This window comes from Enterobacter chuandaensis (assembly GCF_003594915.1).
Lineage (GTDB): Bacteria > Pseudomonadota > Gammaproteobacteria > Enterobacterales > Enterobacteriaceae > Enterobacter > Enterobacter chuandaensis.
In genome coordinates, this window is record NZ_QZCS01000020.1 from 1 (window position 1) to 56,701 (window position 56,701).

At 57.0% G+C, this 56,701-nt stretch carries 53 protein-coding genes and 4 tRNA genes (1 of these 57 cut by a window edge); 14 read left to right on the forward strand and 43 right to left on the reverse strand.

What is annotated here, in order from left to right:
* Positions 1 to 59 precede the first annotated feature (59 nt).
* From hemG to pepQ, 4 genes are read right to left on the reverse strand one after another with little or no spacing between them, the layout of a single operon-like run.
* Positions 60 to 605 carry a menaquinone-dependent protoporphyrinogen IX dehydrogenase gene (hemG, locus tag D5066_RS21365; RefSeq protein ID WP_080330399.1) on the reverse strand — a complete coding sequence of 182 codons (546 nt, stop codon included), beginning with the start codon at positions 603 to 605 and terminating at the stop codon, positions 60 to 62.
* A 10-nt stretch (positions 606 to 615) separates the two neighbouring features.
* Positions 616 to 2,067, reverse strand: a complete 1,452-nt coding sequence (trkH, locus tag D5066_RS21370; RefSeq protein WP_013099227.1) for a Trk system potassium transporter TrkH — start codon at positions 2,065 to 2,067, stop codon at positions 616 to 618.
* Positions 2,068 to 2,108: 41 nt separating this feature from the next.
* Positions 2,109 to 2,723 carry an IMPACT family protein gene (locus D5066_RS21375; protein ID WP_119917148.1) on the reverse strand — a complete coding sequence of 205 codons (615 nt, stop codon included), beginning with the start codon at positions 2,721 to 2,723 and terminating at the stop codon, positions 2,109 to 2,111.
* Positions 2,723 to 4,054: a Xaa-Pro dipeptidase gene (pepQ, locus tag D5066_RS21380; RefSeq protein ID WP_119917149.1), complete on the reverse strand. Its 1,332-nt coding sequence runs from the start codon at positions 4,052 to 4,054 to the stop codon at positions 2,723 to 2,725. The genes D5066_RS21375 and pepQ overlap by 1 nt, the downstream gene beginning before the upstream one ends.
* A 190-nt stretch (positions 4,055 to 4,244) precedes the next feature.
* Between pepQ and fadB the strand changes: the two genes are divergently transcribed.
* Positions 4,245 to 6,434 (forward strand): fatty acid oxidation complex subunit alpha FadB, encoded by a 2,190-nt coding sequence (gene fadB, locus D5066_RS21390; protein WP_119917150.1) that lies wholly within the window; start codon positions 4,245 to 4,247, stop codon positions 6,432 to 6,434.
* A gap of 9 nt (positions 6,435 to 6,443) precedes the next feature.
* Positions 6,444 to 7,607, forward strand: coding sequence for an acetyl-CoA C-acyltransferase FadA (gene fadA, locus D5066_RS21395; RefSeq protein WP_008501515.1), 1,164 nt, complete (start codon positions 6,444 to 6,446; stop codon positions 7,605 to 7,607).
* Positions 7,608 to 7,768: 161 nt separating this feature from the next.
* On the opposite strand, the gene fre is transcribed toward fadA, so the two are convergent.
* Positions 7,769 to 8,470 carry an NAD(P)H-flavin reductase gene (fre, locus tag D5066_RS21400; RefSeq protein ID WP_028014772.1) on the reverse strand — a complete coding sequence of 234 codons (702 nt, stop codon included), beginning with the start codon at positions 8,468 to 8,470 and terminating at the stop codon, positions 7,769 to 7,771.
* A 42-nt stretch (positions 8,471 to 8,512) separates the two neighbouring features.
* Positions 8,513 to 10,006, reverse strand: coding sequence for a 4-hydroxy-3-polyprenylbenzoate decarboxylase (gene ubiD / locus D5066_RS21405; protein WP_165853365.1), 1,494 nt, complete (start codon positions 10,004 to 10,006; stop codon positions 8,513 to 8,515).
* Between the two features lie 170 nt (positions 10,007 to 10,176).
* Between ubiD and rfaH the strand changes: the two genes are divergently transcribed.
* A complete protein-coding gene (gene rfaH / locus D5066_RS21410) occupies positions 10,177 to 10,668 on the forward strand; it encodes a transcription/translation regulatory transformer protein RfaH (protein ID WP_080330394.1) in 492 nt (163 codons plus the stop codon).
* Here rfaH and tatD read toward each other — a convergent pair.
* From tatD to udp, 9 genes are all read right to left on the reverse strand, one after another.
* Positions 10,665 to 11,447 (reverse strand): 3'-5' ssDNA/RNA exonuclease TatD, encoded by a 783-nt coding sequence (gene tatD / locus D5066_RS21415; RefSeq protein ID WP_119917152.1) that lies wholly within the window; start codon positions 11,445 to 11,447, stop codon positions 10,665 to 10,667. The genes rfaH and tatD overlap by 4 nt on opposite strands.
* Before the next feature lie 41 nt (positions 11,448 to 11,488).
* Positions 11,489 to 12,259 carry a Sec-independent protein translocase subunit TatC gene (tatC, locus tag D5066_RS21420; RefSeq protein WP_080330392.1) on the reverse strand — a complete coding sequence of 257 codons (771 nt, stop codon included), beginning with the start codon at positions 12,257 to 12,259 and terminating at the stop codon, positions 11,489 to 11,491.
* Positions 12,260 to 12,261: 2 nt separating this feature from the next.
* Positions 12,262 to 12,804, reverse strand: coding sequence for a Sec-independent protein translocase protein TatB (gene tatB / locus D5066_RS21425; RefSeq protein ID WP_080330391.1), 543 nt, complete (start codon positions 12,802 to 12,804; stop codon positions 12,262 to 12,264).
* A 3-nt stretch (positions 12,805 to 12,807) separates the two neighbouring features.
* Positions 12,808 to 13,062: a Sec-independent protein translocase subunit TatA gene (gene tatA / locus D5066_RS21430; RefSeq protein ID WP_080330390.1), complete on the reverse strand. Its 255-nt coding sequence runs from the start codon at positions 13,060 to 13,062 to the stop codon at positions 12,808 to 12,810.
* Between the two features lie 76 nt (positions 13,063 to 13,138).
* On the reverse strand, positions 13,139 to 14,779 hold the full coding sequence (ubiB, locus tag D5066_RS21435) for a ubiquinone biosynthesis regulatory protein kinase UbiB (protein ID WP_119917153.1): 1,641 nt from the start codon (positions 14,777 to 14,779) through the stop codon (positions 13,139 to 13,141).
* Positions 14,776 to 15,381: a ubiquinone biosynthesis protein UbiJ gene (ubiJ, locus tag D5066_RS21440; RefSeq protein ID WP_119917154.1), complete on the reverse strand. Its 606-nt coding sequence runs from the start codon at positions 15,379 to 15,381 to the stop codon at positions 14,776 to 14,778. The genes ubiB and ubiJ overlap by 4 nt, the downstream gene beginning before the upstream one ends.
* A gap of 13 nt (positions 15,382 to 15,394) precedes the next feature.
* The gene (ubiE, locus tag D5066_RS21445; protein WP_003860790.1) at positions 15,395 to 16,150 is read right to left on the reverse strand and encodes a bifunctional demethylmenaquinone methyltransferase/2-methoxy-6-polyprenyl-1,4-benzoquinol methylase UbiE; all 756 of its coding nucleotides are present in this window, start codon (positions 16,148 to 16,150) and stop codon (positions 15,395 to 15,397) included.
* Positions 16,151 to 16,216: 66 nt separating this feature from the next.
* Positions 16,217 to 17,674 (reverse strand): DNA recombination protein RmuC, encoded by a 1,458-nt coding sequence (rmuC, locus tag D5066_RS21450; protein ID WP_119917155.1) that lies wholly within the window; start codon positions 17,672 to 17,674, stop codon positions 16,217 to 16,219.
* Positions 17,675 to 17,813: 139 nt separating this feature from the next.
* Complete coding sequence (udp, locus tag D5066_RS21455; protein WP_003860792.1) at positions 17,814 to 18,575, reverse strand: uridine phosphorylase; 762 nt, start codon at positions 18,573 to 18,575, stop codon at positions 17,814 to 17,816.
* Between the two features lie 255 nt (positions 18,576 to 18,830).
* On the opposite strand from udp, the gene D5066_RS21460 reads away from it, so the two are divergent.
* Positions 18,831 to 19,637, forward strand: a complete 807-nt coding sequence (locus D5066_RS21460; protein WP_119917156.1) for a dienelactone hydrolase family protein — start codon at positions 18,831 to 18,833, stop codon at positions 19,635 to 19,637.
* Positions 19,638 to 19,680: 43 nt separating this feature from the next.
* On the opposite strand, the gene metE is transcribed toward D5066_RS21460, so the two are convergent.
* Positions 19,681 to 21,942: a 5-methyltetrahydropteroyltriglutamate--homocysteine S-methyltransferase gene (metE, locus tag D5066_RS21465; RefSeq protein ID WP_119917157.1), complete on the reverse strand. Its 2,262-nt coding sequence runs from the start codon at positions 21,940 to 21,942 to the stop codon at positions 19,681 to 19,683.
* 115 nt (positions 21,943 to 22,057) lie between these two features.
* Between metE and metR the strand changes: the two genes are divergently transcribed.
* Positions 22,058 to 23,011 (forward strand): HTH-type transcriptional regulator MetR, encoded by a 954-nt coding sequence (metR, locus tag D5066_RS21470; protein WP_119917158.1) that lies wholly within the window; start codon positions 22,058 to 22,060, stop codon positions 23,009 to 23,011.
* On the opposite strand, the gene D5066_RS21475 is transcribed toward metR, so the two are convergent.
* The 3 genes from D5066_RS21475 to pldB form a co-directional block, all read right to left on the reverse strand.
* Positions 22,899 to 23,798, reverse strand: coding sequence for a carboxylate/amino acid/amine transporter (locus tag D5066_RS21475; RefSeq protein WP_119917159.1), 900 nt, complete (start codon positions 23,796 to 23,798; stop codon positions 22,899 to 22,901). The genes metR and D5066_RS21475 overlap by 113 nt on opposite strands.
* A gap of 82 nt (positions 23,799 to 23,880) precedes the next feature.
* Positions 23,881 to 24,681: a sugar/pyridoxal phosphate phosphatase YigL gene (yigL, locus tag D5066_RS21480; RefSeq protein ID WP_119917160.1), complete on the reverse strand. Its 801-nt coding sequence runs from the start codon at positions 24,679 to 24,681 to the stop codon at positions 23,881 to 23,883.
* Between the two features lie 31 nt (positions 24,682 to 24,712).
* Positions 24,713 to 25,705, reverse strand: coding sequence for a lysophospholipase L2 (gene pldB, locus D5066_RS21485; RefSeq protein ID WP_119917161.1), 993 nt, complete (start codon positions 25,703 to 25,705; stop codon positions 24,713 to 24,715).
* Between the two features lie 110 nt (positions 25,706 to 25,815).
* Between pldB and rhtB the strand changes: the two genes are divergently transcribed.
* The gene (gene rhtB, locus D5066_RS21490; protein ID WP_028014786.1) at positions 25,816 to 26,436 is read left to right on the forward strand and encodes a homoserine/homoserine lactone efflux protein; all 621 of its coding nucleotides are present in this window, start codon (positions 25,816 to 25,818) and stop codon (positions 26,434 to 26,436) included.
* Here rhtB and rhtC read toward each other — a convergent pair.
* From rhtC to pldA, 3 genes are all read right to left on the reverse strand, one after another.
* Positions 26,433 to 27,053 (reverse strand): threonine export protein RhtC, encoded by a 621-nt coding sequence (gene rhtC / locus D5066_RS21495; RefSeq protein WP_010426287.1) that lies wholly within the window; start codon positions 27,051 to 27,053, stop codon positions 26,433 to 26,435. The genes rhtB and rhtC overlap by 4 nt on opposite strands.
* A gap of 61 nt (positions 27,054 to 27,114) precedes the next feature.
* On the reverse strand, positions 27,115 to 28,944 hold the full coding sequence (recQ, locus tag D5066_RS21500; RefSeq protein ID WP_047345452.1) for an ATP-dependent DNA helicase RecQ: 1,830 nt from the start codon (positions 28,942 to 28,944) through the stop codon (positions 27,115 to 27,117).
* 90 nt (positions 28,945 to 29,034) lie between these two features.
* Positions 29,035 to 29,904 carry a phospholipase A gene (pldA, locus tag D5066_RS21505; protein ID WP_080330381.1) on the reverse strand — a complete coding sequence of 290 codons (870 nt, stop codon included), beginning with the start codon at positions 29,902 to 29,904 and terminating at the stop codon, positions 29,035 to 29,037.
* A 162-nt stretch (positions 29,905 to 30,066) separates the two neighbouring features.
* Here pldA and yigI point away from each other — a divergent pair, with 162 nt between their 5' ends.
* A complete protein-coding gene (gene yigI / locus D5066_RS21510; RefSeq protein ID WP_028014789.1) occupies positions 30,067 to 30,534 on the forward strand; it encodes an acyl-CoA thioesterase YigI in 468 nt (155 codons plus the stop codon).
* 51 nt (positions 30,535 to 30,585) lie between these two features.
* Positions 30,586 to 31,482, forward strand: coding sequence for an EamA family transporter RarD (gene rarD, locus D5066_RS21515; protein WP_119917162.1), 897 nt, complete (start codon positions 30,586 to 30,588; stop codon positions 31,480 to 31,482).
* 43 nt (positions 31,483 to 31,525) lie between these two features.
* Here rarD and corA read toward each other — a convergent pair whose 3' ends face one another.
* The 8 genes from corA to lptM form a co-directional block, all read right to left on the reverse strand.
* Positions 31,526 to 32,476: a magnesium/cobalt transporter CorA gene (gene corA, locus D5066_RS21520; protein WP_080330379.1), complete on the reverse strand. Its 951-nt coding sequence runs from the start codon at positions 32,474 to 32,476 to the stop codon at positions 31,526 to 31,528.
* 150 nt (positions 32,477 to 32,626) lie between these two features.
* A complete protein-coding gene (gene ysgD, locus D5066_RS23200) occupies positions 32,627 to 32,683 on the reverse strand; it encodes a YsgD/CorL family protein (protein WP_217480774.1) in 57 nt (18 codons plus the stop codon).
* Positions 32,684 to 32,832: 149 nt separating this feature from the next.
* Positions 32,833 to 34,995 carry a DNA helicase II gene (gene uvrD, locus D5066_RS21530; RefSeq protein WP_045631335.1) on the reverse strand — a complete coding sequence of 721 codons (2,163 nt, stop codon included), beginning with the start codon at positions 34,993 to 34,995 and terminating at the stop codon, positions 32,833 to 32,835.
* Between the two features lie 107 nt (positions 34,996 to 35,102).
* Positions 35,103 to 35,819 (reverse strand): 5-amino-6-(5-phospho-D-ribitylamino)uracil phosphatase YigB, encoded by a 717-nt coding sequence (yigB, locus tag D5066_RS21535; RefSeq protein ID WP_080330377.1) that lies wholly within the window; start codon positions 35,817 to 35,819, stop codon positions 35,103 to 35,105.
* The gene (xerC, locus tag D5066_RS21540) at positions 35,819 to 36,721 is read right to left on the reverse strand and encodes a tyrosine recombinase XerC (RefSeq protein WP_119917164.1); all 903 of its coding nucleotides are present in this window, start codon (positions 36,719 to 36,721) and stop codon (positions 35,819 to 35,821) included. The genes yigB and xerC overlap by 1 nt, the downstream gene beginning before the upstream one ends.
* Positions 36,718 to 37,425 carry a DUF484 domain-containing protein gene (locus D5066_RS21545; protein WP_080330376.1) on the reverse strand — a complete coding sequence of 236 codons (708 nt, stop codon included), beginning with the start codon at positions 37,423 to 37,425 and terminating at the stop codon, positions 36,718 to 36,720. Before D5066_RS21545 ends, xerC begins: the two co-directional genes overlap by 4 nt.
* Positions 37,422 to 38,246, reverse strand: coding sequence for a diaminopimelate epimerase (gene dapF / locus D5066_RS21550; RefSeq protein WP_119917165.1), 825 nt, complete (start codon positions 38,244 to 38,246; stop codon positions 37,422 to 37,424). The genes D5066_RS21545 and dapF overlap by 4 nt, the downstream gene beginning before the upstream one ends.
* A gap of 35 nt (positions 38,247 to 38,281) precedes the next feature.
* Complete coding sequence (lptM, locus tag D5066_RS21555; protein WP_119917166.1) at positions 38,282 to 38,485, reverse strand: LPS translocon maturation chaperone LptM; 204 nt, start codon at positions 38,483 to 38,485, stop codon at positions 38,282 to 38,284.
* 135 nt (positions 38,486 to 38,620) lie between these two features.
* Here lptM and cyaY point away from each other — a divergent pair, with 135 nt between their 5' ends.
* A complete protein-coding gene (gene cyaY, locus D5066_RS21560) occupies positions 38,621 to 38,941 on the forward strand; it encodes an iron donor protein CyaY (protein ID WP_003860816.1) in 321 nt (106 codons plus the stop codon).
* Positions 38,942 to 39,033: 92 nt separating this feature from the next.
* Here cyaY and cyaA read toward each other — a convergent pair whose 3' ends face one another.
* Complete coding sequence (gene cyaA / locus D5066_RS21565) at positions 39,034 to 41,577, reverse strand: class I adenylate cyclase (RefSeq protein ID WP_080330374.1); 2,544 nt, start codon at positions 41,575 to 41,577, stop codon at positions 39,034 to 39,036.
* 350 nt (positions 41,578 to 41,927) lie between these two features.
* Here cyaA and hemC point away from each other — a divergent pair, with 350 nt between their 5' ends.
* From hemC to D5066_RS21595, 5 genes are all read left to right on the forward strand, one after another.
* Positions 41,928 to 42,869 carry a hydroxymethylbilane synthase gene (gene hemC, locus D5066_RS21575; protein WP_165853366.1) on the forward strand — a complete coding sequence of 314 codons (942 nt, stop codon included), beginning with the start codon at positions 41,928 to 41,930 and terminating at the stop codon, positions 42,867 to 42,869.
* A complete protein-coding gene (gene hemD / locus D5066_RS21580; protein WP_119917169.1) occupies positions 42,866 to 43,606 on the forward strand; it encodes a uroporphyrinogen-III synthase in 741 nt (246 codons plus the stop codon). Before hemC ends, hemD begins: the two co-directional genes overlap by 4 nt.
* 20 nt (positions 43,607 to 43,626) lie before the next feature.
* Positions 43,627 to 44,817, forward strand: a complete 1,191-nt coding sequence (gene hemX, locus D5066_RS21585; protein WP_119917170.1) for a uroporphyrinogen-III C-methyltransferase — start codon at positions 43,627 to 43,629, stop codon at positions 44,815 to 44,817.
* 2 nt (positions 44,818 to 44,819) lie between these two features.
* Positions 44,820 to 46,019, forward strand: coding sequence for a protoheme IX biogenesis protein HemY (hemY, locus tag D5066_RS21590; RefSeq protein ID WP_080330401.1), 1,200 nt, complete (start codon positions 44,820 to 44,822; stop codon positions 46,017 to 46,019).
* A 169-nt stretch (positions 46,020 to 46,188) separates the two neighbouring features.
* On the forward strand, positions 46,189 to 47,400 hold the full coding sequence (locus D5066_RS21595) for an MFS transporter (RefSeq protein ID WP_119917171.1): 1,212 nt from the start codon (positions 46,189 to 46,191) through the stop codon (positions 47,398 to 47,400).
* A gap of 506 nt (positions 47,401 to 47,906) precedes the next feature.
* On the opposite strand, the gene D5066_RS21605 is transcribed toward D5066_RS21595, so the two are convergent.
* The 12 genes from D5066_RS21605 to wecC form a co-directional block, all read right to left on the reverse strand.
* A tRNA-Pro gene (locus D5066_RS21605) sits at positions 47,907 to 47,983 on the reverse strand.
* A gap of 45 nt (positions 47,984 to 48,028) precedes the next feature.
* Positions 48,029 to 48,114, reverse strand: a tRNA-Leu gene (locus tag D5066_RS21610).
* Between the two features lie 22 nt (positions 48,115 to 48,136).
* Positions 48,137 to 48,212, reverse strand: a tRNA-His gene (locus D5066_RS21615).
* A 64-nt stretch (positions 48,213 to 48,276) separates the two neighbouring features.
* Positions 48,277 to 48,353: transfer RNA gene (locus D5066_RS21620), tRNA-Arg, on the reverse strand.
* Positions 48,354 to 48,455: 102 nt separating this feature from the next.
* Complete coding sequence (thrP, locus tag D5066_RS21625) at positions 48,456 to 49,841, reverse strand: bifunctional threonine/serine APC transporter ThrP (RefSeq protein WP_119917173.1); 1,386 nt, start codon at positions 49,839 to 49,841, stop codon at positions 48,456 to 48,458.
* A gap of 197 nt (positions 49,842 to 50,038) precedes the next feature.
* The gene (gene wecG / locus D5066_RS21630; protein ID WP_119917174.1) at positions 50,039 to 50,779 is read right to left on the reverse strand and encodes a lipopolysaccharide N-acetylmannosaminouronosyltransferase; all 741 of its coding nucleotides are present in this window, start codon (positions 50,777 to 50,779) and stop codon (positions 50,039 to 50,041) included.
* 12 nt (positions 50,780 to 50,791) lie between these two features.
* Positions 50,792 to 52,144, reverse strand: coding sequence for an ECA oligosaccharide polymerase (gene wzyE / locus D5066_RS21635; RefSeq protein WP_119917175.1), 1,353 nt, complete (start codon positions 52,142 to 52,144; stop codon positions 50,792 to 50,794).
* Positions 52,141 to 53,220 carry a TDP-N-acetylfucosamine:lipid II N-acetylfucosaminyltransferase gene (locus tag D5066_RS21640; protein ID WP_119917176.1) on the reverse strand — a complete coding sequence of 360 codons (1,080 nt, stop codon included), beginning with the start codon at positions 53,218 to 53,220 and terminating at the stop codon, positions 52,141 to 52,143. The genes wzyE and D5066_RS21640 overlap by 4 nt, the downstream gene beginning before the upstream one ends.
* Complete coding sequence (gene wzxE / locus D5066_RS21645; protein ID WP_119917177.1) at positions 53,217 to 54,467, reverse strand: lipid III flippase WzxE; 1,251 nt, start codon at positions 54,465 to 54,467, stop codon at positions 53,217 to 53,219. Before wzxE ends, D5066_RS21640 begins: the two co-directional genes overlap by 4 nt.
* 1 nt (position 54,468) lies before the next feature.
* The gene (rffA, locus tag D5066_RS21650) at positions 54,469 to 55,599 is read right to left on the reverse strand and encodes a dTDP-4-amino-4,6-dideoxygalactose transaminase (RefSeq protein ID WP_080330363.1); all 1,131 of its coding nucleotides are present in this window, start codon (positions 55,597 to 55,599) and stop codon (positions 54,469 to 54,471) included.
* A 4-nt stretch (positions 55,600 to 55,603) separates the two neighbouring features.
* Positions 55,604 to 56,293, reverse strand: a complete 690-nt coding sequence (gene rffC / locus D5066_RS21655; protein WP_119917178.1) for a dTDP-4-amino-4,6-dideoxy-D-galactose acyltransferase — start codon at positions 56,291 to 56,293, stop codon at positions 55,604 to 55,606.
* Positions 56,290 to 56,701, reverse strand: the 3' portion of a protein-coding gene (wecC, locus tag D5066_RS21660) for a UDP-N-acetyl-D-mannosamine dehydrogenase (protein ID WP_119917179.1). 851 nt of this gene lie beyond the right edge of the window; 412 of the gene's 1,263 nt are visible here — the last part of the coding sequence; the start codon falls outside the window, past its right edge; the stop codon is at positions 56,290 to 56,292. Before wecC ends, rffC begins: the two co-directional genes overlap by 4 nt.

Below are 56,701 nucleotides of genomic sequence, written 5' to 3' on the forward strand. Positions count from 1 at the left end.
GAAGTGACAAGCACAAAATACAAAAAACTTTTTGTTCGCTCACTTTTCAAACTCAACGCTTATTTAACCCGCGAATCGCCCGCTAAATGCGCAATTTCACGCGCAAAACTGGCTACCTGCGACCAGTCGGTATAAACCACTTCTTTACGCGTATCGGTTTCGCCACCCGTCATCTTCATAATCAGACGGATCATGAAGCGGTCATACCAGCGGTAGCGAGGATAGCGCAGCGCACCGGCAAAGACGGCGCACAGGTCTGGCTGCCACGGCGAGCTGAGCAAAAACTTGCGCGTGTAGCTGTTGGTCTGCGGCGTACGCTTCTCGGCTTTACGAGCAACCAGATTGACCGAGTAAAACGCCCCGGGCAATGTGTTGAGTACCGCCGTGTGCTTTTTCACAAAGCGATCCAGCGCCGGATGGAAGTGCCCGTAACGAATTGACGCGCCAATCACCACGCGATCGTAATCCTGCCAGGCAATCTGCTCCGCGCGATTCAGGTTCACCACATCCGAGTAAATACCCAGTTCTTTTAATTCCGACGCAAGATACGCGGCAATCTCACGCGTTTGCCCGTCTCGCGTAGAGAAAAGAATCAGTGTTTTCATCAATGGCTCCTTATTCGCGCCAGAATGTTGGGGTGAACAGCACCAGCAGCGTAAAGACCTCAAGACGACCAAACAGCATATTGGCGATGAGGATCCATTTCGCGACCGGGTTCATGCTGGCAAAGTTATCCGCCACAACGCCCAGGCCAGGCCCGAGGTTGTTCAGTGTTGCGACGACGGACGCAAAGGCGGAGAAATCATCCACCCCCGTCGCGATAATCGCCAGCATGCTGACGATAAAGACCAGCGCATACGCCGAGAAGAACCCCCACACCGCTTCGAGGATACGTTCCGGCAGCGCGCGGTTACCCAGCTTGATGCTGTAGACCGCATTCGGGTGAACCAGACGTTTCAGCTCGCGGTTCCCCTGCTTAAACAGCAGCAGAATACGAATCACCTTCAGGCCACCGCCCGTAGACCCCGCACAGCCCCCGATAAATGCAGAGCATAAAAGCAGCACCGGCAGGAACAGCGGCCAGCGCGCGATGCTGTCCGTGGTAAACCCGGCGGTCGTCGCCATCGATACCACCTGGAAGAACGCCTGGTTTAGCGTGGTCAGCGCCGAGTTATAAACATCATGGAACCACAGCACCAGGGTGCAGATGACGACCAGCGTAAGCTGGACACCAATAAACATGCGGAACTCAGGATCGCGCCAGTACACCTTCAGGCTACGTCCGCTCAGTAAAGAGAAGTGCAGACCGTAGTTACAGCCTGAAATCAGAAGGAAAATGGCAATAATGGTGTTAATCGTTGGGCTGTCAAAGTAGCCCACGCTGGCGTCGTGAGTGGAGAACCCGCCGATAGCAATTGTCGCAAAGCTGTGTCCGATAGCGTCGAAGGCAGGCATCCCGGCGAACCAGAGCGCCAGCGCACAGGCCACCGTCAGCAATACATAGATAAGCCAGAGGGTTTTCGCCGTCTCGGCAATACGCGGGCGCATCTTGTTGTCTTTCAGCGGCCCCGGCATTTCGGCGCGATAGAGCTGCATCCCCCCGACGCCCAGAATCGGCAGAATAGCCACCGCCAGGACGATGATCCCCATCCCCCCGAACCACTGCAGCATCTGGCGATAAAAGAGAATGGCGTGGGGTAACGAATCCAGCCCCACCAGCGTCGTCGCACCGGTGGTCGTTAAGCCGGAGAACGATTCAAAAAAGGCGTCCGTGATGCTGAGATTGGGCTGTTCAGAGAAAATAAAGGGCAGCGAACCAACGCTTCCCAGCACCGTCCAGAACAGGACCACAATCAGAAATCCTTCGCGCGATTTCAGCTCACCTTTCTGACGACGGTTCGGCCACCACAGCAGCGAGCCAATCGCCAGCGCGACAAAGAAGGTCTGGGTAAATGCCCGCCCCGCACCGTCCCGGTAGATAAGCGCCACCAGTCCAGGGAGAATCATCGTCCCGGAAAAGAGTATGACCAGCAGTCCAACGATTCGGGTTATGGCACGAAAATGCATCTCTGCCGCTTCCTTTGGTATTCAAAAAAGTGAGGTGGGGATTATTCTTCAATCGGCAGCAATTGCAACGAACCACGACTAAAATCAGCCAGTTTTGCTGAAAAAGCAGCCAGTTCAGCCTGAGGAAGCGCCACGCGTAATTGCACCATCGCCTGATAGTCACTGTGCGCGATGACGCCGTTAAACTGCCGCAGCAACGCTTCAATACCGGATAGCTGAGCGTAATCGCACAATAGAGTATATTCGGTGAGCGGCGTTTTGCGGGTGGTCATCAGCATATTCAGTGCCCGCTGGACGCCACCGCCATAGGCTTTAACCAGCCCGCCCGTGCCTAACAGGATGCCGCCGTAGTAGCGCACTACCACGGCGGTAATTTCACCCACACCGCTGCCCATCAGCTGGGAGAGCATAGGTTTACCGGCCGTGCCCGCCGGTTCACCGTCGTCTGAAAAACCGAGCTGTTGCGAATCGTCCGGCGGCCCTGCCACCCACGCCACACAGTGGTGGCGTGCGTCAGGATGCTCGGCGCGAACGGACTCGACAAACGCTTTCGCCGCCTCTACGCCGTCAGTGTGCGCCAGCAGCGTAATAAAGCGGCTTTTCTTGATTTCCTCAACAAAGGTGACCGGTTCAGCCGGTATCAGCCAGCTTTCCATCAGGCCAGCTTCAGGTCTCGCGTCATATTCTCGATACCGTTCTCGTGAACCACCACGTTATCTTCGATGCGAATGCCGCCAAACGGTTTAAGCGCGTCGATTTTTTCCCAGTTGAAGTGCTTGCTGAACTGCCCTTCACGCCACGGCGCCAGCAGGGACTCAATAAAGTAGATCCCCGGTTCAATCGTCAGCACCATGCGCGGCTCAAGAATACGGGTGCAGCGCAGGTAAGGATATTTAGACGGTGCCGCCAGGTGCGTGCCGGTATCATCCTGCATGAAGCCCGCAACGTCGTGAACCTGCAGGCCCAGCGGGTGGCCGATACCGTGCGGCATGAATGGCCCGGTCAAATCGTTCTCGACCATCGCCTCTTCGCTCATGTCTTTCACAATCTGATGCTTACGCAGCAGTTTTGCGATGCGCTGATGGAACTGGATGTGGTAATCCACATAGCTGGTTCCGGCCTTCATGGTGCCAATCAGCGCCAGCTGTTCGTCGTTTACGTCTTTAATAAGCTGCGCAAAATCGGTATCCGCATTCGCCGCCCATGTGCGGGTCAGGTCGGCCGCGTAGCCGTTGTACTCTGCCCCTGCATCCAGCAGGAAGCTGCGCATCTCAGACGGAACCTGGTGATCCAGTTTGGTGTAGTGAAGAACAGACGCATGCTCGTTCAGCGCAACGATATTGCTGTACGGAACGTCGGTGTCGCGATGACCGGTTGCGGTCAGGTAGGCCAGGTTGATGTCGAACTCGCTCATGCCTGACTGGAACGCTTCGTGCGCGGCGCGGTGACCATTCACCGCCGTTTTTTGCGCTTCACGCATGCAGTAGAGTTCATAGTCGGTTTTATACGCGCGATAGTAGTGCAGATAATCCAGCACCCCTTTCGGGTTGAGCTTGTCTGCCGGAATATCCAGGCCGATCGCACGTTCAGGTACAGGGCCGATGTAGCCGATGTTGCCGCGCGCAGCAGGCAGCTGGCTGCCAATGCCGTCCGCTTTCGGCAGCGCAATCACGTCAATTTCTTCGGTCCAGAAAGAGGTCGGCAGCGGTTCAACGTTGTGCCAGTAATCGACTGGCAGGTAGAACCACAGTTTCGGCTTGTTCACGCCATCCACCAGCAGCCAGCAATTTGGAACCTGTGTCACCGGGACCCAGGCTTTAAACTGCGGGTTGACCTTAAACGGGTAGGCGTGGTCATCAAGAAAAGTGTTCATCAGCTCGCCGGAGTGGATCAGCAGGGCATCCAGCTTGAAGCGGGCCAGTACATCGCGGGTACGTTCCTGTAGGGTAACGATATGATTTTTATAAAGCGAAGCCAGTGAATCCATCATTCTTCCTTTCGTTTTTTTGACCTCAAGTCATCGCATCTTAGCACACCTCACTCCGGCTGCGTGATTTCCACCGACCGTGATCAATGCAGCAATTTCTTAATGAGTAATTTGCATTTTATTAACATAAATTCCACACTCCGTCTCATCTGGTATGACCAGATCCACTTGCTGGATTCAGGAGACTGACATGCTTTACAAAGGCGACACCCTGTACCTCAACTGGCTGGAAGATGGCATTGCCGAACTGGTGTTCGATGCCCCCGGCTCAGTGAATAAGCTTGATACCGCGACGGTGGCCAGTCTTGGCCAGGCGCTGGAAGTACTTGAAAAGCAATCTGAATTAAAAGGGCTGCTGCTGCGTTCTAACAAAGCGGCCTTTATTGTCGGTGCCGATATCACCGAATTCCTTTCGCTGTTCCAGGTTCCGGAAGAACAGCTGAGTCAGTGGCTGCACTTTGCCAACAGCGTCTTTAATCGTCTGGAGGATCTGCCTGTTCCAACGATCTCTGCCGTGAACGGCTACGCGCTGGGCGGTGGGTGTGAGTGTGTACTCGCGACCGACTACCGTCTGGCGACGCCGGACCTGCGTATCGGCCTGCCGGAAACCAAGCTGGGTATCATGCCGGGCTTTGGCGGTTCCGTTCGTATGCCGCGCATGCTGGGCGCCGACAGCGCCCTGGAAATTATTGCCGCCGGTAAAGACGTAGGTGCAGAACAGGCGCAGAAAATCGGTCTGGTCGACGGCGTCGTGAAACCAGAGAAGCTGGTTGAAGGCGCACTCGCCATTCTGCGTCAGGCGATTAACGGCGACCTCGACTGGAAAGCCAAACGCCAGCCGAAGCTGGAGCCGTTAAAGCTTAGCAAGATTGAAGCTACCATGAGCTTCACCATCGCCAAAGGTATGGTGATGCAGACAGCGGGTAAACATTACCCGGCGCCAATCACGGCGGTGAAAACTATTGAAGCGGCAGCCCGTTTTGGCCGCGACGAAGCACTGAAGCTGGAAAACCAGAGCTTTGTTCCGCTGGCGCACACCAATGAAGCCCGCGCGCTGGTAGGTATCTTCCTCAACGATCAGTTCGTGAAGGGCAAAGCCAAACAGCTGACCAAAAACGTTGAGACGCCAAAACACGCGGCGGTACTCGGCGCCGGTATTATGGGTGGCGGCATCGCTTACCAGTCGGCCTGGAAAGGCGTGCCGGTGGTGATGAAAGACATCAACGAGAAGTCCCTGACGCTGGGCATGACCGAAGCCGCCAAGCTGCTGAATAAACAGCTGGAACGCGGAAAAATTGACGGGCTGAAGCTCGCAGGCGTGATCTCAACCATCCAGCCTGTGCTGGAATACAGCGGTTTTGACCGTGTGGATGTGGTCGTTGAAGCGGTCGTTGAGAACCCAAAAGTCAAAAAAGCGGTGCTGGCAGAAACGGAAGACAAGGTACGTCCTGAGACCGTGCTGGCCTCAAACACCTCCACCATCCCCATCAGCGAACTGGCAAGCGTGCTGAAGCGCCCGGAAAACTTCTGCGGGATGCACTTCTTCAACCCGGTACACCGTATGCCGCTGGTCGAAGTGATCCGTGGGGAAAAAACCTCTGACGAAACCATTGCTAAAGTGGTGGCGTGGGCAAGCAAGATGGGCAAAACGCCGATCGTCGTTAACGACTGCCCGGGCTTCTTCGTCAACCGCGTGCTGTTCCCTTACTTCGCCGGTTTCAGCCAGCTGCTGCGCGACGGTGCGGACTTCCGCAAAATCGACAAAGTGATGGAAAAACAATTCGGCTGGCCGATGGGCCCGGCGTATCTGCTGGACGTGGTCGGCATTGATACCGCCCACCACGCGCAGGCCGTCATGGCGGCGGGCTTCCCGCAGCGCATGCAGAAAGATTATCGCGACGCGATTGCCGCCCTCTTTGACGCCAACCGCTTTGGTCAGAAAAACGGCCTGGGCTTCTGGCGTTATAAAGAAGACAGCAAAGGCAAGCCGAAGAAAGAGGAAGATCCGGCAGTGGATGGCCTGCTGGCCGACGTATGCCCGCCAAAACGCGACTTCACCGACGACGAAATTATCGCCCGGATGATGATTCCGATGATCAACGAAGTGGTGCGTTGCCTGGAAGAAGGCATCATCGCCAGCCCGGCAGAAGCCGACATGGCGCTGGTATACGGCCTGGGCTTCCCTCCGTTCCACGGCGGCGCGTTCCGCTGGCTGGACACGCTCGGCAGCGCCCGCTATCTCGATATGGCGCAGCAGTACCAGCACCTCGGCCCGCTGTATGAGGTGCCGGAAGGCCTGCGTAATAAAGCGCGCCATAACGAACCCTACTATCCAGCAGTTGAGCCAGCCCGTCCGGTTGGCGCGCTGAAAACGGCTTAAGGAGTCACAATGGAAAAGGTTGTCATTGTTGATGCGATTCGCACCCCGATGGGCCGTTCAAAAGGCGGCGCGTTCCGTAACGTGCGTGCGGAAGACCTCTCCGCGCACCTGATGCGTAGCCTGCTGGCGCGCAACCCGGCGCTGGACCCGGCAGCGCTGGACGATATCTACTGGGGCTGCGTGCAGCAAACGCTGGAGCAGGGCTTCAACATCGCCCGTAACGCGTCGCTGCTGGCGGAGATCCCACATTCGGTTCCGGCCGTCACCGTGAACCGCCTGTGCGGTTCGTCGATGCAGGCGCTGCACGACGCGGCGCGCATGATCATGACCGGCGATGCGCAGGCCTGCCTGGTGGGCGGCGTTGAGCACATGGGTCACGTACCGATGAGCCACGGGGTCGATTTCCACCCGGGCATGAGCCGTAACGTGGCGAAAGCCGCGGGGATGATGGGCCTGACCGCCGAGATGCTCTCTCGTCTGCACGGCATCAGCCGTGAAATGCAGGATGCCTTTGCCGCGCGCTCTCACGCCCGCGCCTGGGCCGCCACGCAGTCCGGTGCTTTTAAGAATGAGATCATCCCGACCGGGGGCCACGACGCAGACGGCGTACTGAAGCAGTTCAGCTACGACGAAGTCATTCGCCCGGAAACGACGGTCGAAGCGCTTTCTACCCTGCGTCCTGCGTTTGATCCGGTCACCGGTACGGTCACGGCGGGGACGTCGTCGGCGCTGTCCGACGGTGCCGCCGCGATGCTGGTGATGAGCGAAAGCCGTGCCCGCGAGCTGGGCTTAACCCCTCGCGCTCGGGTACGTTCGATGGCGGTGGTAGGCTGCGATCCTTCAATCATGGGCTACGGCCCGGTTCCGGCCTCGAAGCTGGCGCTGAAAAAAGCGGGCTTAACCGCCAGCGATATCGACCTGTTTGAGATGAACGAAGCCTTCGCCGCGCAAATCCTGCCGTGCATTAAAGATCTGGGGCTGATGGAGCAGATCGACGAGAAGATTAACCTCAACGGCGGCGCGATCGCCCTCGGCCACCCGCTGGGCTGTTCCGGGGCGCGTATCAGCACGACGCTGATTAACCTGATGGAACGCAAAGATGCCCAGTTTGGTCTGGCAACGATGTGTATCGGGCTGGGTCAGGGTATCGCGACGGTATTTGAGAGAGTGTAAGGCTATAACGTAGGCCCGATAAGCATCGCGCCATCGGGCTTTTGCCGGGAGGCGCTGCGCTTTCCCGGCCTACGTGAGGTATCTCACCGCCACTGGCTTCACTGGCGAAGAGAAAGAGTTTAGTTGCCGTTCTTCCCGCCTGTCAGGGGCGGGCTTTTTATTTAGATAAACGCAAACGCATCGCCGAACAGGCGGTCTTCACGCGCGTCACGTTCGTTACAGAACAGGTCGCGGGCAATTTTCGCCATCTCGAAACGGCCTGCAATGTAGATATCATGACCCGCCAGCGTACCGTGATCCTGCAGCACCGCCGTCAGCACCGTCCCGCTACGCCCTCGCCAGCCCTCTTCCGGCTGCTCAACCACTGGCTCAATGCGCAGGTTAGGATGGTTAACGCTCAGCGCTTCCAGTTCAGACAGGTCGTACAGGTGCTTCTCTTCGCGGCCGCCCCAGTAGATGGTGATGTCACGGTCTGGATTACGCGCCAGCGCGGTCAGCAGGATAGAGCGTACATAGGAGAAGCCCGTACCGCCCGCGATCAGAATCAACGGACGATCTTCGTCATCACGCAACCACGCGTCGCCGTGGGGAATGTCGACCACAATCTCACGCTCTTTCAGGATGCGGTCCATAACGGCCATCGCGTACAGGTTAAGCTCAGACGCACCAATATGCAGCTCAATAAATTCCTGCTCTGCTGGCGTAGAGGCCATAGAGAAAGGACGCTTATCACGCTCATCCATCACCACCATCAGGTACTGACCGGCACGGAATGAGAATGCCGCTTCAGGAACCAAACGGACGCGATATACGGTGTCGGTAATAGCATCTACCGACGTCACTTTACAGCTTAAGGTTGTCATTCGCTCTCTCTGTCGGGAAGTCTATAGGGCTTAACGGTCAGCTCAGGGTTTACCGTTATTCATTATGGCCAGTTCGTCCCAGATCGCGTCAATTCGCGCGGTCACAGCAGGATCTTTTTTGATCGGGCGACCCCATTCACGGTCGGTTTCGCCAGGCCATTTATTTGTGGCATCCAGTCCCATCTTTGAGCCAAGACCGGAAACCGGCGAGGCAAAATCCAGATAATCTATCGGCGTATTTTCGACTAACACCGTATCACGCGCAGGATCCATTCGCGTGGTAATCGCCCAGATAACGTCATTCCAGTCGCGGGCGTTAACGTCATCATCGCAGACAATAACAAATTTGGTATACATAAACTGGCGCAGGAAAGACCAAACGCCCATCATCACGCGTTTAGCATGTCCGGGATACTGCTTCTTCATCGTGACCACCGCCATGCGATACGAGCATCCTTCAGGCGGCAGATAAAAATCAACGATTTCCGGGAACTGCTTTTGCAGGATCGGCACAAATACTTCGTTCAGCGCCACGCCGAGCACCGCCGGTTCATCCGGTGGGCGGCCAGTATAGGTGGAGTGATAAATCGCATCTTCACGCTGAGTAACATGCGTGACGGTAAACACCGGGAAGTTATCCACTTCGTTGTAATAGCCGGTGTGGTCGCCGTATGGGCCTTCTGGCGCCATTTCACCCTGCTCAATGTAACCTTCCAGCACAATTTCGGCGCTGGCCGGCACTTCTAGATCGTTGGAGATACACTTCACGACCTCGGTTTTGGTCCCGCGCAGCAGGCCAGCAAACGCATATTCAGAGAGCGTATCCGGTACGGGCGTGACCGCCCCCAGAATGGTGGCCGGATCGGCACCTAAGGCGACAGACACCGGGAAACGTTCACCCGGATGGGCAGCACACCACTCCTGGAAATCCAGCGCGCCGCCGCGGTGCGACAGCCAGCGCATAATGAGCTTATTCTTGCCAATCAGCTGCTGGCGATAAATACCGAGGTTTTGCCGCTCTTTATGCGGCCCACGCGTCACGGTGAGGCCCCAGGTGATCAGCGGCGCAGCATCTTCAGGCCAGCACTGCATGATCGGTATTTTGGTCAGATCCACCGCATCGCCTTCCAGCACTTTCTGCTGGCACGGCGCGCCGCGCAGGCGTTTGGTGGGCATGTTCAGCACCTGCTTAAACTGCGGCAGTTTGTCGAACAGATCTCGGAAGCCTTTCGGTGGCTCCGGCTCTTTCAGAAATGCCAGCAGCTTGCCCACTTCACGCAGCGCGGTAACGTCTTCCTGCCCCATTCCCAGCGCGACACGGCGCGGAGTGCCAAACAGGTTGCACAGCACCGGCATGGAGTAACCTTTGGGATTTTCAAACAGTAATGCGGGGCCACCGGCACGCAGGGTGCGGTCAGCAATTTCTGTCATTTCCAGATAAGGATCAACAGGAAGTGTAATGCGTTTCAGTTCACCCTGCTGTTCCAGCAGCGTCAGGAAGTCGCGGAGATCGTGGTATTTCATGCAGTTAGTCATGGCCTCTCTGTAAGCGCTTCATTATACGGCGTAAGCCTGCTCGATGCTGTAATTTTGTTAAATTAGCGTGAACTTATCCGCTGCGATCGAATTTCCCACATTATAATCAACTTAGCGATCCCTCCAGGGTTTTGATATGCTTGCGCCCCGAACTAAGGGAAAGAGTGATTATGCAGGCCTGGTATTTACTGTATTGCAAACGCGGGCAACTTCAGCGCGCGCAGGAACATCTTGAACGTCAGTCTGTAAATTGTCTGACACCCGTGATCACGCTTGAAAAAATGCAGCGCGGGAAGCGCACAACCGTCAGTGAGCCTTTATTCCCGAACTATCTGTTCGTGGAGTTCGACCCTGAGGTGATCCACACCACCACCATCAGCGCAACGCGCGGCGTCAGCCACTTCGTGCGTTTTGGTGCCCACCCGGCAACCGTTCCGTCAACGGTTATCCATCAGCTGTCAATTTATCAGCAGCCTGAAGGGATAACCGACCCGGAAACCCCTTACGCGGGCGATAGCGTCGTCATTACGGAAGGGGCGTTCGAAGGCCTGCAGGCGATTTTCGCCGAGCCGGACGGTGAAGCGCGCTCCATGCTGTTGCTCAATCTGCTGAACAAGCAGGTGCTGCAGAGCGTGAAAAACACCGACTTCCGTAAAGTCTAAAAGTTAATCCCGAACAGGTTACGCACGTTGTCATCCGTCTGCGCGGAAAGCCAGTGCGGCTCCTCTCCGCGCCAGTGCGCTACGCGCTCAACAATGTGCCCCAGCCAGGCGGGCTCATTTCGCCGCGATGCCGGTTTGGGCTTTATATCTCGCGGCAGCAGGTATGGCGCATCAGTTTCAAGAAGCAAACGGTCTGCCGGAATTATCGGCAGCAGCTCGCAAAGCTCAAGCCCACGGCGCTCATCACACACCCAACCGGTGATCCCCAGATACAAACCGCGGTTCAGGCAATCCAGCGCTTCCTGGCGCGACCCGGTGAAGCAGTGGAGCACTGCGCAGGGCAGTTTATCCAGCCACGGGTCCAGCAGAGCGAGAAAACGTTCATGCGCGTCGCGACAGTGCATAAAAACGGGCATTTCAAGCTCTGCCGCCAGCGCAAGCTGGGCAGTGAACGCCTTTTCTTGTTCTTCAGGCGTCGAGAAGTTGCGGTTGAAATCCAGCCCGCACTCACCAATAGCCACGACCTCTGCCGTTTTTGCCAGCGTGCGCAAGGTTTCTGCGCTCTCCGCAGTCCACTGGCTGCTGTCATGAGGGTGGACGCCAGCGGTTGACCAGCAGCGATCGTAGCGTTGCGCCAGCAGCAGCGCCTGTTCACTCTCATGCAGGTTGGTTCCGGTCAGAAGCAGCCCTTTTACGCCAGCGTCAAAAGCACGCGCAACCACCTCATCACGATCTTTTCCAAACTGCGAGCTGGTCAGGTTGAGTCCGATATCAAACATGCAATTCCCCATATAACAACCGCCCTGACGGGCGGTTGGTTTTACTCTTCAGTGGTCTTTTCGGACGCATCGTCTTCGTCGTCCAACCGGCGTCCTTTACCCACGTAGAAACGCGAGAAGAATACGCCAACTTCAAACAGGCAGTACATCGGTATTGCCAGCAGCGTTTGCGAGAAGACGTCCGGCGGCGTCAGCAGCATGCCAACCACAAAGGCGCCCACCAGAATATAGGGACGCTTCTTACGCAGGTCATCAGGGGTGGTTACCCCTACCCAGCAAAGCAGCACAATGGCCACCGGCACCTCGAATGCCACGCCGAACGCCATAAACAGCGCCATCACAAAGCTGAGGTAGCTGGCGATGTCCGTCGATACCTGGACCCCTTCCGGCGCGGTATGCGTCAGGAAGCCGAAAGCCAGCGGGAAGACAACGAAATAGGCAAACGCCATGCCGATATAAAACAGAAGCGAACTGGAGACCAGCAGCGGGATCACCAGTTTACGTTCGTGTCTGTATAGTGCTGGCGCCACAAATGCCCATACCTGGTAAAGGATGACGGGTGCAGACGCAATCAACGACACCCAGAAGGTCAGCTTAATCGGGGTGAAGAACGGTGATGCAACGTCTGTTGCAATCATCGTTGCCCCCAGCGGCATCTGCTTGATCAGCGGCGCAGAAACCACCTGATAGATATCGTTGGCGAAATAGACCAGGCACAGGAATATGAGGAACACCGCAATAATGCAGTTTAACAGGCGCTTACGCAGCTCAATAAGGTGCGCAATAAGCGGTTGAGTATCATCTACTGCCATGGTTACGCTTTATCACTCGACGAGGGGGATGATTCGGAAACGGGTGCGGCGGGCTTAACGTCAGCCGCTTTTGCCACTGGCTCTTCCGGCTGCACCTGTTTTTTCAGTTCAGGTTCCTGCGGCGTTTGTTCAGGCGCTGCGGCCTGGTGCTCCGCACTCGCTGGCGTCACGCCCTCGCGCTGCGCTTCGCTGTCCTTCACCACCGGGTTATGAATGGTGTTCGCTTCATCACTCGCTTTTTCAGGATCGTTAACGCTGTAAGAGCGCTTCATGGATTCCGCCGCTTCGCGCAGCTCATCCATTGAGGCTTTCAGTTCCGGCGTCAGGTTATCCATGCTCGCCTTCTCAACCTTTTTCAGGCTTTCCTGAAACTCCTGCAGCTTAAGCTCCTGTGCCAGCTCGTTCTGAACGGTCGAAGCCAGCGATCTCAGCGCGCGAACCCAGCCCACGACGGTTTTCACCGCCACGGGAAGACGCTGCGGCCCCAGCACTATCAGGCCAATCACAAAGACCAGCAGCAGCTCACTAAAACCAATGTCGAACACGGCTTACACCTGCTCTTTGTCGTGGCTTTTAGCGTCTTCCTTCCTGGCATCTTCTTGCTTGTCGGAGATGGATTTAGCAGTAAAGTCAGCATCCTGGCTGGTTTTATCCTGCTTATTCTCATCATCGCTCATTGCTTTCTTGAAGCCTTTGATAGACGCGCCCAGATCGGAACCAATAGAACCGAGCTTTTTGGTGCCGAACAGCAGCACGACGATGACGGCAATAATGACTAATTGCCAGATACTGATACCACCCATACATATTCCTCAGGGATAGATGATTAATTGGTCAGATCGCATTATACGTATGCAATCTGATGATAGCGACGCAAACTCAGCGCGTTTTTCTCCAGCCAGCGAGCCAGACCACAGCCCCACCCGCCATCAGCCAGGCGGGCATCATTTGCCACTCCGGACGGTTAATCAGCAGCAGCGTACCGCTCAGCAACAGCGTAGCCCCAATGCCAAAGAGGTAGCGTGACTGTCCCTGGCGCACACGGCTGGACTGAAGCTCGCGGGCGATTTTATCCATGCTGTGCTGAAGGTTCTTGCTCTGACGCAAACTGTCGTAAACCAGTTCAGGAATTTCAGGCATTTTTTCGATCCAGAACGGGCCTTTCTCTTTCAGCGAGCGCACCAGCGCGGGTAGGCCAACCTGATCCTTAATCCAGGATTCCAGGAAAGGTTTAGCCGTCTTCCACAAGTCTAACTGAGGATAGAGTTGTCGACCTACACCTTCAACGTAAAGTAATGTTTTCTGAAGTAAAACTAGCTGTGGCTGAACTTCCATATTAAAACGGCGGGCCGTATTAAACAGGTTTAACAGCACGTGGCCGAAAGAGATCTCTGCCAGCGGTTTTTCAAAAATCGGTTCGCAGACGGTACGGATAGCAAACTCAAACTCTTCGACGTTGGTGTCCGGCGGAACCCAGCCGGAATCCACATGCAGCTCGGCCACCTTACGGTAGTCGCGGTTGAAGAACGCGATGAAGTTCTCAGCCAGATAACGTTTATCTTCTTTGTTCAGCGAGCCCACAATCCCGCAGTCGATACCGATGTACTTCGGGTCCTCAGGATGCTCATAGCTCACGAAGATATTGCCCGGGTGCATGTCCGCATGGAAAAAGCTGTCGCGGAAAACCTGGGTAAAGAAGACCTGCACGCCACGTTCGGCCAGCAGCTTCATGTTCGTTCCCTGCTTCTCCAGGGCCACCACATCCGAAACCGGAATACCGTAGATGCGCTCCATCACCATCATGTTCTGGCTGCAGTAGTCAGAATAGACTTCAGGCACATAGAGCATCGGGCTGTTTTCAAAATTGCGGCGCAGCTGGATGGCGTTTGCCGATTCGCGCAGCAGATTAAGCTCATCAATCAGCGTCTTTTCATATTCCCGCACCACTTCCATTGGACGCAGTCGACGGCCGTCCGGCAGCAGACGCGGAACCCAGCGCGCCAGACGATATATTAGCTTCATGTCGGCTTTGATGATCGGCAGGATATCCGGGCGGATCACTTTAATCACCACCTCTTTGCCGTTCTCTTTCAGACGCGCAGTGTGCACCTGAGCGATAGAAGCCGACGCCAGCGGTTCTATTTCGAAATCATCAAACCAGGCTTCAACGGGAAGGTTACCCATCGCCTCTTCGATCTGTTTCTTCGCTCTCACCCCGTCAAACGGGGCGACACGGTCCTGCAGCATCGCCAGTTCATCGGCAATGTGCGGCGGGAAGAGATCGCGGCGGGTTGAGAGCATTTGCCCGAACTTAATCCATACCGGGCCGAGCTCCTGCAGCGCCAGACGCAGGCGTTCACCCAGCGGCTGACCTTTATGGCGATTTGGCATCCAGAACAGCGTCCGCCGCCAGATCCTGAGCGGCAGCGTGATACGCATTTTGGGGATGAGCTCGTCGAGCCCGTAACTCAAAAAGGTGTGGATGATAAAATAGAGGCGCCGAATTTCACCAGGCGTCATTTGCCCTCCAGTTTTTCCAGCCGTTTGCTTAAGGCATCAACCGCACGTTCAACCGCGGCCGTTTCTTCCGCGAACCACGCCACTTCCAGTGGCCCGGGCGCCATACGCCACTCTTCGGTCAGCACTTCTGCGGCATAGCGCTGTTGGCGTTGCAGATTTTTGCGCAGGAACGCCGTACCGCCATGAATCACTTTCCCGATCCCTTCAGCGGCAATGTCACCAATAAAGGGCGCAAGCAGCTCTGCCGGGTCAAACTCAGCCAGATCGCTGAGCGCAACGAAGTTCTGCACGACCTGAATATCGCCTTCCACTACCAGCTCACCGCTGCGGATAAGCGCCGTCAGCTGCTGGCGATCGCGCAATTTCGGCAGCACGCTCATATGGGTGATGACCGAGCAATCCGCCTCGCCTTCCCACTCACCCAGAACGTCAAGCTGGCGTTCGCTGAAGACCAGCACGAGCGGCGTCGAGAACTCTTTTAACACAATGCGCAAAACCTTCCCGTTTAGCCGCTGACGTGCAGCTTTCAGCGCCGGAGCGCGATACAGGAAGGCATTCAGCACATTCTCGATGCCTGCGGTGACTAAGGGTTTAAAGGGCACGGGACACCTCCACTCAGAATTTGTAACCGCGATGCAGCGCGACGACACCCGCCGTCATGTTGAAGTATTCAACGTTCTCAAATTCCGCATCCTGCATCATGGCTTTTAAGGTGTCCTGATCCGGGTGCATGCGAATTGATTCCGCCAGATAGCGATAGCTTTCCGCGTCGTTTGCCACCAGTTCGCCAATACGCGGCAGCACGTGGAAGGAATAGGCGTCGTAGGCTTTGCTCAGCGGGTCGATAATCGGTTTAGAGAACTCAAGCACCAGCAGGCGTCCACCCGGCTTCAGCACGCGGTACATGGAGCGCAGCGCTTTGTCTTTGTCGGTCACGTTACGCAGGCCGAAAGAGATGGTGATACAGTCAAAGGTATTGTCCGGGAACGGCAGCGCTTCGGCGTTGGCCTGCACGTATTCCACGTTCCCCACCACGCCAATGTTACGCAGCTTTTCGCGCCCCATTTTCAGCATGGAATCATTAATATCAGCCAGTACAACGCGACCGGTTTCGCCCACCAGACGGGAGAATTTCGCCGTCAGATCGCCCGTACCGCCAGCCAAATCGAGAACCGTTTGTCCACGACGCACACCGCTGCAGTCGATGGTGAAGCGCTTCCACAAGCGATGAATGCCGAACGACATCAAGTCATTCATCACATCGTACTTCGCCGCCACGGAATGAAATACGTGGGCCACCATGTCAGCTTTCTGCGCTTTGGCAACAGTCTGAAAGCCAAAGTGCGTCGTGTCTTGTGAATCGTCAACCATCTCAGAGCCTGCTTATCAGTCAAATGTTCGTGAAGTGTAACAGATTGGGCGCAATTGCCCTACGATTCAACCACCGCGAAAGAAACGCGCTGGCTGTTCATCTGGCGATAATTCTGCCGCTAAATCGTTGTCCTGGCTGAGGGTATTTTGCTCATCCCCGCCCTCACGCAGTCGGAACTCTTCGTCCTGCGCTGTCGCCTGTTCGGCCAATTCCGGATTAATCTCGCGTTTAACCTCCACCCCCAGGCTGCGAAACGCTTCGGCCTGCGCCAGCAGGTTGCCACGCCCGGAGGCGAGCTTTTTCATCGCCTGACGGTAGTTATCCTGCGCACGTTCCAGGCTTTGTCCGACGGAGGACATGTCATCCACGAAGAGACGCATTTTGTCGTACAGCTTGCTGGCGCGATCGGCAATTTGCTGCGCGTTGCGGCTCTGGTGCTCATAGCGCCACAGGTTCGCGATGGTGCGTAACGCCACCAGCAGCGTGGTGGGGCTGACCAGCATAATGTTATTTTTGAGCGCTTCGGTGATCAGTTCAGGCTGTCTGTCGAGTGCCAGCAAAAACGCGGGCTCGACCGGGATAAACATCAGGACATAGTCCAGCGAGCGCAGCCCCGGCAACTGCTGATAATCCTTTCTGCCCAGCAGACGAATATGGTTACGCACGGAGGCGATGTGCTCCTGCAGCGCCGATTCGCGCGTGTAATCATCCTCGGCGTTGAAGTAGCGTTCATACGCCACCAGCGTCATTTTGGCGTCAATGACCACATCTTTGCCCTGCGGTAGACGCACGATCACATCCGGCTGCATTCGCGAGCGGGCGTCGTTTTCAATACTCACCTGCGTCTCGTATTCATACCCTTCCCGCAGGCCAGAAGCCTCAAGCACGCGGGTGAGCACCACTTCTCCCCAGTTGCCCTGGGTTTTGTTGTCCCCTTTCAGCGCGCGCGTCAGGTTGACCGCCTCCTGCGCCATCTGGGCATTCAACTGCTGGAGATTACGGATCTCATGCGCCAGCGTGTGCCGCTCGCGGGCTTCCTGACCAAAACTGTCCTGCACCTGACGACGAAAGCCGTCCAGCTGTTCGCGTAGCGGCGTCAGCAGGCTGTTCAGGCTCTGGCGGTTCTGTTCGTCAACGCGGCGGTTGCTGTGCTCGAAAATACGGTTGGCGAGGTTCTCAAACTGTTCGCTAAGGCGCTGCTCGCTGTTGATCATCTGGCGGATTTTGTCTTCCGCATGCAGCTGGGTGGACTCAAGACGGGTGGTCACTTCGCGGAGATCGGCCTCCAGCGAGGTATTGATATCACGCAGATTGCGCAGTTCATTATTGAGCAGTTCGCACTCGTCGCGCCAGTGTTCACTCAGCGCAAGCTGTTGTTTTGCTGCGCTGAGGTCAGCGACAATCTCTTCGCGCTCTGCCAGCTGCTCGGCTTTCTGCTGCGCGTGCTGGTAGCTGGAAATCAGCCAGCCTATCCCCGCGCTTACCAGCGCAATCACCGCATAAACCAGGATTGAGATATCCACAATGCCCCCTGCATCCTCGTATAACCCGCACAAAATAGAATTGTGCTGTATAAACGTCCAGTTTGAAAGGGTTTTCCTGCGAGGCGTTACGCAAAAAATAAAGGCCGAACGTGTCGGCCTTTTATCTCAGAAAGGAGAACTAGATCAGGCGGCGAGCCGCTTCCACCACGATTTTCACCGCGTGACTTTCGGTCTGCTTCATGGTTTCGGCGTTCGGGATCTCCTGCTGGGTGCGGTTGACGATAACGCCCGCCACCATACCGGCACGCAGACCCTGGCTTGCGCACATGGTCAGCAGCGTTGCGGATTCCATCTCGTAGTTCATCACGCCCATAGACTGCCACTCTTCCATTGAGCCTTTGAAGCGGCTCACCACGCGACCAGAGAAGGTGTCGTAACGCTCCTGGCCCGGGTAGAAGGTATCAGAAGAGGCAGTTACGCCTACGTGAGTGGTTGCGCCCACGGATTTCGCCGCTTCAACCAGCGCGGTGGTGCATTCGAAATCTGCCACTGCCGGGAATTCCATCGGCGCAAAATGCAGACTTGCGCCATCCAGACGCACGGATGCGGTCGTCACCAGCACGTCGCCGACGTTGATGTGCGGCTGAATCGCGCCGGTGGTACCGATACGCAGGAAAGTACGAATGCCCAGCTGCGCCAGCTCTTCCACGGCGATAGAGGTAGACGGGCCACCGATACCGGTAGAGCACACAATCACCGCTTTGCCATCCAGCTCTGCGCGCCAGGTGGTGAATTCACGATGGGCAGCCAGCTTGACCGGCTTATCCATCAGCGCGGCGATCTTTTCCACACGCTCTGGATCGCCAGGGACGATAGCGAGCGTAGCCCCTTGTAAATCGTTTTTAGTGAGGCCGAGATGAAAAACATCAGACTTAGACATAGGTGACTCCTCTGTGGGTCGGTTAGTCAGAAGAAGTAAAACGGTACTTTACAGAAGCGGTAAGCATAATTTCGTGACGCATCTCACCATGAATGAAAATGATTGCATTGAATTTCCACCAAAGAGTGATTCACATCACATTAACAAGTTATATCGTCGGGTGCTGCACAAAAGATAGACCGTTTAAGGCACTGTGGGTTGTTAACCTGGTGTCTATATTTACCTTTGCGCTAACTCATTGGTACGGAGAATGCCATGACTGAAAAAACCGGATTTGCACCTGCTGCGGCTCCGCATGCTTCAACCATCGTCTCAACCTCAGAAGACGCCATTACTGCGGGCGAGACCTCCATCCCCTCGCAGGGGGAGAATATGCCTGCTTATCACGCGCGCCCCAGGTCGGCAGACGGCCCGCTGCCCATCGTGATAGTGGTTCAGGAGATTTTCGGCGTTCACGAACATATCCGCGATATCTGCCGCCGCCTGGCACTTGAAGGATATCTGGCCGTTGCGCCAGAGCTCTACTTCCGTCAGGGCGATCCCAATGACTACAGTGATATCCCGACGCTGTTCAGTAACCTGGTGAGCAAAGTGCCAGATGCGCAGGTGCTGGCCGATCTCGACCACGTTGCCAGCTGGGCGGCGCGCAACGGCGGTGACCCGCACCGTCTGATGGTGACCGGCTTCTGCTGGGGCGGGCGCATTAGCTGGCTGTATGCCGCGCATAACCCGCAACTGAAAGCTGCTGTGGCCTGGTACGGCAAACTGGTGGGCGAAAAAACGCTGAATTCACCGAAGCAGCCTGTTGATATCGCAACGGATCTGAATGCGCCCGTATTAGGGCTGTATGGTGGTCAGGATACCGGCATCCCGCTTGATACCGTCGAGACCATGCGTCATGCGCTACGCGCGGCGAATGCCAAGGCGGAGATTGTGGTGTATCCGGATGCCGGACACGCGTTTAACGCCGATTATCGTCCGAGCTATCACGCGGAATCCGCGAAAGATGGCTGGCAGAGAATGCTGGCGTGGTTTAGCCAGTACGGCGGGAAAAAAGCGTAAAAAAAGCCCGGTGGCGGCTACGCCTTACCGGGCCTGCTCGTTATCAAGCCTGACGCAAATTCTGCGCCGCCTTCACCATGTTGGCGAGCGCCGCACGCGTCTCCGGCCAGCCGCGGGTTTTCAGCCCGCAGTCCGGGTTCACCCACAAACGTTGCGCCGGAATGCGCTGAGCGGCTTTTTTCAGCAGCGCCTCAATCCACTCCACGCTCGGGACGTTCGGAGAGTGAATGTCGTACACGCCCGGTCCGATTTCGTTCGGATAGTCGAACTCCTTAAACGACTCCAGCAGCTCCATATCTGAACGCGAGGTCTCGATGGTGATGACGTCAGCATCCAGCGCGGCAATCGAATCCATGATGTCGTTAAATTCGCAGTAACACATGTGGGTGTGGATCTGGGTGTCGTCCTTCGCCACCGCGGCGTTGATGCGGAACGCTTCCACGCCCCACTGCAGGTAGGCATCCCAGTCGCTGCGGCGCAGCGGCAAACCTTCGCGCAGCGCCGGTTCGTCAATCTGGATGATGCCAATGCCCGCCGCTTCCAGATCCGCCACTTCATCACGCAGCGCCAGGGCGATCTGTTTGGCGATGGTTTCACGGGTCACGTCTTCACGCGGGAACGACCAGCAGAGAATGGTCACCGGGCCGGTCAGCATCCCTTTCACAGGCTTATCCGTCAGGGACTGGGCGTACTTCGCCCATTCAACGGTGATCGGTTCTGGACGGCTGACGTCACCGATGACCACCGGCGGCTTCACGCAGCGGGAGCCGTAGCTCTGCACCCAGCCGTTCTGAGTAAAGACGAAGCCGTCCAGGTGTTCACCGAAGTATTCTACCATGTCGTTACGCTCGGCCTCGCCGTGCACCAGCACGTCCAGCCCCAGGCGTTCCTGCTCGATAATCGCCTGCTTGATGTGTTCCGCGATGCCGGTGCGGTAGTGATTCGCATCCAGATTGCCCTTTTTGAAGTCCAGGCGCAGGCCGCGGATCTCCGTCGTCTGCGGGAAGGAGCCGATCGTCGTGGTCGGCCATGCGGGAAGGTTGAAGCGGGCGCGCTGGGCTTCGGCGCGCACTTCATACGGGCTCTGGCGCTGGCTGTCCTGGGCGGTGATGGCCGCCAGACGTTTTTCTACCGCCGGGTTGTGCACGCGAGCCGAGTGACTACGCGCCTGAATCGGGGCGCTCCAGTCGGCAATCGCCGCCGTGTCGCCGCTGTTCAGGGCGTCGCGCAGCAGCGTCAGCTCTTCACATTTTTGCAGGGCGAAGGCAAACCAGCTTTTCACTTCAGGGTCGAGGCGGGTCTCCACGCTGAGATCGATCGGACTGTGCAGCAGGGAGCAGGAAGAGGCCACCCACAGTTCACGTTTGCCGACGATGTCCTTGATTTGTGCGTATTTCTCGGTCAGATCGGCACGCCAGACGTTACGACCGTTGACCAGACCAGCAGAAAGCAGCCAGTCTGCAGGCAGGCGCTTGTGCAGCAGCGCCACATCGTCCTTACCGTGAACCAGGTCAACGTGCAGGCCCTGAACCGGCAGCGCGATAATGGTCTTCAGGTTCGGCGTCACGCCTTCAAAATAGGTGGTCAGCAGTAGCTTCACCTGACCGGTAAGCGCGTCATACGCCAGTTTAAAGGCATCGAGCCACTCCTGCGGCAGCTCCAGCACCAGCGCGGGTTCGTCGATTTGTACCCACTGAATGCCGCGCTTGCCCAGCTCAATCAGCACCTGTTTGTAGACCGGCAGAATATCGTTCAGCAGGCTGAGGCGGTCAAACTGCTCGCCCTTCACTTTACCCAGCCACAGGTAGGTTACCGGCCCCAGCAAGACGGGCTTCACCTGGTGGCCCAGCGCCAGCGCTTCATCCACTTCGTCCAGAAGCTGCGTCCAGGTCAGCTTAAACTGCTGACCTTTCACGAACTCCGGCACCATATAGTGATAGTTGGTGTTAAACCACTTGGTCATTTCCGCCGCTGCCGCTGGCTCACCCGTTGGCGCACGGCCACGGCCGATGCGGAACAGGGTATCGATATCTACCGATCCATCTTTGTTCTGATGACGAGCCGGCACGTTGCCCAGCAGCAGGCTGGTCGTCAGAACATGGTCGTACCAGGCGAAATCGCCCACCGGCAGCAGGTCAATGCCCGCCTGCTTTTGCTGATCCCAGTGACGGGCACGCAGCTCGCGCCCCACCGCCAGCAGTTCTTCACGGGTGGCGTTGCCTGCCCAGTAGCTTTCTTGCGCTTTTTTCAGCTCGCGACGCAGACCAACGCGAGGAAAACCGAGAGTGTGATTGCGGATTGTCATGGTATGCCCCTTGTGAAATTCGTTATTTAGACGTCCAGATGTTTACACTTCTATAATTGGCAGGTACTGTATATTCCTCAAGCGCAAAATGTTCATGGCGAAGTGAAGGACTTTCATGATCGAGATTAAACACCTGAAAACGCTACAAGCGTTGCGGAACTGCGGTTCGCTCGCGGCGGCTGCGGCCACGCTGCACCAGACGCAGTCCGCCCTTTCTCACCAGTTCAGCGATCTGGAGCAACGCCTCGGCTTCCGTCTTTTTGTGCGCAAAAGCCAGCCTCTGCGCTTTACGCCGCAGGGGGAAATTCTGCTGCAGCTGGCGAATCAGGTACTGCCGCAGATCGCCAGCGCGCTGCAGTCCTGTAACGAGCCACAGCAGACGAAACTGCGCATCGCCATTGAGTGCCACAGCTGTATTCAGTGGCTGACCCCCGCGCTTGAGAACTTTCGTCAGAAGTGGCCGCAGGTGGAGATGGACTTCAAATCCGGCGTGACCTTTGACCCGCAGCCGTCGCTGCAGCAGGGCGAGCTGGATCTGGTGATGACCTCTGACATACTGCCGCGCAGCGGCCTGCACTATTCGCCGATGTTTGATTTTGAAGTGCGCCTGGTACTGGCGCCGGATCATCCTCTGGCTGCCAAAACGCGCATCACGCCGGAAGAGCTGGCAACGGAAACGCTGCTGATTTACCCGGTCCAGCGCAGTCGCCTGGATATCTGGCGTCACTTCCTGCAACCAGCAGGCATTAGCCCGCAGCTGAAAAGCGTGGATAACACCCTGCTGTTGATTCAGATGGTGGCAGCCAGCATGGGTATTGCGGCGCTGCCGCACTGGGTGGTGGAGAGTTTTGAGCGTCAGGGACTGGTAGTCACCAAAACCCTGGGGGAAGGACTGTGGAGCCGGCTGTACGCCGCCGTGCGCGATGGCGAGCAGCGTCAGCCGGTTACGGAGGCGTTTATTCGCTCAGCGCGGAACCACGCGTGCGACCACCTTCCGTTTGTGCGGAGCGCGGAGCGACCCAGCGGCGATGGACCCACAGTGAAGCCAGGATCACCGCTCCCCCAATAAGGAAGCTCGGCCAGTGCGGCTGTTCCTGCCAGATGGCGAGGTTCACCAGCAGCCCCGCCGGTACGTGCACGTTGTTCATGATCCCCAGCGTCCCGGCGTCGACCTGGGTAGCGCCGTAGTTCCACATAAAGTAGCCCAGCCCCGACGCCACCACGCCCAGCCAGACCAGAACGCCCCACTGTACGGTGGTGGTCGGCAGCTTTTGCGGGTTGCCGAGCATAAACCACGCCGCCACCGCGACGATCGCCGCGCCCATGTAGAACCACGCAAACGCGTTATGTTGCGGCATCGGGCGGGTTTCCATCAGGCGCTTGTAGCCCACCATGCCGATGGCGAAACTGATGTTGGCAAGCTGGACGAACATCAGCCCGGTCCAGAAGTGATCGCTCACCTTGTCGTAGCGAATGATCGCCGCCCCCACCACCGCCAGCGCGGCGCTCAGCAGGTATCCCCAGCGCAGACGGCGCCTGCTGAGCAGATCGTAGATCAGCGTGATGTAGAGCGGCGTCAGCACGGTGAACAGCAGGAATTCGGAGACGGAAAGGTAGACGTAGGCCCGGAAGCTGAACAGGTACATGATGCCGAGCTGCATCGCTCCCACCAGCATATACAGCAGAATGGTTTTCAGCGATTGCCCGCGGGTGCGCAGGAACGGCAGGAATACCAGCGCCGCCAGCCCCACGCGCATCAGCACCGAAAAGTAGCTGTCGACCAAACCGGCAAGGTATTCGCCAATCAGGCTAAAGGAGAAGGCCCACAGGATAGTGGTGATAATGAGTAGCGCCACAATGCTTGTCTCTCAGAAAGAAGGAGAGGCATTGTAGCGAACTCTTCAGTTGACAACTGAGCAATAAATAATCGAATGAAGATTATTCAAGGAACAGTTTGCGCAGATACTTCGGAACCGCGTTGTCTGCGTTGGTGCCGATGACTTCCAGCTCCGGGTGCAGATCCTTCAGGCGCTGGTGGGCGTTTTCCATGATGCAGCCTTTGCCCGCCATGGAGAGCATTTCGGCGTCGTTCATGCCGTCGCCGAAGGCGATGCAGTCTTTCAGCTCAAAGCCCAGACGTTTTGCTACCGCTTCAAGCGCGTGACCTTTGGAGACGCCCCCCGCCATTACTTCCAGACAGGTCAGCGTGGAGAAGCTCACGTTCACGCGATCGCCCCAGCGGGCGTTGATCGCCTGCTCCAGCGGCAGCAGCTCTTCGTGGCTTTCACAGGTAAAGAACACCTTGCTGATCCCTTCTGGATCCAGCAGGCCAGGCTCGTACAGTGAGTACTGGAATACGGCTTCCTTGAAAAAGCGCATCTCATCCGGGCGGTGGCGGTTCATGAACCATTCGTCGTCGCGGTAAACGTTGGTGACGATATCTGGGTTGTTATGAACCACGCCGAACAGATCGGCGGCAATATCGCGATCCAGATTGTGGGTGAAGATCAGGTTGCCGTCCGTGTCGTGTACGCGAGCACCGTTGGAGGTGATCATGTACGATTTGATCTCCAGGTTATCGCGGATCTGCCCCACGTCCACGTGGTGGCGCCCGGTGGCGAACACAAAGTTCACGCCACGGGCAGTCAGGAGTTTTAAGGTCTCTTTCGCGTAAGGCGACAGGGTGTGGTCGGGGGAAAGCAGCGTGCCATCTAAATCAGATGCAACAACCTGATACATAGGGATTTCAACCTCTGGTGGAAAACAATAATCAATTATGCCTGTTGAAAAAATCAACAATGGCGTTGAGCGCGACTGAGCGCATAGCGTCCTTTTCAAAAAGGATCTCATGGTACGCACCGTTGATGACCAGCGGTTTACCCCCTTCACAAGGGTGACCGGCTGCAGCGCGCAGTTCACAATAGCGGTCATGCATGCGGTTATCCACCACACGCTCTTCCTCCGCCTGAATCAGAAGCGTCGGCGTGTCATCATCGCCTACGCCCGCCAGCACCTGCTCACCGGCATGAATACCTTCCCGCACCCAGTGCCAGGTGGGGCCGCCAACGCGCAAGCGCGGTTCATCGGCATAAAAGCGCAGGTTGCGGCGATAGCGCTGCCGACTGTGGGTCAGAACGTTGATGGCGAACGGCAATGCGCGCCAGCGTCCGGTTCCGATGGCATAGCCTTCACGAATGCGCTGATGGCCCTCAGCCCAGTCGAGAAGATGGCGCACCATCCAGTCGGGAAAACGAATGACAATACCGTACATCGGCGCGGTGAGCGCAATGGCGTCGCACTGGTGCTCATACCGCTGCAAAAACAGCGTCGAAATGGCGCCGCCCATGGAGTGCGCAAGGATATATCGCTTGCGCCAGGGGCCAGGCTGCACTTCCTGCTGCCAGAACGCGGCAAAATCGTCGACGTAATCGCTGAAGTTATCCACGTGCCCACGGTGCGTATCCGGCAGCATACGACCGGACAACCCCTGTCCACGGTGGTCGATGATCAGCACGTCGAACCCCATATGGACCAGGTCGTAGGCCAGTTCGGCATATTTGACGTAGCTTTCGATACGTCCGGGGCAGACGACAATCACCCGGTCATTTTTTACATTGCGGAAACGAACGAAGCGCACCGGGATGCCCCCGACGCCCGTAAACTCATCTTCCTCACGCTGCCGCCAGAAATCGGTCAGCGGCCCCATAGAGAAAGCAGCAAAAGCGTTTTCTCGTGTTTCCCAGTCCTTTTTCTGCTGAAACATTGGGTTTCCACTCACGTAATCCAGGGAATATCGTTTTTTTCGTCACTGGTCACAAAATGACGCAATAATAGCGTATTGTGGCATAAAAATAGACGGTTCGGGAGTTTCAAATGACCTTCGAGTGGTGGTTCGCCTACCTGCTGACATCCATAATCCTCAGCCTTTCACCCGGCTCGGGGGCTATTAACACCATGACCACCTCCATCAACCACGGCTACCGCGGTGCGGCGGCGTCGATTGCCGGTTTGCAGACCGGGCTGGGCATTCACATTGTGCTGGTCGGGATTGGTCTGGGGACGCTGTTCTCCCGCTCGGTGCTGGCCTTTGAGGTGCTGAAATGGGCCGGTGCGGCGTATCTGATTTGGCTGGGCATTCAGCAGTGGCGCGCGGCAGGCTCGATTGACCTGAATACGCTCTCCCGGACGCAAACGCGCGGTCACCTGTTTAAGCGCGCGGTGTTTGTGAACCTGACGAACCCGAAAAGCATTGTGTTCCTCGCCGCCCTGTTCCCGCAGTTTATCGTGCCGCATCAGCCCCAGGTGATGCAGTACGTGGTGCTGGGCGCGACCACCATTATCGTCGATATTATCGTGATGATTGGTTACGCGACGCTGGCGCAGCGGATAGCGGCGTGGATTAAAGGGCCTAAGCAGATGAAGGCCCTGAATAAAGTCTTTGGTTCGCTGTTTATGCTGGTGGGCGCGCTGCTTGCGTCAGCGCGTCATGCTTAGCGAGAGATGATGAGATGAATGCCGAAGCCGGCGAACAGCGCGCCGGCGAAGCCGTCGATCCACTTCGCGATGCGCTGGTAGCCGCGGCGCATCGCCGGTAAGGCGAACAGGCTGGCCACGATGGTAAACCAGGCGAAGGTCTCAACGACAATCAGCAGGAAGATCCCCCAGCGCGCGCCCGCGCCGACGCTGTCGCCCACAAACAGCGAGAATACGGAGCCGAAATAGATAATCGCTTTCGGGTTCGCCAAGTTGGTCAGCAGCCCTTTCACAAAGCTGCGGCCGCCCGTTGCCAGCTCCACCTTGGGCTCTTCCGGTTTTTTCTCTTCTTTCTTTAATGCCCCGCGCAGCATCTGGTAGCCCATCCAGCACAGATACAGCCCGCCACCGACCATAATGATGTTATGCAGCCAGGCCATCTTCGCCAGGATCAGGTTCAGACCGAGCAGCGCGACCGCCGCCCAGACCATAACGCCCATGGTAATACCGAGCACGCCCATCATCGCCTCTTTGCGGGAGCGGCTGACGGCCGTTTGTGACACGAAGAAAAAGTCAGGGCCAGGGCTCATCAGCGCAACGATGTGCACTAATGCCACGGTGAGAAATAGCATTAACATAATTAGCTCGCGGGAAAATAATGTAGTGAGTCATCATCCTGGCACTTTTTTGGCCGGCTGACTACTCCTCGTCATCACCATCGGCGTGAGAGCGGATGAGCGCCATAAACTCTTTCCCGAAGCGCTCGAGCTTACGTGTTCCCACGCCGTTAACGCTGAGCATTTCGCTGGCGCTGAGCGGCATCTGCTCGGCCATCTCAATCAGCGTCGCGTCGTTGAACACCACGTACGGCGGGATGTTCTCTTCATCGGCAATGGCTTTACGCAGCTTGCGCAGTTTGGCAAACAGCTTGCGGTCGTAGTTACCGCCGTAGGATTTCTGCATCACCCGCGGCTTGAGGGCAATGACGCGCGGCACGGCGAGCTTGAGTTCAACGTCACCGCGCAGCACCGGACGCGCGGCCTCCGTAAGCTGAAGCGCGGAGTGCTGAGCAATATTCTGCGTGGCAAAGCCGAGGTGGATCAACTGGCGAATGATGCTGACCCAGTGCTCGTGGCTCTGGTCTTTACCGATGCCGTAAACCGGCAGCTTGTCGTGACCCATGTCGCGGATACGCTGGTTATTCGCGCCGCGCAGCACTTCCACCACGTAGCCCATCCCGAAGCGCTGGTTCACGCGGTAAATGGTCGAGAGCGCTTTGCGCGCGTCCATCAGGCCATCGTATTGCTTCGGCGGATCGAGGCAGATATCGCAGTTGCCGCACGGCTCCTGTCGCCCTTCACCAAAGTAGTTGAGCAGCACCAGACGGCGGCAGGTTTGCGCTTCCGCGAAGGCACCCATCGCGTTGAGCTTGTGGCGTTCGATATCCTGCAGCTGTCCCTGCGGTTTCTCTTCCAGACAGCGGCGCAGCCACGCCATATCCGCCGGATCGTAAAACAGCATCGCCTCCGCCGGCAGGCCGTCACGCCCGGCGCGGCCGGTTTCCTGATAGTAGGATTCGATATTGCGCGGAATGTCGAAGTGCACCACAAAGCGCACGTTCGGCTTGTTGATGCCCATCCCGAACGCCACCGTCGCGACGACGATTTGCAGATCATCGCGCTGGAATTTCTCCTGCACGTCGGCGCGGATGTGGTTCTCTAACCCGGCGTGATACGCGGCGGCGCTAAAGCCGCGGTTTTGCAGACGCGCGGCGGTGTCTTCCACCTTCGCGCGGCTGTTGCAGTAGATAATGCCGGACTTGCCGCGCTGCTCCTGGACGTAGCGCAGGAGCTGATCCAGCGGCTTGAATTTTTCCATCAGCATGTAGCGGATGTTCGGCCGATCGAAGCTGCTGACCTGAATATACGGGTCGTTCAGCCCCAGCAGGCGAACGATATCCAGACGCGTGGTGTCGTCCGCCGTGGCGGTAAGCGCCATAAACGGCAGTTCAGGGAAGCGCTGACGCAGCTGGCCGAGCGCGGCGTATTCCGGGCGGAAATCGTGTCCCCACTGAGAGATACAGTGCGCTTCATCCACCGCCAGCAGGACCGGATTCCAGTGCGCCAGGTGATCAAGGAAGTTATCCAGCATCAGGCGCTCGGGGGCGATATACAGCAGGCGGATCTGCCCGGTGCGGCACCCGGCCATCACCTCTTGCTGCTGCTCCCGGGTTTGCGTCGAGTTCAGGCAGGCCGCCGCCACGCCGTTGGCGAGCAGCTGATCCACCTGGTCTTTCATCAGAGAAATAAGGGGAGATACCACGACCGTCAGGCCGTTCAGCACCAGCGCGGGCACCTGATAGCAGAGAGATTTCCCGCCGCCGGTCGGCATCACTACCAGACAGTCCCGGCCTTCCAGCACGGTTTCAATGATGGTTTCCTGGCCGGGGCGGAACTGCTGGTAGCCAAAGGTTTCATGCAAAACCTGTTTAGCCAGCGACTCCTGATTCAATACTTCCGCCTGCGCCACGTTAACCCCATATGCCAGAAATGAAACAGGCGCTATTTTCAGCGCCTGAGAGAGAAACTTCAACGTTTAACGCAAAAACATTCGAGCAGCTTAGAAAATATCGTTCAGCATAACGCCCACGCCCACGCGGGTCTGGTTGAAGTTGTAGTCGATCAGCGACTCGCCGTAACCGCTGTACACCTGCGTGTAGAGACGCACGTGCTTCGTCACCGGGTAGCTCAGGCCAAGCTCTGCGCCGCCGTAGCCGGTGTTCCAGTTGTACTGGCCTTTCGCGCTCAGCACGGCTTCACCTAACTGATAGCCCACTTTAAGCTGATAGTAGCCCATGTATTTGGTGATATCCGGGTTATCGTCGGTGTCACCCACAACAAACCACGGCTTCACTTCCACCATCAAATTGCCGTTCTGCGCCATCAGGCGCGTGTAGGCACGGTTCCAGCTGCGCGAGGTTGGGTCGGAGCGGCCATTGGAGTCGTGGTTAAAGCCGACTTCAACGTCGCGCAGCGTCCAGCCAGCAAATTCGTAGTCCGTTGCGAAGCCGAGGAAAAGCTGCGGCTCATAGTTGGTTTCGCGGAACGGAGAAGATTCCCCGCTGTTTGAGAGCTGCCACCAGGATTTCTGCGTATAAGACGCACCGAACACCGAGTTCGGCCCCAGAATGCCGCGCCAGAACGGGAATGCCAGGCTGAGCTGGTACTTCACCTCATCCTTACGCGCATTATCGGACCAGTTATAAGAACTTATCGCCTCTTTGTTGAGGTCGCTGGTCTGGGTGTAAATCACGTAGTTGGTGTCGTACGGGTAGAGCGTGAATGGATTGTCATGCTCCTGCAGCATATTGGCGATGATGCTGCCCTTAACGGCAGGTTGATCATGGACTTCTTTAATCGTCGCTTCCTGCGCATATGCTGTGAGGGGCAGCGCAACCGCCGCCAGTAACCAGGCCAGATACGTCCGCATCGGTGGTGTTCTCCTGCAAAGAGTAAGATTACCTGAATAGTTATGAGGCGAACATTCTACAGACTTCTGCGATAACTGCTGCATCCTCGTTTCTGAAAGTGGAATTCCTTATTGCTGAGGCATAAAATCAACATTTCATTAACAATAAGGATGTAATGCCTCATGTCAGCCATGCTTACCGCCGAAGAAGTGTTAAAACTCGTGGGCGAGATTTTTGTTTACCATATGCCGTTTAACCGTGCGCTGGGACTGGAGCTGGAGCGTTACGAGAAAGAGTTTGCCCAGCTGAGCTTCAACAACCAGCCGATGATGGTGGGTAACTGGGCGCAAAGTATTTTACACGGCGGGGTGATTGCTTCCGCGCTGGACGTGGCGGCGGGTCTGGTCTGCGTGGGCAGTACGCTGACGCGGCATGACACCATCAACGAAGATGAACTCCGCCAGCGCCTGGCGCGCATGGGCACCATTGATTTACGCGTCGACTATCTTCGACCGGGGCGCGGAAACCGCTTTACCTGCACCAGCAGCCTGCTGCGTGCCGGAAATAAAGTTGCCGTGGCGCGCGTTGAGCTGCATAACGAAGAACAGGTTTATATCGCCAGCGCAACCGCCACTTATATGGTGGGTTGAGGCGGCAAAATCGGGTAAAATTGATTCACTTTTTTGTAACGGATTTTCCCGATGGATGCTAAACAGACGCGGCAGGGCGTTTTACTCGCCCTTGCCGCTTATTTTATTTGGGGTATCGCACCGGCGTACTTCAAATTTATCGCCTATGTACCGGCCGACGAGATCCTCACTCACCGCGTCATCTGGTCGTTCTTCTTCATGATCGCGCTGATGAGCATCAGCCGTCAGTGGTCCGGCGTTAAAACGCTGCTGCAAACCCCTAAAAAGGTCTTCCTGCTGGCGCTTTCTGCGGTGCTGATCGGCGGCAACTGGCTGCTGTTCATCTGGGCGGTGAATAACCATCACATGCTTGAAGCGAGCCTGGGGTACTTCATTAACCCGCTGGTGAACATCGTGCTGGGGATGATTTTCCTCGGCGAACGCTTCCGCCGGATGCAGTGGGTGGCGGTAATTCTGGCCTTCTGCGGCGTACTGGTGCAGCTGTGGACCTTCGGCTCGCTGCCAATTATTGCCCTCGGCCTGGCGTTCAGCTTTGCCTTCTACGGCCTGGTACGTAAGAAAATAGCGGTGGAAGCCCAAACCGGGATGCTGTTTGAAACCCTGTGGCTGCTGCCGGTGGCGGCGATCTATCTGTTCGGTATTGCCGACAGTGCGACCAGCCATATGGGCAACAACCCATGGTCGCTGAACCTGATGCTGATGGCGGCAGGCGTGGTGACCACCATTCCTCTGCTGTGCTTCACCGGTGCAGCAACGCGCCTGCGTCTCTCCACGCTGGGCTTCTTCCAGTACATTGGCCCGACGCTGATGTTCCTGCTGGCGGTGGTGTTTTACGGCGAAGTGCCGGGTGCGGATAAGATGGTGACCTTCGCCTTTATCTGGGTGGCGCTGGCGATTTTCGTCGCCGATGCGATTTATACCCAGCGCAGAACCCGCAGAGGAATGTAGGTATTTTGCAGGGCGGGTAAGCGCAGCGCCACCCGCCAGATCTTTACAGCCAGTTCCGACGCTTGAAATAGAGATACGGCGCCAGCCCCGCGAGGATCATAAAGATAATCGCCCCCGGGTAGCCAAAGCTCCACTTCAGCTCCGGCATAAACTCAAAGTTCATCCCATAGCTGGATGCCACCAGCGTAGGCGGCAGGAACACCACGGACACCACCGAGAAGATCTTGATAATGCGGTTCTGCTCGATGTTGATAAAGCCCATCGCCGCCTGCATCAGGAAGTTCACCTTCTGGAACAGGGATTCGTTGTGTGGCAGCAGGGATTCGATATCGCGTAAAATCTCACGCGCCTGCTCCAGCTGACCGCCCGGCAGACGCGCCTTGCGCACCAGGAAGTTCAGCGCGCGCTGGGTATCCATCAGACACAAACGCACCTTCCAGCCGATATCTTCCAGCTCTGCCAGCGTAGACAACGCTTCGTCGTACTCATCGCCCTGATGGCCTTCCATGATCACGCGGCTCAGCTTTTCCAGGTCGCTGTAGATGTTTTCAATTTCGTCCGCCAGCTGTTCAATTTTGGTTTCAAACAAATCGAGCAGCAGCTCGTAGGCGTTGCCGTCCACCATCGCCTGGCTGCGGGCGCGCATGCGGTAGAGACGAAATGCCGGCAGTTCGCGCTCGCGCAGAGTAAACAGACGGCCGTCGCGAATGGTAAACGCCACGGTGGAGTTACCCGCGTGGTCTTCCGCATCTTCAAAGAAGAAGAAGGAGTGAATATGCAGGCCATCTTCATCTTCAAAGAAACGCGCAGAGGCTTCGATGTCTTCCAGTTCTGGACGGGTTGCCAGGCTTTGCCCCAGCTCTGATTGTACGCGAAGGCGCTCATCGTCGTCCGGCTCGACCAGATCCACCCATACGGCATCAACGAGGGGCTGTGACTCTTCGGCTTCAAGCCGAGTCAGTCGGTTATTTTCGAGTTGAAATGCGCTCAACATGACCGGGACTCCCAATGCAAAAAATATCGGACAGTTCGGTGGGCACACAGAAACAAATTGGGTTTCAGACCATTAAACAGCCTGACTCAGCGCGACGGGAATAATGCAGTCGCTGACAACCACTAAGGCCATCAGCAAGAGGAGATAGCCTTAGGAGTTGTTCCTGGATGACAGGGAAATGAGCCAGTATCTACTGGGTGTGTCCAAGGCGAATGTCCTCTTAGCGTAATCGTGCGCGCATGTTACGCCAGCAGTAACTGCGGCGTCAACACGCAACGGAACGCTGAAGGGCATTAATTGACCTTCAACGTATAAGGCTAGCAGATTATTACAAAATAATGATATTTTTCTGAAAGTTACACCGTTTCCAGCTTCGCGTAAGCGGCCACCAGCCATTTGATCCCCTGGCCCTGGAACGCGACCTGCAGGCGGCTGTGCTCGCCGCTACCTTCCAGATTCACAATGGTGCCTTCACCAAACTTCGAGTGACGCACGCGCTGGCCCAGCTTGTAGCCGGTGTCAGTTTCAGAGATCGGCGAGCCCATACGCGGATGGCTAACCGGGCGGCTGATGCTGGCACGCAGACGCACCTCTTCCACGCACTCTTCCGGCAGTTCGCCGATGAAGCGCGACGGACGGTGGTAGACCTCTTTGCCGTACAGACGGCGGGTTTCCGCGTAGGTCAGCGTCAGCTTTTGCATGGCGCGAGTGACGCCGACGTAGGCCAGACGACGCTCCTCCTCCAGACGTCCGCCTTCATCCAGCGACATCTGGCTCGGGAACATCCCCTCTTCCATGCCGACGATAAACACCTGCGGGAACTCCAGACCTTTGGCGGAGTGCAGGGTCATCAGCTGAACCGCGTCCTGCCAGGTGTCCGCCTGCCCTTCACCCGCTTCCAGCGCGGCGTGAGAGAGGAACGCCTGCAGCGGCATCAGGTCTTCGTCTTCTTCGTTGTAGCTGAACTGGCGCGTTGCCGTGACCAGTTCCTCTAAGTTCTCAATACGGGTCTGGCCCTTCTCGCCTTTTTCCTGCTCGTACATGGTGCGCAGGCCCGAGTCTTTGATCACCCGGTCGGTCTGCACGTGCAGCGGCATGTCGGCGGTTTCCTGCGCCAGGGCGTCAATCAATTCCAGGAAGCGCTGTAATGCGCTGGCGGCACGTCCGGCGAGGGCTTTTTCCTGCAGCAGCTCGCGGCACGCCTGCCACAGCGTCAGCTGGCGATCGCGCGAGGCCTGTCGCACCACGTCCAGCGTACGATCGCCAATCCCGCGGGTCGGCGTGTTCACCACGCGCTCAAACGCCGCGTCGTCGTTGCGGTTGGCGATCAGGCGCAGATAAGAGAGCGCATCCTTGATCTCCTGACGTTCGAAGAAGCGCATGCCGCCATAGATGCGGTACGGCATGCTCACCTGCAGGAGCGCCTCTTCCAGCACGCGCGACTGGGCGTTGCTGCGATAGAGAATGGCGCACTGCTCCAGCGCGCCGCCATTGTCCTGCCAGGTTTTGATGCGGTTCACCACGAAACGGGCTTCATCGAGCTCGTTGAAGGCGCAGTAAATCGAGATTGGTTCGCCGTCGACGCCGTCGGTCCACAGCTTTTTGCCGAGACGCCCGTTGTTGTTCTCAATCAGGGCGTTGGCCGCGCTCAGGATGTTACTGGTTGAGCGGTAGTTCTGCTCCAGACGGATGGTTTCCGCGCCGGGGAAATCGTTGAGGAAGCGCTGGATGTTCTCCACCTGCGCCCCGCGCCAGCCGTAGATCGACTGGTCGTCATCGCCCACGATCATCACCTTGCCGGTATCACCGGCCAGCAGGCGGATCCACGCGTACTGGATGTTGTTGGTATCCTGGAATTCGTCCACCAGGATATTGGTGAAGCGTTCGCGGTAGTGCTGCAGGATATGCGGTTTGTTCAGCCACAGCTCGTGGGCGCGCAGCAGCAGTTCGGCAAAGTCCACCAGCCCGGCACGATCGCACGCTTCCTGATAGGCCTTATAGACGTTCTGCCAGGTCTGCTCGACCGGGTTGCCGAAGCTCTGAATGTGGTGCGGGCGAAGGCCTTCGTCTTTCTGACCGTTGATGTACCACATCGCCTGACGCGGCGGCCACTGCTTCTCGTCGAGGTTCATCGCCTTGATCAGGCGCTTCAGCAGACGGAGCTGGTCTTCGCTGTCGAGGATCTGGAAATCCTGCGGCAGGTTGGCGTCCATATGGTGCGCGCGCAGCAGACGGTGCGCCAGGCCGTGGAAGGTGCCAACCCACATGCCGCCCTGGCTGGTGCCCATCAGCTGGGCGATACGGTGGCGCATCTCCGCCGCCGCCTTGTTGGTAAACGTCACCGCCATGATGGAGTACGGTGAGCAGTTTTCCACGCTCTGCAGCCAGGCGATACGGTGAACCAGCACGCGTGTCTTACCACTGCCCGCCCCAGCCAGAACCAGCAGGTTGGTGCGCGAGGCGGCAACCGCGTCACGCTGTTTGTCATTAAGGCTGTCGAGCAGGTAAGAAACGTCCATTGGCACCGTCACATAGTCTTCAGGAACACAGCAAAACGCCCGGTGGCGCTTCGCTTACCGGGCCTACAACTGCAAAACCCTGGTAATTTATACAATATTACTGGTGATTATATCAGCGTCGTGAGGGATGCCAACCGTGAAATTTCCACGTGCGGCAGAAGACGGCTGTCGGCTGCGGTCATCAGCTCCGCATTTTCTGGCTTGATCCAGCAGGCCTGCATGCCGCAGCGGATAGCACCCGCCACGTCGGTGGTCAGGTCGTCGCCCACGTGAAGTATGTTACCGAGCGGCAGATTCAGTTTTTCCGCTGCAAGGTGATACATATCGCTGAACGGCTTCGAGCGCCCGTGCGGGCCCGCGCGCAGCACGAACTCGAAGTAATCCCCGAGGCCAAACAGCTCCGGCTGGGCGTTGCCGTTGGTAATGGCCACCAGCGGCCACTTTTCAGCGAGCTTAGCCAGCGTGTCGTGGGTTTCCTGCGGCACGTCGATCCGGCTGCGCCATTTGGCAAAGTTTTCCATGGACGCTTCGGCACCGATGGCCGCATCCTGCGCACTCAGGCCAGCGTTGAGCATCGCCTGCTCAACCGCACGGCGACGCCATTCGGTCACGTCGTGGTAAATCTCCGGCTCGGTCTCCCGCAGGGACTGGCGCAGCTGCTGGAAGTCTTTATTCTGCATCGCTTTCAGCGCGGGATGGTAATTTTGCACAAACGCCAGCGACTCCTGCTCAGTACGCAGGATCACCTCGCGGTTGTCATAAAGGGTGTCATCAAGGTCAAACGTCAGGGCTGAAATCTGACCGAGTGGGCGGTAAAAACGCATTATTTCCCCCGTTTGGCGCGTGGATGCGCCGCGTCATACACCGAGGCAAGGTGTTGGAAGTCTAAGTGGGTGTAGATTTGAGTGGTCGACAGATTCGCGTGGCCGAGCAGTTCCTGTACGCCGCGCAGATCGCCGCTCGATTCCAGCATGTGGGTGGCAAACGAGTGGCGCAGCTTGTGTGGATGCACGTGGCTGTTCAGCCCCTGCTTGATGCCCCACTCCGCAAAGCGCTTCTGCACGTTACGCGCGGAGATCCGCTTGCCGAGCTTTGATAAAAACAGCGCATCCTCTTCCGCGCCAAACAGGCCGCGCAGATCCAGCCAGTGCTCAATCCAGGAAACCGCGTTACGGCCAATCGGCAGGCGGCGCTCTTTGCTGCCCTTGCCCATCACCCACACTTCGCCGGATTCCAGATCGAGATGCTTTAAGTCGAGGTTCACCAGTTCGGAGAGACGCAGGCCCGCGCCGTACATCACCTCCAGCATCGCGCGGTCGCGCACGGCCAGCGGATCGTTCAGATCGATATCCAGCAGACGGTTTACGTCGTCAACGTCGATATTTTTCGGCAGATGCCGCGGGGCTTTCGGCGTGGCGATCCCTTTCGCCGGGTTGGCTTTCAGGCCGCCCTGGCTGACCAGCCAGTCGAAGAAGCTGCGCAGCGCAGAGAGCCGAAGCGCCAGGCTCGCCGGGCTGAGATTTTTTTTACGGCTACGCACGACGAACCCGCGTACCGTGGCAGCGTCACATTGTTGCCAGCTTTTCAGGCCGATTTCTTCGGCAATCTGGATGATGGCATCAAGCTGACGCTGATAGTTGAGCAGCGTGATAGGGCTGAGCTGACGTTCAACGCCCAGATAGCGCAGAAAGCGCGAGACGTCAGTGGCGAGCAGTCCGTCCGTCATACGCGTTCAATCCAGCGCTCCAGCAGCTCGGGCAGCATCAGGGCGATCTCCTGCAGCAGGTGCGTGGCTTGCCCCTGCTCATAGTGGTGCGCGTCGCGGCTGGTAAATAATATTACCCCCAGGTCGCCATCGCGCCCCATCAGCGACATCGCCACCGAGCCAATCGCTTTGGCTTCCGGTAACACCACCAGCAGCTCAGGCCCGTTCAGCGGCCCCAGATAGTGGTGCTCATGGCCCAGGCGCTGAATGCGCAGCGGCTCAAACGCCTGACGGCTGAGCGCCAGATGGGTAAACCCCGACGGTGCGCCAATGCGCCAGCGGTCAGGGAACAGACGAATCGTTGCGCCCGCCAGCCCCAGCTCACGCGCCCAGCGGTGGAAGCGGCTGAGAAACTCTTCGAGGCTGTGCGCCGACGCCAGACGCGCCTGCAGGTGCAGAAGGCGATAGAACAGGCTTTCGTTGGTGCTGGCCTGCTCCATCAGCAGCGTCATGTTCTCTTCAAGCTGGTTGATGTGGTTACGCGAGCGCGCCATGTGCCATTCGACCAGCGACACGGTCCCGCGAACCGGATGCGGCACGCGCATCTGTTCGACGACGCGTGCATTGCGAATAAAAAACTCAGGATTGTTCAGCAGATAATCAACAACAGCGCTGTCGTCCAGTTCCGTCACTGTTTCCTGCAGTTCTTCCCCTGGTTGTTTCATAGATGGATAAACCCGTCATAAACATGTGTCGCCGGGCCCGTCATATACAGTGGATGACCCGGTCCTTTCCAGGCGATATCAAGCCGACCGCCCGGTAACTCCACGCGAACCTCTTCCGCCAGTAACCCCTGAGAGATACCAACGGCGACAGCCGCACAGGCGCCGCTTCCGCAGGCCTGGGTTTCGCCCGCGCCGCGCTCGTAAACCCGCAGGCGAATGTGCTCACACTTCACCACCTGCATAAAGCCGATGTTCGCGCGCTCCGGGAACCGCTCGTGGCTCTCCAGCACCGGGCCGAGCGTTTCGACCGCCGCGGTTTCCACGTCATCCACCTGAATCACGCAGTGCGGGTTACCCATCGAGACGACGCCGCACAATACTGTCTGCTCGGCCGCACGCATAATATAGGTCTTTTCCGCTTTGTTTGCGCGAAACGGCACGGCGGAAGGCTCGAAGTTAGGCTCGCCCATATTGACGCGCACCAGCTCATCGTCGGTAACGCTGAGCACCATACGACCATTAGCGGTACTGACGCGGATATCGCGCTTGTTGGTCAGCCCTTTCAGGCGAACAAAACGGGCAAAACAGCGCGCGCCGTTGCCGCACTGGTTCACCTCACTGCCGTCCGCGTTAAAAATACGGTAGTGGAAATCGAGGTCGGGATCGTAGGGCGGCTCAACCACCAGCAGCTGATCGAACCCCACGCCCACGTGCCGATCCGCCAGGCGACGGATCAGTTCCGGGGAGAAAAACACATTCTGCGTTACCGCGTCGACGACCATAAAATCGTTGCCAAGGCCATGCATTTTAGAGAACTGCATCATTTGCTCCATTGCGCGGGTACAGAACGTTGTCGTCAGAGGTTAACCTGAGTCGGGCCACCGTTGTCGCCACGATCGTTAGTCTTTGGCGTGGAAGACTCAATGCCGCTATTCACCGGTTTTGTCGGCGGCGGTGCGATTTTATCCGCTGGCGGGAAGTAGAGTGGTCCCTTCAGTCCACAGCCGGTCAGGCTAAACAGCGTGATGAGAACGGCAAGCGTTCGGAAGACGTTTTTCATTATAAAGTTGCTCGTAAGTTCAAATCTGTTTCTATCATCGCAGGAGAAGACACAAAAGCAAGAGTTTGCCGCTTTCCTGCAACGGGAATTATTTAGCGTTATACTGCCGCCATCACGAAAAACAGGAACAAAACCATGAACGACAGTGAATTCCATCGCCTTGCCGACACCCTGTGGATGACCATCGAAGAACGTATCGACGACTGGGACGGCGACAGCGATATCGATTGTGAAATCAACGGCGGCATTCTGACCCTGAGCTTCGAAAACGGCAGCAAAATTATTATTAACCGCCAGGAGCCGCTTCACCAGGTGTGGCTGGCGGCCAAACAGGGCGGCTATCACTTTGATTTGAAGGGTGACGAGTGGGTTTGCGACCGCAGCGGCGAAACGTTCTGGGATCTGCTGGAGCAGGCGGCGACGGCGCAGGCGGGTGAGGATGTGAGTTTCAGGTAGTTTTGTTGCCCGGTGGCGGCTACGCCTTACCGGGCCTACAACGGCTCGAACCGTAGGCCGGGTAAGGCGTAGCCGCCACCCGGCGAAAAGCCTCAGGAAAAATACTGCTGCAACAGCGGTGCGGTATCCTGGTTCGCAGGCACGGCAGGGGCAATCGCCTGCGTACGGAACGGGATCACCTGCGCTCGCCCATCCACATTCACAATCTGGTAGAACTGCGGCAGGTTGAAGTTGATAAAGCTGGAGCCGTAGGTGAAACGGTCATGCGAGGAAGAGTAGAAGCGGCTGACGTCGCGCACCAGCTCCTCTTTGCTGCCTTCACAGTGGTGATACACCTCGGCACGGTTGGTCTCATCCAGAATGTAGATGTTGAACCCGGCATCGTCGCCCGACTCTTCAAAGAAGAACTGAATAATCCCTTCGCTCGCAAAGCCGTCCACTACCTGTGGCAGCTTGACGTGGTTGGTTTCCACCTGAACCGACAGGCCGTGCAGCTTGTTGTGCGAAATCGCGCCGTAGAACTCGATAGCGTTTTCCAGCTTCTGGACCGACACGTTCAGACGCTCGAAGAACAGGCCCCAGGTCTGGCCTGAGACGCGCAGCGCTTTAAAGCGTCCGGTCTCCTGACGGGTACTGGAGAGACGCAGTTCGATACATTCGGAGACCAGCTGCTGCACGCGGGTACGAATTAAACCGCGCAGGTGCTGGCTGTAGCAGAACACTTCGACGCTGTCCGGCGGCGCGGCGTCCTGGTGCATCTTGCCGAGAATGGTTTTCAGCGCTTCGATCATCGCCTGCTCGCCGTTGAAGTGCAGGGTACGCACTTCGTTCCACGAGTTGCGGTACAGCAGGTCTACGCTGCCCACCAGGCAGTTTTGCTGCTCGCCAAAGCTGAAAACGTCCAGCTTGCGGAAGTCAAAATGGACCACCTGATTGCGGAAGGCCGCCGTCGGGTCGTACTCCAGGTTGACGATAATCGCCAGATGGCGGATCTCGCACGGGCTGTAGAGCGCTTTTGGCGTTGGCGCTGGCAGACGCAGCGGGAAGTGGTGCGAAACATCGGCAACCATCTCCTGCAGCTTGGCTAAATCGACGACCTCGTTGCCCTTGATAAACAGGCGCGTGCGCGAGGTCAACAGGCCGTTAAACCAGGCCCACGCCACCAGCTTGTTCAGGTAGCGGTTATATTCCAGCGGCTGATGGCTGATGATGGAGTCCATGCTTGGCGCACGGTTGTACAGATACCACCCGGTGCGGTTTGCGCGGCCCGGCGGCACGTAGATAAAGGTCAGGTTTGGTTCAGACAGGTCAGGCGAAATCTGCGGGTTAACCAGGGTCACTTTGCCCGGCAGCGCTTCAAACGCGGCGTACAGCTTACGGGTCAATACACCGATATCCTGCGGGCTGGCGGACACGCTGAGGTTATTGCGGCGCGCAAAGCGGATCAGGTTACGATAGCTTTGCATCATCGCGTCGAGCAGTTCGTTGTGCGCTTCACGCACCTGATCGATCTTCCAGTTGGCGCGGTTATCGAGCATGGACAGACGCGCTTCGTCCCATCCCCACTCTTTCACTAACTGACTGACCACTTCACGACGCCAGCCCACACAGGCGCGCTCGCGGCTCAGCTTTTCACAAACTTTGAGATAGAAACATCGACGCACCAGGTCAAGGCGCGTGGAATCATCAATGGCTTTCAGGTATTCGGTAACGCGTTCCAGCATCATGCAGTAGGCATCGAGCCCGTAAGAGACAATTTCCCCGTCGTGAAGACGCTGCTTGATATCTTTCGCCAGCAGGCGCGGCGTAGGGTATTCCCAGGAATAGGCTTCCAGCAGCAGCGTTTTCAGCACCGCTTTATACGGTGAGTCGATGCTCTTATAGAGCTGCCAGAGGCTTGCGCCAAAATACTCTTCGGCGGACAGGGAGCTGAGGCCGCCCAGATCCAGCCATTCGTTTGGCGTCAGTACGCCCTGCGCGTAAAGCGACATGACGTAGTCGTCGTAATGCTCTTCTTCTTCGCACGGGACCATATTCCACAGAATACGCTTCCCGGCCAGACGAACGGCAGTACGGTAAAATTCATCCAGCAACAGGATGTGCTGAGTCGAGCCGCAGTCTTCACCACCCAGACTGCCGCTTTCGTTATGACGGAAACGGTTTTCATCAATCAGGAAGAAGCTCACTTCCACGCCGAGCGACGCCGCCCAGCTCTCCAGCAGGCTACATTTACGCTGCAGCAGCTGGCGCTCTTCGTTATCGAGCCAGGATTGATGGCAGACCCAGATATCCAGGTCTGAAGAACAGCTCTGCCCTACCGATGAGGTACTTCCCATCGAGTAAACGCCGGTAATCGGCAGCTCACCTTTCGGGGATTCCTGCGGCGGCATGCCGCGGTAGAGTTCCAGTTCGTTCAGATAATGCTGTTGGGTTTCATCAGGCGTGAAGAGGCAAATGCCCTGGGGAACGTTACCATCGAGGTAGCCCGGCATCAGCGGATGGTGATAGTGCAATAATGTCGGCAGCAGACTGTACACCTGCTGGAAAGCAGGGCCCATGGCAGCAAGCGCGCGATCCACACGCAGTTGATTTATGGCATCCAGTCTCTGTTTCAGAGTCTCAATATAGAGGTACAAGACGTATCGCCTGATGTTTCCGGGTGTCGTAAGCTATTCAAAACACGAATAACAGCGAGCCCGCAGTATTTCAAAAAGATAACCGTTACCCTTTTTTCGCCCTTATCATTATGGTGGTACCGACGAAAAAATGGTCTAAAACGTGATCAATTTAACACCTTGCCGGTTGACCGTAAAGAAAGATGCGCTACATACAAGTGTAGCACCGTTCTGTACGTGTAAATTCCTGAATACGGCTACGGCTGACGAATACGCCGCCTTGTCCCTCTCACGCTTCATCAACCGTAAAACTGCCATCCCAGAGTCAACAATGTTAGGATGGTTAGCGATTGATAATGACGGTAACAAGCATGTTAGACAATGTTTTGAGAATTGCCACACGCCAAAGCCCTCTCGCGCTCTGGCAGGCACATTATGTTAAGCAGCGCCTTGAAGCCTGCCACAGTGGATTGCGCGTCGAGCTGGTGCCGATGGTCACGCGCGGTGACGTGATCCTGGATACGCCACTGGCGAAAGTGGGCGGCAAGGGCCTGTTTGTCAAAGAGCTGGAACTGGCATTGCTTGAGAACCGCGCCGATATCGCCGTTCATTCGATGAAGGACGTGCCCGTCGAGTTCCCGGAAGGGCTGGGGCTGGTGACCATCTGCGAGCGCGAAGATCCGCGCGATGCGTTTGTCTCTAACCACTATGACTCCCTCGACGCGCTGCCAGAAGGTAGCGTGGTTGGCACGTCCAGTTTACGCCGTCAGTGTCAGCTGGCAGAGCGTCGTCCTGACCTTATCATCCGCTCGCTGCGCGGTAACGTCGGCACGCGTCTGGGCAAGCTGGATAACGGCGATTACGATGCCATTATTCTTGCCGTTGCTGGCCTGAAGCGCCTGGGGCTGGAGGAACGTATTCGCGTGGCGCTGCCGCCAGAGCTGTCGCTGCCGGCCGTCGGCCAGGGTGCCGTCGGCATTGAGTGCCGTCTGGACGATGCGCGCACCCGCGAACTGCTCGCCCCGCTGAACCATGACGAGACCGCTATTCGCGTAAAAGCCGAGCGGGCGATGAACACCCGCCTCGAAGGAGGGTGTCAGGTGCCGATTGGCAGCTATGCTGAATTAACAGACGGTGAACTGTGGCTGCGCGCGCTGGTGGGCGCCCCGGACGGTTCGCAGATGGTGCGCGGCGAACGTCGCGGCAAGCCGCAGGATGCCGAGCAGCTTGGCGTGTCGCTGGCGGAAGAGTTGCTGAATAACGGCGCGCGTGAAATTCTGACCGAGGTCTATAACGGAGAACCCCCAGCATGAGTATTCTTGTCACCCGCCCTTCTCCCGCAGGAGAGCAGTTAGTGAGCCGTCTGCGCGCACTGGGGCAGGTGGCCTGGAGTTTTCCGCTGATTGAATTCTCCCCCGGTCGGGAGCTCTCTGCGCTCGCCGACCAGATGAATACCCTGCAGGACGGCGACCTGCTGTTTGCGCTATCGCAGCATGCCGTGGAATTTGCCCACGCGCAGCTGCAACAGGCGGGGACACGCTGGCCGACCGCTCCGCGCTACTTCGCTATCGGCAGAACCACCGCGCTGGCCCTACATACCGTGAGTGGAACAGACGTTCGCTACCCGTTGGATCGGGAAATCAGCGAAGTCTTGCTACAATTACCTGAATTACAAACTATTGCCGGAAAGCGCGCGCTTATTTTGCGCGGCAACGGTGGCCGCGAACTGCTGGGCGAAACGCTGCGCGAACGCGGGGCTGACGTCACGTTTGTCGAGTGCTACCAGCGCTGTGCGAAACACTACGACGGCGCGGAAGAGGCGATGCGCTGGCACGCGCGCGGCATTAATACGCTAGTGGTTACCAGCGGTGAAATGTTACAACAGCTTTGGTCGCTGATACCGCGTTGGTATCGCGAAAACTGGTTACTCCGCTGTCGGCTTCTGGTCGTCAGTGAGCGTCTGGCGAACCTCGCCCGGGAACTGGGCTGGCAGGATATTCGGATCGCTGATAACGCCGACAACGATGCGCTGCTGCGCGCATTACAATAACTCTCAAATGGGAAGCCATAATGACGGAACACGAAAAATCCTCCGCCGTGGTTGAAGAGACCAGGGAGACTGTGGAGACGACGCCACAGCCAGAGACGACGACTGAGAAAACCGCTGAGAAGAAAAACGGCAGCAACAAAACCAGCCTCGCGCTGAGCGCGATTGCCATCGCCATTGCGCTGGCCGCAGGCGTTGGCCTGTATGGTCTGGTGAAGCAACAGGGCTCCAACCAGACGGCCACCAGCGATGCGCTGGTGAATCAGCTCACTGCCCTGCAAAAAGCCCAGGAAACGCAGAAAACCGAGCTGGAAGCGGTGATTAAGCAGCAGGCCGCCGCGCTTGCCGAGGCGAACAGCAAACAGGAAGAGCTGACCAAACAGCTGGGCGACGTGCAGCAGAAAGTCGCTACGATTTCCGGCACCGATGCCAAAACCTGGCTGCTCTCGCAGGCCGATTTCCTCGTTAAACTCGCCGGGCGTAAACTGTGGAGCGATCAGGACGTGACCACCGCCGCCGCGCTGCTGAAAAGCGCCGATGCGAGCCTGGCCGACATGAACGACCCGAGCCTCATTACCGCGCGCCGTGCGATTACCGAAGATATCGCCAGCCTCTCCGCTGTTTCACAGGTGGATTACGACGGCATTATCCTCAAGGTGAACCAGCTTTCGAATCAAATAGATAATCTGCAGCTGGCGGATAACAACGACGACGACTCCCCGATGGACTCTGACGGTACCGAGCTGTCCAGCTCCCTGAGCGAATGGCGCATAAACCTGCAGAAAAGCTGGCAGAACTTTATGGACAGCTTCATTACCATCCGTCGCCGCGATGAAACCGCCGTGCCGCTGCTGGCGCCAAATCAGGATATCTACCTGCGCGAAAACATCCGTTCCCGGCTGCTGGTCGCGGCGCAGGCCGTGCCGCGCCATCAGGAAGAGACCTACAAGCAGGCGCTGGATAACGTCTCGACGTGGGTACGTGCGTATTACAATACTGATGACGCGACGACGACCGCGTTCCTCGAAGATATCGACAAGCTGAGCCAGCAGAACATCACCATGAACGTGCCGGATAAGCTGGCCAGCCAGCCGATTCTGGAGAAGCTGATGCAGACGCGCGTGCGTAACCTGCTGGCGCAGCCGGGCGTTCCCGCCGAGCAGACTGGCACAGCGGCGGCACCAGCGCCTGAAAGCGCGCCACAGGGAGAGTAATGATGCTAAAAGTCCTTTTACTCTTCATCCTGCTGATCGCCGGGATCGTCCTGGGGCCGATGCTTGCGGGCCATCAGGGATACGTCCTGATCCAGACCGACAACTACAACATTGAAACCAGCGTAACGGGGCTGGCGATCGTTCTGATCCTCGGCGTCGTGGTTCTGCTTGCCGTTGAATGGATCCTGCGCCGTATTTTCCGTACCGGTGCCCATACACGCGGCTGGTTCGTTGGTCGTAAGCGTCGCCGCGCCCGTAAGCAAACGGAACAAGCACTGCTGAAGCTGGCCGAAGGCGATTATCAGCAGGTTGAAAAGCTGATGTCGAAAAACGCCGATCACGCAGAACAGCCGGTGGTGAACTATCTTCTGGCCGCCGAAGCGGCCCAGCAGCGCGGTGATGAAGCCCGCGCTAACCAGCATCTGGAACGTGCATCAGAACTGGCGTCTGGCGACCCGATCCCAGTAGAAATTACCCGCGTTCGCCTGCAGCTGGCGCGCAATGAGAACCACGCGGCGCGCCACGGCATTGACCGTCTGCTGGAAATCGCGCCACGTCACCCCGAAGTGCTGCGTCTTGCTGAACAGGCTTATATTCGTACCGGCGCGTGGGGCTCGCTGCTGGACATTATTCCGTCGATGGCCAAAGCCGAGGTGGGTGATGATGAGCATCGTGATGAGCTTCAGCGTCTGGCGTGGATTGGGCTGATGGATCAGGCGCGCGCCGATCTGGGCAGTGATGGTCTGAAAACCTGGTGGAAGAATCAGAGCCGGAAAACGCGTCAGCAGATCCCGCTACAGGTTGCCATGGCGGAACACCTTATTGAATGTGACGATCATGACACCGCGCAGGAGATCCTTCTCGACGGCCTGAAGCGCCAGTACGACGATCGTCTGGTGATGGTGATCCCGCGCCTGAAAACCAATAACCCTGAGCAGGTCGAAAAAGTGCTGCGCCAGCAGATTAAAACCGTCGGTGACCGTCCTCTGCTGTGGAGTACGCTGGGCCAGTCGCTGATGAAGCACGGCGAATGGCAGGAGGCGAGCCTCGCCTTCCGTGCGGCGCTGAAACAGCGTCCGGACGCGTTTGACTACGCGTGGCTTGCCGATACGCTGGACAAACAGCATAAGCCAGAAGAAGCCGCAGCCATGCGGCGTGATGGGCTGCTATTGACGCTGCAAAATAACGGAACGCAGCAGTAATTCAGCAGGAGGCCAGACGGCCTCCTTTTTTTATCAAGGTTCTCCTGCTACATTCTTTACACCGACAACTGCAAACGAACCCGCCAATGTAACGATATCTTTTCATTAACCTTTTTTCGCACATGCGCGATTTGCGCATGGACTAAATCGTTTCTGAAAGGAAATCGTCATGAATTCGCTTTTGTACGCGTTTATTGAAGCGCTGCGCTGCCATCGCTGGCTGCGCCTGCTTGCCTGTGCTTTTATCTTCTCTTCTCTGGGAAATGGGTTAACCCAGGTCGTCGTCTTCGGCCTGCTGTTAGCGTGGTCGGCCCCGCCAGCGCTACTGACCCTCGCTTTTCTGTTCGCCACGGTTCCGGGGTTTATCGGCAGCATACTCGGCGAAAGGCTGTGTTCGCGCTATTCTCCGGTATCTCTGCTGATATTGACCGAAGGACTGGGCTTACTTGCCCTGCTCTTCCCCCTGCTTGGCGTGGGTTATCATAGTGTTGCAGCGTTACTCGCCGTGCAGTCCACCGAAGCGCTGCTCAGCGGGATAAGCTGGCCCGCCCTGACGCTGCTCTTCAAGCGTGGCCTTAGCGAAACGGAACTGCCTGCCGCCACCTGCCTGGAAAATGTGATTTTTGCGTCTCAGGTGTTGTTAGGTACCGGGCTGGGCGTGGTGCTTTTTCCGAAGATACCCGTGTTCGCCTTGCTGACCATTGATGCCATCAGCTTTCTCGGGTCGCTGGTCATGTTATGGCTGGCAGGACGCCTGCTTTCTTCGGCGTCACGCACCGGCCATGTGGAGAAAGGGGCTTCAGCGACATTGCGCTGGCAGACATTGACCGTTCGGCAGAAACGCAGCTTGCTCATTTTGCCGGCGCTGGCCGCCGTCGGGTCACCCGCGATGGCGCTTCTTCCGGCGCTGGCCCAGCAGCTCCGTCCTCAGGATGCGGCGGGCCTTGCTCTGCCTCTGCTTTTCGCAAGAAGTATGGGGCAGCTTTGCGGTCCTTTGCTGCTGAAAAGAGACAGCCTGACGCGTTTTGCGGCTCATACGCCGCGACTGTTGCTTTGCCTCGGCATCTTTCTGGCCGCTTATGGAATGCTGCCGTTTATGGCCGGCTGGACAGGGTATGCGCTGGGGATGATCTTTGTCGCGCATTTGGCCTCAAACGTGCTCTTTGCGGCGGGTACGTTTGGCGTGCTCAGTAGTTTTCAGGCCACGCAAACCGCTGTAGCCAGCGGTAAAGCCTGGCGCTGGCAAACGCTCAGTGCCTCTCTTTTTACCGGATTAGCCGCGATCGCGGCATCAGGGTTTGGCTCAGTACAGGCGCTTTATATGGTTTCGTCAGCGGCTCTGCTGATGGTTGCCCTCATCATGCGCTTTTATCGGGAATAAGGCATAAAAAAACGCCTGCTATAAAAGCAGGCGTTAAAACAGGTCTGTAAGACAACATATTTGGTGCTTCACTCAACGTTATGTCCATGGTGTCTGATGAGGCCGAAGCGACATCTGTCAGTGGACGATAAGCACCGTAAATGGCTCTGCGTCATTCCTGAGTTTATGAGGCACTAAGGCGAACATAAGAGATGGAATGAGCATCTACACGTATATTATTGCACGTAACGTGCCAGATTTACACGCAGAACTTTTACGTAGCGCAACATTTTAAGATAAAAGGAAATTATTCTATTAAGCAGCGTCTGAAGCCCGATAACGTATTGCCCGAGGCAGTAATATGTTGCCTGGAGGAGACGCTAAAAAGTAACAAAACGGAAAGTTATTTTTTTTCAGATGATTACATGTCGCTGAATCGCGACAATGAGAAATAGCGCTGTCGGGGGATCGCTACAGAGATAAAAAGTGCAGAAAACAAAAAACCCCGCCGAAGCGGGGTTCAAAATTGGTCGGCGAGAGAGGATTCGAACCTCCGACCCACTGGTCCCAAACCAGTTGCGCTACCAAGCTGCGCTACTCGCCGATGTACTGCTTTTTGAATTTTTAGTTCAATTCATTTAAAAAGTCGTGGTGCGAGGGGGGGGACTCGAACCCCCACATCCTAAGGACACTAACACCTGAAGCTAGCGCGTCTACCAATTCCGCCACCTTCGCAATTCACAACTCTTTCAAATAATGGGGTGGCTAATGGGATTCGAACCCACGACAACTGGAATCACAATCCAGGGCTCTACCAACTGAGCTATAGCCACCACTGTATTCTTTCACGCGGTACTGACTACTTCTCAGACCACCGCAGCTCCAGCACCGGGTTAATGGTGCGCCCGACAGGATTCGAACCTGAGACCTCTGCCTCCGGAGGGCAGCGCTCTATCCAGCTGAGCTACGGGCGCTTAGCGCCGTTGCGGGGCTGGATATTACGTACCTCCGTCCCCGCTGTCTAGTGCTTTTTTGAAAAAAATGCGCGTTTGGTTATGGTTTGCACATTTTGCCGCTTATTCCTCCACTTTCTGCGTGGTGGCACGGCGACCCAGGCCAAAAAGCTTATACGCAGCCGTCACAGCCGCCAGGAAGATCAGCCCGACAAACAGCGACATGCGGGTATCTTCATTAAAGTACATTCCAATTAATACACAAATCAGGAACGCCATCGTTAAATAGTTCGCATACGGGAACAGAATCGAGCGGAACGGATGGCTGGCGATCGCTTTTTTGTGTGCATGGCGAAAACGCAGCTGGCTGATGAGGATAACAAACCACGGCACCATACCCGGCAGCACGCTGGCGCTGTAGACGTAAACAAACACGCGCTGCGGATTAGGAATGATGTAATTCAGGCAGGAGCCAATCAGCAGGATAGCAATGGAGACCGCCACACCCGCTACCGGCACGCCAGCACGTGAGACTTTACTCATCGCCGCAGGCAGCTGGTTATTCTTCGCGAGCGCGTAGAGCATACGGCCACAGCTGTACATCCCGCTGTTACAGCCTGACAGCGCTGCCGTCAGGACCACGAAGTTAATAATCCCTGCTGCCGCCGTAATCCCAATCTTCGCAAAGGTTAAAACAAACGGGCTACCCGTTGTGCCGATTTCGTTCCACGGGAAGATGGTCACAATAACGAAGATCGCGCCCACGTAGAAAATCAGGATGCGCCACAGCACTTTGCCCACCGCGCTACGCAGCGTGACCTGCGGGTTTTTCGCTTCACCGGCGGTAATCCCGATCAGCTCCACGCCCTGATACGAGGCCACAACAATACACAGCGCCGTCAGGAAGCCCTTCCAGCCGCCGGCGAAGAAGCCGCCGTGCTCAGTCAGGTTGCCAAAACCGATGGCATGTCCGCCGTTGCCAAAGCCATAAAAAATCACGCCCAGACCAATAACAATCATCACGATGATGGTGGTCACTTTGATCATCGCAAACCAGAACTCGATTTCACCGTAAAGGCGCACGGCGGCCAGGTTTGCCAGGGCCACCAGCCCCACGGCAATAAGCGCGGGTATCCACTGGACCATGTCCGGGAACCAGAACTGGACGTAGACCCCTATCGCGGTGATTTCAGAGATGCCCACCGCCATCCACATAAACCAGTATGACCAGGCCGTCAGGTAGCCAAAGAACGGGCTCATATAACGGTGCGCGTAAACGGCGAAGGAACCGGTTACCGGCTCCAGAAAGAGCATTTCGCCCATCGAACGCATAATGAAGAAAACAAACAGCCCGGCGATGATATACGCCAGTAATACGGAAGGGCCTGCCCATTTGAGCGTGCTTGCGGAGCCCATAAACAGGCCCACGCCGATAGTGCCGCCCAGCGCTATCAGTTCGATATGACGAGCTTCCAGCCCACGCTGTAGCTCCGGTTGTTTCTCTGCCATAGATCCTCGATTGTGTTTGCTGTTTCCCGGCTTAATACCGGTTATTGTTTTTTAGGGGTACTAAAATACGGTGCGAATGGTTTCTTAAAATCGGCCAAATGGCAAACGATGCATTAAAAAAATGAATGCATTGCACAAATTATCAGCAGCTTTGCAGGCGAATTGCAGCGCGAACAGTATATCGCGCTACATTTTGATTACATCTTACCGGTATAGTGCCAGGTGAGGTAACGAAGCAGACGGATCTGTCGTTTAATGCGGGTGGGTTGGGAGAGCAGGCGGTAGAGCCACTCCAGCCCCATATTTTGCCAAATCTTCGGTGCGCGCTTCACGTGGCCGGTAAAGACATCGTAGGTGCCACCAACGCCCATATAAAGTGCATCCGGGCTGACCAGACGGCAGTCGCGCATCAGGATCTCCTGGCGCGGGGATCCCATCGCCACGGTGACGATTTTCGCCCCGCTGTCGCGAACGCGTTCAAACAACGCCTGCTGGTCTTCAGGTTTAAAGTAACCGTCCTGGCTGCCGACAATATTCACTTTCCACTGGCGACGCAGCTTCTCTTCGGTCTGGGCCAGCACCTCAGGCTTACCGCCAATCAGGAACACCGGCGTGCCCTCCGCACCAGCGCGGGCCATAAGCTGCTCCCAGAGATCGGCACCCGCCACGCGGGAAACATTAGCGCCAGGATACTTTTTACGAATGGAGCGGACTACGCTGATACCGTCCGCGTATTTAAATTCGGCCGCCTCGATCAGGCTTTTCACCTCGGCGTTATCTTCCACCGCCAGCATCTTTTCCGCATTGATGGCGACCAGCGTACCGGATTTCATCTGTCCGTCAGCAAACAGAAAATCCAGCGCGTGCTGCATGTCGCGCCAGCCAATAAGCTGCAGGCTACGTAGCGCATAGCGCGGTGCAGAAGTTTTATCAGTCATTACTTTCCCTACTCAGACTTGCGACAGCGTTGTGCTGCCCTGTGGCTCGCGCTTGTGCACAAGCCCTGCGCTGTCGAACAGCCAGTACAGCAGTTTGGCCAGTAACAGGCAGATGCCAAAAACGACCATGAAGAACACTACGCGCGAAACGAATGAATCCAGCCCCTCGCGCGCCAGGACGATCATATTGAAAATGGCACCAAAGCAGAAACTGTGCAAAATGGCGGCTTTATAGCGGTTGGTCTCTTCGTTACCGCGCACGTAAAGCCAGTCAAACCACTTGATAATCAACCCTACGACACACGCGCCCGGCAGGATAAACCAGCCTCCACCCATCACCACCAGGGAGCCAATCAAGGTTGGCGAGATCGCCAGGCCCGAATGGTTGTTCAGCACTTCCCACGTAAAATAGTTCGCAGTGTTGACCACCACGCCAGGGCGGTCTGGCCAGAGCCAGCTCGGGATAAACACATAGAAGTCGCGAACAATCGGCGCCAGCCCCTGGAAATCAATCTTGTCGTAGTTTTGCAGCAGCAATGCCAGGTTTTCCCACGGCGAGAAGGTATCGCGCGTCAGGTAGAGGAACGTGTAAAACGCCTCGTCGCCCGCCACGTTCATCCCGTAGCGCTTCAGCGCCAGCCAGAACATCCCCACAATGCCAAACACGCCTGCCGCAACCAGCATCCACAGCGAGATCCAGCCGCGGATGATGCCGATGAACAGGAAGATAGCAAAAGCGATGATGATGTTGGCGCGCGTACCGCCCACGATCATGTAGGTCAGAATACCGAACGCAACGGTACTGACCAGGAAGAACAGCCACGCTTTGCTGTCCTGACGCAGGAAGAAGATCACCAGCATCGCCGGGATGAAGAAATAGAAGAATCGCTTAAGCGCCACGCCTGAGACTTCAGCCGAAAAAATCTGGCTGTAGGAGTGGAGCTTAAACAGCAGGAAGCCGTTATGCATGAAGAAGATGCCGACGCTGACCAGGGCGATGGTCATGAGCATCACCCACGTCAGGTGGGTCTCCACCCGATTCATGGTAAAGAGCGCCCGACGCGGGGCAGCAGCCTGCGCGGGCCGCAGACGCGTTTTATAGGTGACGTAGTAAACCGCATAGAAGCATGTCGCCGCCAGCAGGGCCTGGAGAAGAATTTCCGGCGGTGCGACGCTCACGTCAAAACGGAAGACCAGAATGCTGGTCAGCGGGAAGCCGAAAAAGAAGGTCAGCAGGAACAGTAACGAAAAGAACACGTTAAAATTGAAGCGCACCCGGCGAAATTCAAACCAGGTAAGCGTGGCGATAAACAGCGTGCTCAGAAGCCAGACAACCAGCAAGCCGCTAAACTGCAACTGACTCATGCGTTGTCTCCTGATGCGATACGCAGCGCGCGATGCCACGGCGTGAGGTAATTCGGACGGAAAAAGTCGATGCTATTTTTATCCACCAGCGTGAGCTGGCGCTGTGCTTCACGTACCACCTCAATGTTCAGCGTGTCTGAGGTAAACAGTACCGGAATATGCTGCTCGGCCATATCCTGCCAGAACGGGTTTTCACGGTTGAGCACGCACGGTATACCGGCCTGAATCAGCAAGCACAGCGTACCAATCCCCTGCTGGCGGGCAAAGATGAAATAGCCAAGATCGCATTTTCGCAGCAGCGCAAGGTAGTCATCAAACTCCAGCTTTTCGCTGAGAATGTGCAGATTTTCTTCGCTAAATAACGCAAGCCCCTGCTGGCGAACCTCATCAATGTAGGCATCGTTGTTAGCCGGGTACCCCATCGGCACCACCACGTTCACCGTGTCGCCAAACTGCTGGTGTACCGCCCGGAGCGCGGCCACATGTTCGTTACTGCGGTCGCCGGAATTCCCCACCAGGATCGTCAGCTTGCCGTCGCGAACCGCGCTATTTGCCATGGTGTTCAGCGCCGGATCCATACGGGTTGGGAAATAGAGTAGCTCACCGCGCACGTTCGGGTGCTGCTTCGTAAAATAATTCAGATCGCCACGGGTGGCAAAAACGCAGCCCACCCTTCCCTGCGCCATACGGCGCAGCGGATAGAAAAGACGGAATTTCCAGCCGCGGGAGACTTCGTAGAGATCGGCTCCCCAGATATGCCAGCTGCACTGGGAGGGCTTAATCCCCCCGCTAAGCAGTGCCAGCCACAAGCCAGTATTAAACTGCCCGTGGAAAAAGAAACGTTGCTCACGATCCGCTTTAGCTTTGGCAATGACCGCCTTCGCCAGCGTGGCTTTATCCGGCCAGAAGGCGATTGTCAGCGCCGGAAACGCAGCGCTCAGGCCCTTATCCTGACCTGCAACCATAAACTCGCGTGCATCAGGATTGCCCGATGCCAGCTCGTCATTGAAGAACCGCAAAACGGTCTGGTTATGGTGTGGGATGTCCGATCCCAGGATGTGAATCAGTGCAGTCATGCGCGTTTACGCCACAATAAAAATACGCCGCAGCAGGCAGCGAAATAAACGATATAGGTTGCCATGTAGGCCTGAGCCGCCCCCAGCGCACCGTGCGCGGGTATCAGCCAGTGTGAAAATGCCGTCAGTAACGCAAACTGGCTAATTTCTGCCAGGATATACAGCCGCAAAGAGGCTTTCGCAATCACCAGATAGCCGAAAACGTAAGCACCCACTTTTAGCACATCACCCACCAACTGCCAGGCAAAGAGATCGCGCATGGCAACAAACTTCGCCGAGAACAGCAGCCAGATGGCGACATCGCGCAATAACCAGACGGTCAAACTGGCCGCCGCCACTGCGGGTAATACAAAACGCAGGGAGCGGGAAATTTCGCGGGTAATATCCTGCCTGGACGTCAGCCGGGATAAGGTTGGCAGCAAATAAACGCTGAAGGAAGCCGTAATAAACTGGAGGTAAGCATCCGAAATACTGCTTACGCCCTGCCAGATCCCCACCTCATCCCAGCTGTAATGCGCCGCCAGCAGGTTTCGCATCATCACGTAGGCCACCGGCAGCGTGACGGAGGTGATGAGCGCCATCAGGGTAAATTTACCCAGCTGGCTGGCAAGCACCTTATCCCATTGCGGTTTCAGGTAGCTCAGAGGGATGACGCCCCGACGCATCAGCATGAACGCCGCAGGCACAACAACCAGCGCCGGGACCAGTGCCAGCCCCAGCAGTGCGCCCTCATAGCCGCCCAGGCGGTAGCAGAAGTAATAGGCAATCACGCCGATGACGCTGCCAAGGATTAAGGCAAGCGCGTTCCCGGCAGCATCGCGAAAACCCTTCATCAGCGCCAGCAGCAGATTGGCCCAGGCAATGCCCATCTGGACCAGCGCGACCAGACGCACCAGCCCCTGATAATGGGAATGCCCGAACAGCCCCTGGCTGATGGGGGCCGCCGCCAGCAGAAACACAATCGCCAGCAGGGTCGAAAAGCCCGTGACCATTGCCGACGCGGTGCCCACCACTCTGCGCAGCTGAGCCGCATCATCGTGATGCTGAGCCACGTATTTGGTCACGCCGTTGAAGATACCGGCACCGGCCAGAACGCCAAGGACGGTAACAAGCTGGCGAAAGTTGCCCGCCAGCCCGACGCCTGAAGGTCCGAATGAGACGGCCAGCAGCTTGACGACCAGCAGTCCGGCACCAATTTTTACAAGCGTGGACGCGGCGGTCCACACTGATGCTTTTGCCAGAGACATATCAGCCGAAATAGCTCAGAAGGGTATTGATCACCGTACGCTGGTTAACTGGCGCGAGGTTGTAGAACAGTGGTAAGCGAAGCAAACGCTCACTTTCTTTCGTGGTGTAACGGTCTTCACCCGCGAACGTGCCAAACGCTTCGCCCGCCGGGCTGGAGTGCAGCGGAATATAGTGGAAGACCGCCATAATTTCGGCTTCTTTCAGCCAGGCAATAAGCTGGCTGCGATCGTCGTTATCGCGCAGCTTGATGTAAAACATGTGGGCATTGTGGACGCAACCAGCCGGAATCGTTGGCAGCTCAATGCGTCCGGCTTTTGCCAGCGGCTCAAGCGCATCGTAATAGGTTTGCCACAGGGACAGGCGCTGGAGATTAATTCGCTCCGCTGCTTCCAGCTGTGCCCACAGGTATGCCGCCTGCAGATCCGCCATCAGGTAGCTTGAGCCGATATCGCGCCAGGTGTATTTATCCACCTGACCGCGGAAGAACTGACTGCGGTTAGTACCTTTTTCGCGGATCACTTCCGCACGCTCCACGAGCGCCCGGTCGTTGATCAGCGTCGCACCACCTTCGCCGCCCGCCGTGTAGTTTTTCGTTTCGTGGAAGCTAAAGCAGCCGATGTGGCCGATCGTGCCCAGCGCGCGTCCCTTGTAGGTGGACATCACGCCCTGCGCAGCATCTTCCACCACAAACAGGTTGTGCTTTTTGGCGATTGCCATGATGGTGTCCATTTCACAGGCCACGCCCGCGTAGTGAACCGGCACAATCGCGCGCGTTTTGTCGGTGATCGCCGCTTCAATCAGCGTCTCATCAATGTTCATGGTATCCGGGCGGATATCCACAAAGACGATTTTTGCCCCGCGCAGGACAAACGCGTTCGCGGTAGAGACGAAGGTATAGCTCGGCATGATTACTTCATCACCGGGCTGGATATCCAGCAACAGGGCCGCCATTTCCAGCGATGCCGTGCATGACGGGGTCAGCAGCACTTTAGCGCTGCGAAAACGCTGCTCCATCCACTGCTGACAGCGGCGGGTAAAACCGCCGTCACCGCAAAGTTTGCCGCTGCCCATGGCAGACTGCATATAGTCGAGTTCGGTTCCGACAACGGGTGGTGCATTAAATGGAATCATCTTGTCACCTGTATAACCAGTAGGCGGTGGCGTCGATGTTGGCACCACTCGCAATATAACGTTTAAGCGCGGCGGTGTTGCCCACCTGGGTCGCCACACGCAGCGTCTCAACCTGCTGCTGCTGCGCCCAGTGCAGCGCCGCCTGCATGAGTTTCTCACCCATGCCGCGCCCGGCTAATAAGCCAATACGCGCCTCGCGCTCGTTGAGCTTGCGCAGGGAGACAAATCCCTGGATCTGACCGTTCGCGGCACGAAAAATCAGACAGACGTGGTCAAAAGTGCCTTTAACCGCATTCTCTATCCACTGGGCATAGAAACGTCCGCTATCGTCAGGCGCATACCAGGGCGTGCGAAAGCGGCTCTGCGCAAACGCCCGGGCCGCCATCTGACGCAGCACAGGAATATCCTGTTCCGTTGCAATTTCCGCGCCGGACGCATCGTGCCGGGTGAGGGTGATGGTGATGGTGATGGAAAGGTCTACCTCACCTTCGACCAGCTGAAAACCCTGCTGCTGGAGCGCATCAAGCAGGTCAGCACGCTCCGCCGGGATCTTAGCCTGCACGCGCTGCCAGGCGCTGAGATCTGCTTCCTGCAGGGCAGGCGCATTCTCGCGCCAGCGGACTATCGCCGAAGGGCGGGCAAAAAATGTGCTTTCCCACTCAAGGGACTCAAGCACGCCGTGGAGTTCACTCAACGCCAGACACCTTTTGTATCAACCACATACTGCTGACGCACGATATCACCGGACGTTGCTTTAAACTCTTTATGATCCACCAGCAGTACCAGCACGTCCGCTGTCGCCAGCGCGTCATCCAGCGCCGTCAGCGTACAGTGCCCCGCCAGTTTTGCCGGTAATTCATGGATATTCGGCTCAACCACCAGCGTTTCGCCCTTGTGCCATTCAGCAATCATTTCAGCAATTTCCATCGCCGGGCTTTCGCGCAGATCGTCAATGTTGGGTTTAAATGCCAGACCAAAGCAGGCAATTTTCAGCTCGCTGGCGCGCTTGCCGCTCTCTGCCAGACAATCCGCTACCGTCGCTTTAACCTGATTGAGCACCCAGTGAGGCTTGCTGTCGTTCACTTCACGTGCGGTGCGAATC

Excerpts from the sequence above, each read along its gene's own strand:
- hemG (WP_080330399.1), bottom strand. The coding sequence starts at position 605 with ATGAAAACACTGATTCTTTTCTCTACGCGAGACGGGCAAACGCGTGAG.
- trkH (WP_013099227.1), bottom strand. The coding sequence starts at position 2,067 with ATGCATTTTCGTGCCATAACCCGAATCGTTGGACTGCTGGTCATACTC.
- D5066_RS21375 (WP_119917148.1), bottom strand. The coding sequence starts at position 2,723 with ATGGAAAGCTGGCTGATACCGGCTGAACCGGTCACCTTTGTTGAGGAA.
- pepQ (WP_119917149.1), bottom strand. The coding sequence starts at position 4,054 with ATGGATTCACTGGCTTCGCTTTATAAAAATCATATCGTTACCCTACAG.
- fadB (WP_119917150.1), top strand. The coding sequence starts at position 4,245 with ATGCTTTACAAAGGCGACACCCTGTACCTCAACTGGCTGGAAGATGGC.
- fadA (WP_008501515.1), top strand. The coding sequence starts at position 6,444 with ATGGAAAAGGTTGTCATTGTTGATGCGATTCGCACCCCGATGGGCCGT.
- fre (WP_028014772.1), bottom strand. The coding sequence starts at position 8,470 with ATGACAACCTTAAGCTGTAAAGTGACGTCGGTAGATGCTATTACCGAC.
- ubiD (WP_165853365.1), bottom strand. The coding sequence starts at position 10,006 with ATGACTAACTGCATGAAATACCACGATCTCCGCGACTTCCTGACGCTG.
- rfaH (WP_080330394.1), top strand. The coding sequence starts at position 10,177 with ATGCAGGCCTGGTATTTACTGTATTGCAAACGCGGGCAACTTCAGCGC.
- tatD (WP_119917152.1), bottom strand. The coding sequence starts at position 11,447 with ATGTTTGATATCGGACTCAACCTGACCAGCTCGCAGTTTGGAAAAGAT.
- tatC (WP_080330392.1), bottom strand. The coding sequence starts at position 12,259 with ATGGCAGTAGATGATACTCAACCGCTTATTGCGCACCTTATTGAGCTG.
- tatA (WP_080330390.1), bottom strand. The coding sequence starts at position 13,062 with ATGGGTGGTATCAGTATCTGGCAATTAGTCATTATTGCCGTCATCGTC.
- ubiB (WP_119917153.1), bottom strand. The coding sequence starts at position 14,779 with ATGACGCCTGGTGAAATTCGGCGCCTCTATTTTATCATCCACACCTTT.
- ubiE (WP_003860790.1), bottom strand. The coding sequence starts at position 16,150 with ATGGTTGACGATTCACAAGACACGACGCACTTTGGCTTTCAGACTGTT.
- udp (WP_003860792.1), bottom strand. The coding sequence starts at position 18,575 with ATGTCTAAGTCTGATGTTTTTCATCTCGGCCTCACTAAAAACGATTTA.
- D5066_RS21460 (WP_119917156.1), top strand. The coding sequence starts at position 18,831 with ATGACTGAAAAAACCGGATTTGCACCTGCTGCGGCTCCGCATGCTTCA.
- metE (WP_119917157.1), bottom strand. The coding sequence starts at position 21,942 with ATGACAATCCGCAATCACACTCTCGGTTTTCCTCGCGTTGGTCTGCGT.
- metR (WP_119917158.1), top strand. The coding sequence starts at position 22,058 with ATGATCGAGATTAAACACCTGAAAACGCTACAAGCGTTGCGGAACTGC.
- yigL (WP_119917160.1), bottom strand. The coding sequence starts at position 24,681 with ATGTATCAGGTTGTTGCATCTGATTTAGATGGCACGCTGCTTTCCCCC.
- pldB (WP_119917161.1), bottom strand. The coding sequence starts at position 25,705 with ATGTTTCAGCAGAAAAAGGACTGGGAAACACGAGAAAACGCTTTTGCT.
- rhtB (WP_028014786.1), top strand. The coding sequence starts at position 25,816 with ATGACCTTCGAGTGGTGGTTCGCCTACCTGCTGACATCCATAATCCTC.
- rhtC (WP_010426287.1), bottom strand. The coding sequence starts at position 27,053 with ATGTTAATGCTATTTCTCACCGTGGCATTAGTGCACATCGTTGCGCTG.
- pldA (WP_080330381.1), bottom strand. The coding sequence starts at position 29,904 with ATGCGGACGTATCTGGCCTGGTTACTGGCGGCGGTTGCGCTGCCCCTC.
- yigI (WP_028014789.1), top strand. The coding sequence starts at position 30,067 with ATGTCAGCCATGCTTACCGCCGAAGAAGTGTTAAAACTCGTGGGCGAG.
- rarD (WP_119917162.1), top strand. The coding sequence starts at position 30,586 with ATGGATGCTAAACAGACGCGGCAGGGCGTTTTACTCGCCCTTGCCGCT.
- corA (WP_080330379.1), bottom strand. The coding sequence starts at position 32,476 with ATGTTGAGCGCATTTCAACTCGAAAATAACCGACTGACTCGGCTTGAA.
- uvrD (WP_045631335.1), bottom strand. The coding sequence starts at position 34,995 with ATGGACGTTTCTTACCTGCTCGACAGCCTTAATGACAAACAGCGTGAC.
- yigB (WP_080330377.1), bottom strand. The coding sequence starts at position 35,819 with ATGCGTTTTTACCGCCCACTCGGTCAGATTTCAGCCCTGACGTTTGAC.
- xerC (WP_119917164.1), bottom strand. The coding sequence starts at position 36,721 with ATGACGGACGGACTGCTCGCCACTGACGTCTCGCGCTTTCTGCGCTAT.
- D5066_RS21545 (WP_080330376.1), bottom strand. The coding sequence starts at position 37,425 with ATGAAACAACCAGGGGAAGAACTGCAGGAAACAGTGACGGAACTGGAC.
- dapF (WP_119917165.1), bottom strand. The coding sequence starts at position 38,246 with ATGCAGTTCTCTAAAATGCATGGCCTTGGCAACGATTTTATGGTCGTC.
- lptM (WP_119917166.1), bottom strand. The coding sequence starts at position 38,485 with ATGAAAAACGTCTTCCGAACGCTTGCCGTTCTCATCACGCTGTTTAGC.
- cyaY (WP_003860816.1), top strand. The coding sequence starts at position 38,621 with ATGAACGACAGTGAATTCCATCGCCTTGCCGACACCCTGTGGATGACC.
- hemC (WP_165853366.1), top strand. The coding sequence starts at position 41,928 with ATGTTAGACAATGTTTTGAGAATTGCCACACGCCAAAGCCCTCTCGCG.
- hemD (WP_119917169.1), top strand. The coding sequence starts at position 42,866 with ATGAGTATTCTTGTCACCCGCCCTTCTCCCGCAGGAGAGCAGTTAGTG.
- hemX (WP_119917170.1), top strand. The coding sequence starts at position 43,627 with ATGACGGAACACGAAAAATCCTCCGCCGTGGTTGAAGAGACCAGGGAG.
- hemY (WP_080330401.1), top strand. The coding sequence starts at position 44,820 with ATGCTAAAAGTCCTTTTACTCTTCATCCTGCTGATCGCCGGGATCGTC.
- D5066_RS21595 (WP_119917171.1), top strand. The coding sequence starts at position 46,189 with ATGAATTCGCTTTTGTACGCGTTTATTGAAGCGCTGCGCTGCCATCGC.
- thrP (WP_119917173.1), bottom strand. The coding sequence starts at position 49,841 with ATGGCAGAGAAACAACCGGAGCTACAGCGTGGGCTGGAAGCTCGTCAT.
- wecG (WP_119917174.1), bottom strand. The coding sequence starts at position 50,779 with ATGACTGATAAAACTTCTGCACCGCGCTATGCGCTACGTAGCCTGCAG.
- wzyE (WP_119917175.1), bottom strand. The coding sequence starts at position 52,144 with ATGAGTCAGTTGCAGTTTAGCGGCTTGCTGGTTGTCTGGCTTCTGAGC.
- D5066_RS21640 (WP_119917176.1), bottom strand. The coding sequence starts at position 53,220 with ATGACTGCACTGATTCACATCCTGGGATCGGACATCCCACACCATAAC.
- wzxE (WP_119917177.1), bottom strand. The coding sequence starts at position 54,467 with ATGTCTCTGGCAAAAGCATCAGTGTGGACCGCCGCGTCCACGCTTGTA.
- rffA (WP_080330363.1), bottom strand. The coding sequence starts at position 55,599 with ATGATTCCATTTAATGCACCACCCGTTGTCGGAACCGAACTCGACTAT.